Annotated in this window: 54 protein-coding genes and 1 tRNA gene (2 of these 55 running past the window's edge); 20 read left to right on the top strand and 35 right to left on the bottom strand. The window is 31.7% G+C overall.

Annotated elements, in window-relative coordinates:
• The 4 genes in view from bioB to ACTS9J_RS09015 are tightly spaced (at most 6 nt apart) and all read right to left on the bottom strand, a layout consistent with a single transcriptional unit that may run on beyond the window.
• Positions 1-910: the 5' portion of a biotin synthase BioB gene (gene bioB / locus ACTS9J_RS09030; RefSeq protein WP_291095949.1), read on the bottom strand. Its footprint begins 86 nt before the window's first position; 910 of the gene's 996 nt are visible here — the first part of the coding sequence; it begins with the start codon at positions 908-910; its stop codon lies beyond the left edge, outside the window.
• Between the two features lie 6 nt (positions 911-916).
• Positions 917-1,540 carry a dethiobiotin synthase gene (gene bioD, locus ACTS9J_RS09025; RefSeq protein WP_291095946.1) on the bottom strand — a complete coding sequence of 208 codons (624 nt, stop codon included), beginning with the start codon at positions 1,538-1,540 and terminating at the stop codon, positions 917-919.
• Entirely contained in the window at positions 1,533-2,636 is a 1,104-nt protein-coding gene (locus tag ACTS9J_RS09020; protein ID WP_313094986.1) for an aminotransferase class I/II-fold pyridoxal phosphate-dependent enzyme, read from the bottom strand. The genes bioD and ACTS9J_RS09020 overlap by 8 nt, the downstream gene beginning before the upstream one ends.
• Entirely contained in the window at positions 2,620-3,237 is a 618-nt protein-coding gene (locus ACTS9J_RS09015) for a hypothetical protein (RefSeq protein ID WP_286494872.1), read from the bottom strand. The genes ACTS9J_RS09020 and ACTS9J_RS09015 overlap by 17 nt, the downstream gene beginning before the upstream one ends.
• A 246-nt stretch (positions 3,238-3,483) precedes the next feature.
• On the opposite strand from ACTS9J_RS09015, the gene ACTS9J_RS09010 reads away from it, so the two are divergent.
• Complete coding sequence (locus ACTS9J_RS09010; RefSeq protein ID WP_409410628.1) at positions 3,484-4,932, top strand: FAD-dependent oxidoreductase; 1,449 nt, start codon at positions 3,484-3,486, stop codon at positions 4,930-4,932.
• A 91-nt stretch (positions 4,933-5,023) separates the two neighbouring features.
• Here ACTS9J_RS09010 and ACTS9J_RS09005 read toward each other — a convergent pair whose 3' ends face one another.
• The 9 genes from ACTS9J_RS09005 to ACTS9J_RS08965 all read right to left on the bottom strand — a co-directional run bounded on the left by ACTS9J_RS09005 (position 5,024) and on the right by ACTS9J_RS08965 (position 19,123).
• Positions 5,024-8,131: an efflux RND transporter permease subunit gene (locus ACTS9J_RS09005; RefSeq protein ID WP_291051693.1), complete on the bottom strand. Its 3,108-nt coding sequence runs from the start codon at positions 8,129-8,131 to the stop codon at positions 5,024-5,026.
• 3 nt (positions 8,132-8,134) lie between these two features.
• Positions 8,135-9,226: an efflux RND transporter periplasmic adaptor subunit gene (locus tag ACTS9J_RS09000; RefSeq protein WP_291048383.1), complete on the bottom strand. Its 1,092-nt coding sequence runs from the start codon at positions 9,224-9,226 to the stop codon at positions 8,135-8,137.
• A gap of 4 nt (positions 9,227-9,230) precedes the next feature.
• A complete protein-coding gene (locus ACTS9J_RS08995; RefSeq protein WP_291048386.1) occupies positions 9,231-10,481 on the bottom strand; it encodes a TolC family protein in 1,251 nt (416 codons plus the stop codon).
• Between the two features lie 72 nt (positions 10,482-10,553).
• Positions 10,554-11,891, bottom strand: coding sequence for a sensor histidine kinase (locus ACTS9J_RS08990; protein ID WP_291048389.1), 1,338 nt, complete (start codon positions 11,889-11,891; stop codon positions 10,554-10,556).
• A 3-nt stretch (positions 11,892-11,894) separates the two neighbouring features.
• Positions 11,895-12,572, bottom strand: a complete 678-nt coding sequence (locus tag ACTS9J_RS08985; RefSeq protein ID WP_125349494.1) for a response regulator transcription factor — start codon at positions 12,570-12,572, stop codon at positions 11,895-11,897.
• Positions 12,573-12,720: 148 nt separating this feature from the next.
• The gene (locus ACTS9J_RS08980) at positions 12,721-13,857 is read right to left on the bottom strand and encodes an efflux RND transporter periplasmic adaptor subunit (RefSeq protein WP_125349493.1); all 1,137 of its coding nucleotides are present in this window, start codon (positions 13,855-13,857) and stop codon (positions 12,721-12,723) included.
• Position 13,858: 1 nt separating this feature from the next.
• A complete protein-coding gene (locus ACTS9J_RS08975) occupies positions 13,859-18,187 on the bottom strand; it encodes a CusA/CzcA family heavy metal efflux RND transporter (protein WP_448353146.1) in 4,329 nt (1,442 codons plus the stop codon).
• Between the two features lie 98 nt (positions 18,188-18,285).
• Positions 18,286-18,609: a hypothetical protein gene (locus ACTS9J_RS08970; RefSeq protein WP_185655210.1), complete on the bottom strand. Its 324-nt coding sequence runs from the start codon at positions 18,607-18,609 to the stop codon at positions 18,286-18,288.
• A 121-nt stretch (positions 18,610-18,730) separates the two neighbouring features.
• Positions 18,731-19,123: a hypothetical protein gene (locus tag ACTS9J_RS08965; RefSeq protein ID WP_125349490.1), complete on the bottom strand. Its 393-nt coding sequence runs from the start codon at positions 19,121-19,123 to the stop codon at positions 18,731-18,733.
• A gap of 89 nt (positions 19,124-19,212) precedes the next feature.
• On the opposite strand from ACTS9J_RS08965, the gene ACTS9J_RS08960 reads away from it, so the two are divergent.
• The 4 genes from ACTS9J_RS08960 (at position 19,213) to ACTS9J_RS08945 (ending at position 22,298) form a co-directional block, all read left to right on the top strand.
• Positions 19,213-19,746 carry a methyltransferase gene (locus tag ACTS9J_RS08960; protein ID WP_125349489.1) on the top strand — a complete coding sequence of 178 codons (534 nt, stop codon included), beginning with the start codon at positions 19,213-19,215 and terminating at the stop codon, positions 19,744-19,746.
• Positions 19,706-20,593, top strand: a complete 888-nt coding sequence (locus ACTS9J_RS08955) for a glycosyltransferase (protein ID WP_286494880.1) — start codon at positions 19,706-19,708, stop codon at positions 20,591-20,593. The genes ACTS9J_RS08960 and ACTS9J_RS08955 overlap by 41 nt, the downstream gene beginning before the upstream one ends.
• A 7-nt stretch (positions 20,594-20,600) precedes the next feature.
• Positions 20,601-21,365 (top strand): hypothetical protein, encoded by a 765-nt coding sequence (locus tag ACTS9J_RS08950; protein WP_280035617.1) that lies wholly within the window; start codon positions 20,601-20,603, stop codon positions 21,363-21,365.
• Positions 21,366-21,503: 138 nt separating this feature from the next.
• Positions 21,504-22,298 carry a hypothetical protein gene (locus ACTS9J_RS08945; protein ID WP_448353145.1) on the top strand — a complete coding sequence of 265 codons (795 nt, stop codon included), beginning with the start codon at positions 21,504-21,506 and terminating at the stop codon, positions 22,296-22,298.
• A gap of 53 nt (positions 22,299-22,351) precedes the next feature.
• Here ACTS9J_RS08945 and ACTS9J_RS08940 read toward each other — a convergent pair whose 3' ends face one another.
• The 3 genes from ACTS9J_RS08940 to ACTS9J_RS08930 are packed head-to-tail and all read right to left on the bottom strand — an operon-like array spanning position 22,352 to position 25,007.
• Positions 22,352-23,671, bottom strand: coding sequence for an ABC transporter permease (locus ACTS9J_RS08940; RefSeq protein WP_291051714.1), 1,320 nt, complete (start codon positions 23,669-23,671; stop codon positions 22,352-22,354).
• A gap of 12 nt (positions 23,672-23,683) precedes the next feature.
• Positions 23,684-24,616: an ABC transporter ATP-binding protein gene (locus ACTS9J_RS08935; RefSeq protein WP_448353144.1), complete on the bottom strand. Its 933-nt coding sequence runs from the start codon at positions 24,614-24,616 to the stop codon at positions 23,684-23,686.
• A gap of 58 nt (positions 24,617-24,674) precedes the next feature.
• A complete protein-coding gene (locus ACTS9J_RS08930) occupies positions 24,675-25,007 on the bottom strand; it encodes an MGMT family protein (RefSeq protein WP_448353143.1) in 333 nt (110 codons plus the stop codon).
• Positions 25,008-25,048: 41 nt separating this feature from the next.
• Here ACTS9J_RS08930 and ACTS9J_RS08925 point away from each other — a divergent pair, with 41 nt between their 5' ends.
• Positions 25,049-25,594, top strand: a complete 546-nt coding sequence (locus ACTS9J_RS08925; protein ID WP_448353142.1) for a hypothetical protein — start codon at positions 25,049-25,051, stop codon at positions 25,592-25,594.
• 54 nt (positions 25,595-25,648) lie between these two features.
• Here ACTS9J_RS08925 and ACTS9J_RS08920 read toward each other — a convergent pair whose 3' ends face one another.
• Positions 25,649-25,840, bottom strand: coding sequence for a cold-shock protein (locus ACTS9J_RS08920; RefSeq protein ID WP_038330556.1), 192 nt, complete (start codon positions 25,838-25,840; stop codon positions 25,649-25,651).
• A 127-nt stretch (positions 25,841-25,967) separates the two neighbouring features.
• Here ACTS9J_RS08920 and hemW point away from each other — a divergent pair, with 127 nt between their 5' ends.
• From hemW to ACTS9J_RS08895, 5 genes are all read left to right on the top strand, one after another.
• The gene (gene hemW / locus ACTS9J_RS08915) at positions 25,968-27,095 is read left to right on the top strand and encodes a radical SAM family heme chaperone HemW (RefSeq protein ID WP_448353141.1); all 1,128 of its coding nucleotides are present in this window, start codon (positions 25,968-25,970) and stop codon (positions 27,093-27,095) included.
• A 17-nt stretch (positions 27,096-27,112) separates the two neighbouring features.
• Entirely contained in the window at positions 27,113-27,922 is an 810-nt protein-coding gene (gene murI / locus ACTS9J_RS08910) for a glutamate racemase (RefSeq protein ID WP_448353140.1), read from the top strand.
• A gap of 63 nt (positions 27,923-27,985) precedes the next feature.
• Positions 27,986-29,218, top strand: a complete 1,233-nt coding sequence (gene rocD, locus ACTS9J_RS08905) for an ornithine--oxo-acid transaminase (protein WP_291061729.1) — start codon at positions 27,986-27,988, stop codon at positions 29,216-29,218.
• A 77-nt stretch (positions 29,219-29,295) separates the two neighbouring features.
• Positions 29,296-30,201, top strand: a complete 906-nt coding sequence (locus tag ACTS9J_RS08900; protein WP_448353139.1) for a M48 family metallopeptidase — start codon at positions 29,296-29,298, stop codon at positions 30,199-30,201.
• Positions 30,202-30,218: 17 nt separating this feature from the next.
• A complete protein-coding gene (locus tag ACTS9J_RS08895; protein WP_448353138.1) occupies positions 30,219-31,358 on the top strand; it encodes a hypothetical protein in 1,140 nt (379 codons plus the stop codon).
• 22 nt (positions 31,359-31,380) lie between these two features.
• On the opposite strand, the gene pdxH is transcribed toward ACTS9J_RS08895, so the two are convergent.
• Entirely contained in the window at positions 31,381-32,028 is a 648-nt protein-coding gene (gene pdxH, locus ACTS9J_RS08890; protein ID WP_221855228.1) for a pyridoxamine 5'-phosphate oxidase, read from the bottom strand.
• Between the two features lie 75 nt (positions 32,029-32,103).
• Between pdxH and ACTS9J_RS08885 the strand changes: the two genes are divergently transcribed.
• Positions 32,104-32,655, top strand: coding sequence for a YqgE/AlgH family protein (locus ACTS9J_RS08885; RefSeq protein WP_125349478.1), 552 nt, complete (start codon positions 32,104-32,106; stop codon positions 32,653-32,655).
• A gap of 4 nt (positions 32,656-32,659) precedes the next feature.
• Here ACTS9J_RS08885 and ACTS9J_RS08880 read toward each other — a convergent pair whose 3' ends face one another.
• Complete coding sequence (locus tag ACTS9J_RS08880) at positions 32,660-33,469, bottom strand: aminotransferase class IV (RefSeq protein ID WP_219033939.1); 810 nt, start codon at positions 33,467-33,469, stop codon at positions 32,660-32,662.
• Positions 33,470-33,480: 11 nt separating this feature from the next.
• Complete coding sequence (locus ACTS9J_RS08875; protein ID WP_038330532.1) at positions 33,481-33,864, bottom strand: START-like domain-containing protein; 384 nt, start codon at positions 33,862-33,864, stop codon at positions 33,481-33,483.
• A 115-nt stretch (positions 33,865-33,979) separates the two neighbouring features.
• Between ACTS9J_RS08875 and ACTS9J_RS08870 the strand changes: the two genes are divergently transcribed.
• Positions 33,980-34,053: transfer RNA gene (locus ACTS9J_RS08870), tRNA-Met, on the top strand.
• Positions 34,054-34,113: 60 nt separating this feature from the next.
• Here the strand turns inward: ACTS9J_RS08870 and ACTS9J_RS08865 are convergent.
• Positions 34,114-34,983: a DUF6515 family protein gene (locus tag ACTS9J_RS08865; RefSeq protein WP_448353137.1), complete on the bottom strand. Its 870-nt coding sequence runs from the start codon at positions 34,981-34,983 to the stop codon at positions 34,114-34,116.
• Between the two features lie 231 nt (positions 34,984-35,214).
• Between ACTS9J_RS08865 and ACTS9J_RS08860 the strand changes: the two genes are divergently transcribed.
• Positions 35,215-36,264, top strand: coding sequence for a nucleoid-associated protein (locus tag ACTS9J_RS08860; protein WP_038330727.1), 1,050 nt, complete (start codon positions 35,215-35,217; stop codon positions 36,262-36,264).
• 35 nt (positions 36,265-36,299) lie between these two features.
• Here ACTS9J_RS08860 and ACTS9J_RS08855 read toward each other — a convergent pair whose 3' ends face one another.
• The 5 genes from ACTS9J_RS08855 to ACTS9J_RS08835 all read right to left on the bottom strand — a co-directional run bounded on the left by ACTS9J_RS08855 (position 36,300) and on the right by ACTS9J_RS08835 (position 40,673).
• The gene (locus ACTS9J_RS08855) at positions 36,300-36,578 is read right to left on the bottom strand and encodes a GNAT family N-acetyltransferase (protein WP_291091631.1); all 279 of its coding nucleotides are present in this window, start codon (positions 36,576-36,578) and stop codon (positions 36,300-36,302) included.
• A gap of 232 nt (positions 36,579-36,810) precedes the next feature.
• Positions 36,811-37,329 (bottom strand): hypothetical protein, encoded by a 519-nt coding sequence (locus ACTS9J_RS08850; protein ID WP_291061737.1) that lies wholly within the window; start codon positions 37,327-37,329, stop codon positions 36,811-36,813.
• Positions 37,326-37,754, bottom strand: a complete 429-nt coding sequence (locus tag ACTS9J_RS08845) for a hypothetical protein (protein WP_291091623.1) — start codon at positions 37,752-37,754, stop codon at positions 37,326-37,328. Before ACTS9J_RS08845 ends, ACTS9J_RS08850 begins: the two co-directional genes overlap by 4 nt.
• 10 nt (positions 37,755-37,764) lie before the next feature.
• A complete protein-coding gene (locus ACTS9J_RS08840) occupies positions 37,765-38,934 on the bottom strand; it encodes a sigma-54-dependent transcriptional regulator (RefSeq protein ID WP_448353136.1) in 1,170 nt (389 codons plus the stop codon).
• 98 nt (positions 38,935-39,032) lie between these two features.
• Entirely contained in the window at positions 39,033-40,673 is a 1,641-nt protein-coding gene (locus ACTS9J_RS08835; protein WP_038330517.1) for an AMP-binding protein, read from the bottom strand.
• A gap of 218 nt (positions 40,674-40,891) precedes the next feature.
• On the opposite strand from ACTS9J_RS08835, the gene ACTS9J_RS08830 reads away from it, so the two are divergent.
• On the top strand, positions 40,892-41,383 hold the full coding sequence (locus ACTS9J_RS08830; protein WP_084106811.1) for a DinB family protein: 492 nt from the start codon (positions 40,892-40,894) through the stop codon (positions 41,381-41,383).
• 30 nt (positions 41,384-41,413) lie between these two features.
• Here ACTS9J_RS08830 and ACTS9J_RS08825 read toward each other — a convergent pair whose 3' ends face one another.
• Positions 41,414-42,943 carry a SulP family inorganic anion transporter gene (locus ACTS9J_RS08825; RefSeq protein ID WP_115000408.1) on the bottom strand — a complete coding sequence of 510 codons (1,530 nt, stop codon included), beginning with the start codon at positions 42,941-42,943 and terminating at the stop codon, positions 41,414-41,416.
• A 182-nt stretch (positions 42,944-43,125) separates the two neighbouring features.
• Between ACTS9J_RS08825 and ACTS9J_RS08820 the strand changes: the two genes are divergently transcribed.
• The 3 genes from ACTS9J_RS08820 (at position 43,126) to ACTS9J_RS08810 (ending at position 48,083) form a co-directional block, all read left to right on the top strand.
• Positions 43,126-45,924, top strand: coding sequence for a TonB-dependent receptor (locus ACTS9J_RS08820; protein ID WP_448353135.1), 2,799 nt, complete (start codon positions 43,126-43,128; stop codon positions 45,922-45,924).
• Between the two features lie 6 nt (positions 45,925-45,930).
• Entirely contained in the window at positions 45,931-46,980 is a 1,050-nt protein-coding gene (locus ACTS9J_RS08815) for a phytase (RefSeq protein WP_221855238.1), read from the top strand.
• Positions 46,981-47,441: 461 nt separating this feature from the next.
• On the top strand, positions 47,442-48,083 hold the full coding sequence (locus ACTS9J_RS08810) for a DUF6266 family protein (RefSeq protein WP_125349470.1): 642 nt from the start codon (positions 47,442-47,444) through the stop codon (positions 48,081-48,083).
• Positions 48,084-48,162: 79 nt separating this feature from the next.
• Here the strand turns inward: ACTS9J_RS08810 and ACTS9J_RS08805 are convergent, their stop codons facing one another.
• From ACTS9J_RS08805 to ACTS9J_RS08780, 6 genes are all read right to left on the bottom strand, one after another.
• Positions 48,163-48,423 (bottom strand): helix-turn-helix domain-containing protein, encoded by a 261-nt coding sequence (locus ACTS9J_RS08805; RefSeq protein ID WP_125349469.1) that lies wholly within the window; start codon positions 48,421-48,423, stop codon positions 48,163-48,165.
• Between the two features lie 294 nt (positions 48,424-48,717).
• A complete protein-coding gene (locus tag ACTS9J_RS08800; protein ID WP_291048451.1) occupies positions 48,718-49,578 on the bottom strand; it encodes a glycerophosphodiester phosphodiesterase family protein in 861 nt (286 codons plus the stop codon).
• Positions 49,579-49,589: 11 nt separating this feature from the next.
• Positions 49,590-51,770, bottom strand: coding sequence for a hypothetical protein (locus ACTS9J_RS08795; RefSeq protein WP_448353468.1), 2,181 nt, complete (start codon positions 51,768-51,770; stop codon positions 49,590-49,592).
• A 23-nt stretch (positions 51,771-51,793) separates the two neighbouring features.
• Positions 51,794-52,744 carry a carboxypeptidase regulatory-like domain-containing protein gene (locus ACTS9J_RS08790; protein ID WP_448353134.1) on the bottom strand — a complete coding sequence of 317 codons (951 nt, stop codon included), beginning with the start codon at positions 52,742-52,744 and terminating at the stop codon, positions 51,794-51,796.
• A gap of 211 nt (positions 52,745-52,955) precedes the next feature.
• On the bottom strand, positions 52,956-54,170 hold the full coding sequence (locus tag ACTS9J_RS08785) for an MFS transporter (protein ID WP_291048458.1): 1,215 nt from the start codon (positions 54,168-54,170) through the stop codon (positions 52,956-52,958).
• An 87-nt stretch (positions 54,171-54,257) separates the two neighbouring features.
• Positions 54,258-55,172, bottom strand: a complete 915-nt coding sequence (locus ACTS9J_RS08780; RefSeq protein WP_125349466.1) for a helix-turn-helix domain-containing protein — start codon at positions 55,170-55,172, stop codon at positions 54,258-54,260.
• Between the two features lie 118 nt (positions 55,173-55,290).
• On the opposite strand from ACTS9J_RS08780, the gene ACTS9J_RS08775 reads away from it, so the two are divergent.
• Positions 55,291-55,575: a class I SAM-dependent methyltransferase gene (locus tag ACTS9J_RS08775; RefSeq protein ID WP_353655960.1), complete on the top strand. Its 285-nt coding sequence runs from the start codon at positions 55,291-55,293 to the stop codon at positions 55,573-55,575.
• Positions 55,576-55,626: 51 nt separating this feature from the next.
• Positions 55,627-56,058 carry a hypothetical protein gene (locus ACTS9J_RS08770; RefSeq protein ID WP_448353133.1) on the top strand — a complete coding sequence of 144 codons (432 nt, stop codon included), beginning with the start codon at positions 55,627-55,629 and terminating at the stop codon, positions 56,056-56,058.
• Positions 56,059-56,100: 42 nt separating this feature from the next.
• Here the strand turns inward: ACTS9J_RS08770 and ACTS9J_RS08765 are convergent, their stop codons facing one another.
• Positions 56,101-57,288, bottom strand: coding sequence for an aspartate aminotransferase family protein (locus ACTS9J_RS08765; protein WP_125349464.1), 1,188 nt, complete (start codon positions 57,286-57,288; stop codon positions 56,101-56,103).
• 1 nt (position 57,289) lies between these two features.
• Positions 57,290-57,671: the 3' portion of a hypothetical protein gene (locus ACTS9J_RS08760; protein WP_291048466.1), read on the bottom strand. It continues 170 nt past the right edge of the window; the window shows 382 of its 552 coding nt (coding positions 171-552); the start codon falls outside the window, past its right edge — the gene reads right to left on this strand; its stop codon occupies positions 57,290-57,292.

Here is a 57,671-nt window from a genome sequence, read left to right as displayed (position 1 = left end):
CAGGATTAGGCGTTACCAGTAAGGTTTCACGCTCTCCTGTAAAAATCGAATTCGCTCCAGCCATAAAACACCAAGCTTGTTCAACTTCCGTCATTTCTATTCGACCAGCACTTAAACGCACAACCGAAGAAGGCATCACAATACGAGCTGTAGCAATCATACGAACCATATCCCAAATATCTACTTTCGGATTATTTTCTAAAGGTGTTCCTTTTACTCTTGCTAAAGCATTTACAGGTACAGATTCTGGATGTTTTGGCATTGTTGCCAAAGTTAATAGCATAGAAATTCGATCTTGATGCGTTTCTCCTAAGCCAATAATTCCACCCGAACAAACTGTAATCCCAGCCTTTCGCACATTTTGTATTGTATTGATTCGATTATCAAATTTACGAGTAGAAATAATCTCATCGTAATAAGCTTCGGAAGTATCTAAATTATGATTATAAGCATGTAAACCTGCTTCTTGCAAACGAATTGCCTGCTCTTCTGTCAACATTCCTAATGTACAACATACTTCTAATCCCAATTCATTTACACCTTTAACCATTTCGATTATTCGATCAAAATCTCGATTATTTCGTACTTCTCGCCAAGCAGCTGCCATGCAAAAACGTGATGAGCCCGCTTCTTTTGCTTTCTTTGCATGTGCTAATACTGTTGCAGTTGGTAACAAAGCTTCTACTTTAATATCGGTATGATAACGCGCTGCTTGTCCGCAATATGAGCAATCTTCGGGACAACCACCTGTTTTTACAGATAACAAGGTGCATACTTGTACTTCTCTTGCATTGTGCCATTCTCGATGTTTTTTGGATGCGTGATATACTAAATCTAATAATGGTTGATGATAGATTTTTTCGATTTCTTCTTTCGTCCAATCATGGCGTGTTTCGTTTGATACTTTCATTGTATTTTAAATATTAAATTGATACTTAATTGTTTCTGCTATATTTCTCACTTCGCTTGAGTTTATTGAATTGAGTTTTGGTATAATGATGATAGAAATATCCGGAGACAAATGATTTTTTATAACACGAGAAGTGTCTTCATCAAACTCTCCATTAAACACAAAATATTCGATAGCGATATTTCTTAATTTCAGTATTTCAATCGTTAATAATGTATGATTAATACAACCCAAGTAATTCGTTGCAACCATAACTACTGGAAGATTAAACTGCTGAATAAGATCAATCATAAAATCTTCTTCATTAATAGGAACAAATAATCCTCCTGCTCCTTCAACAATAAGAGAATTGGTTGTTTTGGGAAATTCAAAATCATTTAAATTAATCTCAATATCTTCTTCTTTTGCAGATTGATGAGGCGAAGCGGCTTTTTGCAAGCGATAACGTTCTTGATGAATTTTCAGTTCTGGAGAAGTTAACGATTTTACCAACAAACTATCTGATGAATCTAAATCTCCCGATTGTATTGGTTTCCAATAATCAGCTTGTAAAACTTCAGTTAATATTGCTGAAACCATCGTTTTCCCAACTTCTGTTCCTATCCCTGTAACAAATAATTGTTTAGACATTTTCTTTTATCTTTTCTATTAATTGATTAATTTCTTCTTGTGTGTTAAAAGCATGCAAACAGATTCTTAAGCGCTCTTCTGCTACTGTAGGCGGAAATACTGCAAAAGTGTTTATTCCTGCCTCTTCTAATTGATTTTGGATTTTGGTTAATTGACTCCTAGACTCAAACTTTAGAATTTGAATTGGACTATTTTTATTTGAAGAACTCGTTAAGCCACTATTTCTAAAATGTGAGATATTATATTGTAAACTTTCTTGAAGCGATTTATTTTCTTTGATAAACTGATAACCTTTTCGTAAACCTGTCACATGAAAATCAGCAATAGCTGTGGTGTAAATAAAAGGTGAAGCATAATTAATGAGATAATCAATCACTAACTGATTAGCTAAAATCGTGGCACCGCTCATTCCCATCGCTTTTCCATAAGTTACAACCGTTGCAAACACTTTGCATTGTAAACCGAATTGATGAACCAATCCGTAACCAAAAACACCAAAAGCATGAGCTTCATCTACCACTAATGCTGCATTGTATTTATTGGCTAATTCAACCAGTTCAATTAATGGAGCACAATCACCATCCATCGAATACAAACTTTCTACCGCGATAAAACAACGCTCTTTTACTCTTTGCAATAGTTTCTCTAAATGATCTAAATCGTTATGTTTAAACTTTATTTTTTTTGCGTTGGATAATTTAATCCCGTCATGTACTGATCGATGTATATTTTCATCAACTAAAACAACATCATGTCGAGTTAAAAGTGCAGAAAAAAGTGCTAAATTGGCATTATATCCAGATGAAAAAAGTAATGCAGCTTCCACTTTATGTTCATTTGCTATCATCTCTTCCGTTTCACTTAGATAATCAGAATTCCCACTAATCAAACGTGCTCCAGTAGAACCATAAAGTAAAGATGGTTGCGCTATAAACTCATTTAAAATCTGCTGATGTAAGATTTCATTTTTAGCTAATCCTAAATAATCATTACTATAAAAATCAATTCCAGAAGAACGAACTTTTAATGTTCTTTTAATTCCTTTTTGTTCTCTTTCAAATAGAGATAGTCGCAATGAATTAAAAAATTTCGACATTATTCAGTTCATTTTCAATTGCAGAAATCCAATTCATAAATAACACTTCTTCTAGTTGTATCACTTGATTTGCATAGATTTTCCATTCTCTATGAAATTCTTTTAATTGTGAAATCATTTCTTCAAGATGACCTTCTTCTTCAACAATAATAGATTTTACCATCACTTTTTGTTGATGCGCCGTCAAAATATCTTGATATATTGGATACAATTCATCTGCCCTCACTTCTATAGCGTAAGTCACAAACAAATAAGCTGCGTATTTTAAATCTTCCCCATCAAGATTAAATTCTTTCTTCAACAAACGACAAACCTGAATATCTAATTGATGTAAATAATACATTGTTGCTTTTGGTGCTAAAAGATAAATAGGCTCATAATTGACACAAGCATCTGGAATTAATTTTATAATTTGCTTTTTCAAATAATAAGCATGGCGATGTTCCTCAGCTGCATGTTTCAATTGGATAAGATTCACAAAAGTTTTGTGCTCACATGCCGAAATCTTTCGTGCTCCTGCATTTTCCATAAACGAAAGTGTATTAAGCCACTTTACATGTAATTTTGGTTCTAAAACAATATGATTTAATAATTTTTTCAATTGATTTTATTTTTGACCAAAATTATAAGTCCAACGGATTGTATATACATTCCACTTTTATAATAAATGATAGTCCGGATATATTAAACCCATTCTAAAATCTCTGAAAAAGGTTGTAGAATCATCACTATAAAGAAGTTGAATAATGAAAACTATTATTACAGAAAAATTCATTATTCATGTATTAATTCTATCTTTTACGATTAGATTTTTCTAAATAGCTACTTTAATCTTATTTTTGCAAAAATTTTTAAATTGAGTACTCGAGAAAATTGGATAAGTTGCAAGAATTGTAATGGACTTGGAAAAAAAAGTCAAGGAGTTTCGAAAAGGAAACTATCGCGTTATGAATCAGCTGTTGCTCAATCTAAAAAGAATGAAAATTTTATTACTCCAAATAAACCAAAAAGTTCGATGCAGATCTGTACTGTCTGCTCAGGAACCGGTTTGACAACTACAAATGAACATCCATCACCCAACGAAAAAAAATATCCTCATGTTGCAATTGTCGGAGCTGGAATTGGTGGAATTGCATTAGCATTAGCGTGTTTACATCGTCAAATTCCTTTTACACTTTTTGAACGTGATCGAGCTTTCAACGATCGTTCCCAAGGTTATGGACTAACGTTACAGCAAGCTAGTAAAGAATTAAAAAAATTTGGAATCCAAACTTTAGAGGAAGGAATCGTTTCTACATTGCATTTAGCACATACTATAGAAGGAAATGTGATTGGCGAATGGGGAATAAGAAAATTGCAAGATAAAGAAGCGATTGAAGCTAAAAACAAAAATAAACATACCAATATTCACATTGCGAGACAATCTTTACGCTTAGCTTTTTTAAATCAATTAGGTGGCAATAATCAAGTTTTATGGAATCATCAATTAGTCGATTTTAATGTTGATGATAAAATAGAATTAACGTTTGATGTTGATGGAATTCAAAAACACTTTAAAGCTGATTTACTTGTTGGTGCTGATGGCATACGAAGTATAGTTCGTCGATTGATTATAAATGAGGAAAATACTCCATTACGTTATTTGGGGTGTATTGTTATTTTAGGTATTTGTAAACTGGATGCTTTAACTAATTTAGAAAATCATTTGTTGGATGGAGCAACGGTATTTCAAACAGCAAATGGAACTGAACGAATGTATATGATGCCTTATGACAAAGATTCGGTTATGTGGCAATTTAGTTTTCCAATGTTAGAAAATGAAGCGATAGCTTTGAGTAAAAAAGGTTCAGAGGCTTTAAAAATAGAAGTTGCTAAAAGAACGCATTGGCACTCTCCTATTCCTGAAATTATTGCAGCTACAGAACCCAAACAAATCACTGGATACCCCGTTTATGATCGAGATTTATTAATGTCAAATTTACTAGAAAATGCTGGCTCTGTCACTTTAATTGGCGATGCAGCTCATCCTATGAGTCCTTTTAAAGGACAAGGTGCAAATCAAGCTTTATTAGATGCTTTATTGTTAGCACAAAAAATAACATCAGCTTATAATAATATTCAAAATAAACAGATTAATTTACGTGAAGAAGTTTTACAACAATATGAAAAAGAGATGATGGAACGAAGTAGCGTTAAAGTGAAAAAGTCAGCAGATGCCGCAAAATTTTTACATTCAGATATTGTACTTCAAGAAGGTAACGTAACGTTTGGTTCTAAGTGGTCTTCTACTTTATAATTAATTATTCTAGATTTACTCATTCATAATCAATAAAAAAGGAGTTTTTACCTTTTGATAAAAACTCCTTTATATAAAACAACTACACAAATTATTTCAGGAATTTCTGTTGATATTCTTTTCTATATGCATAATAAAATACAACTGGAAGAATTGTAAAGGATAAGATTAAACAAATAATTAATCCTCCTACAATCATAATTGCCAAAGGCTTTTGAATTTCTGATCCCATTCCGGTAGAAAGTGCTGCTGGTAATAATCCCATCGATCCCATAAGCGCAATCATCACAACAGGGCGTATTCTACTTTTAACACCATTGACTATTGCTTCTTTTAATTGCATTTTATGCTTTAAATTATCTCGAATAACACCAATTAGAACAATTCCATCAATCGTTGCTACTCCAAAAAGAATAATAAAACCTATTCCCGCAGATATACCAAAAATGGTTCCTGTTACCCAAAGCGAAATAAATCCTCCAATAAAAGCAAAAGGCAGTGTTAATGCAGCTATCGCTGTGTCTTTTACATTTCCGAAATTGGTATACAATAATAATAAAATCAAAACTAACGAAATCGGAACGACCATTGCTAATTGTTTTGCTGCACGCTCTTTACTTTCGAATTCACCAGCCCATTCCATGTAATTTTCTTTCGGTAATTTAACTTCTTTCGCCACTACTTTCTTCGCTTCATCGATTGTACTTCCTAAATCACGACCTTCTATACTGAATCCTACACCGATATATCGACTATTTCCTTCTCGATAAATAAAAGCAGGTCCTGTTTGATAACCAATTGTAGCTATTTCCTGCAAAGGAACATTGTTCCCATTACTTGTTGGAATCAAAATATTTCCAATTTTCTCAGGAGTATCTCTATAAGCTTCCTGAAAACGAAGAATAACATCAAACTGTCGATCATTTTCATAAAACTTAGTAGCTGCTTGTCCACCAATTGTCATTTCAATTACTGCCTGAACATCCGCTGTACTAATACCATATTTCGCCATTTTTGAATCACTCAATTCTATTCTAAGTTCAGGTAAACCAATATTTTTATAAACATTGATATCCGTTATTCCATTTACTTTTTCGATAGAAGTAGCGACCTTGTTTGCATATTTTTCTAAATCATACAAATCATCACCAAAAATCTTAATAACTAATGAACTTTTTACACCAGCTACATATTCTTCGACATTATCTTGAATGGGTTGCGAAAATCCAAATACAATTCCTGGATAATGATTTAGTTTATCTCGCATCTCTTGAATAATCTCTTCTTTTGAAATCTTGCGCTTCCAATCTTTTTCATCTTTTAATTGAACATTAAACTCAATATTAAAGAATCCTGTTGGATCTGTTCCATCATTTGGACGACCTGTTTGTGTTAAAATAAAATCAATTTCATCACAATCTTTCTGCATCAACTCTTTCATCTCTTTTGTTAATCGAGTTGATTCTTGTAAATTGACACTATTTGGTAAAGTTGCACGAATGTAAATTGCTCCTTCATTCAGTTTTGGAAGAAATTCTGATCCATAATGCGAGAACTTAAACAAACAAAGAGCTAAAATTCCTAAAAAGATTCCTATTGTTGCCTTTTTATAACGAAATGCAGTTTCATATAATCCAAAAATAGTTTTCTGAAAAAATCGAGTAATAAAGTTCTCTTTCTCCTCCATATTTTTCTTAAAAAGCAACTTACACATTGCAGGAACATAAGTTAGACTTAATATTAAAGATCCTAATAATGCGTATCCTAATGTAAATGCTAAAGGAGAGAACATTTTACCTTCCACTTTTTGGAATGAAAATATCGGTAATAAAGCAACAATAAGAATAAGTAAGGCAAAGAAAATATAAGAAGCTACACTTCCTGCACTTTTCTTTATAACACCCATTTTACTCATTTTTGCGAAACGTTCTGCTCCTACTTTATGTTGCATTGTAGCTAAAGCAACAAAAACTGTTTCTACAATTACCAAAGTTCCTTCTAACAACAATCCAAAATCCAGTGACCCCATTGAAATTAAATTCGCTGGTAATCCTTGTATTTTCAACATGATAATTGCGAACAAAAATGAAAGCGGAATAACCGAAGCTACAATAAATGTTGATTTCCAATTATATAAAAAAACAAAAACAATTAATGATACCAATAAAATACCTTCAATAATATTTTTAGAAACCGTATGTACTGTATTATCCACCAATTTGGTACGATCTACAACTGTTTCAATTTTCACATTATCTGGTAAAGTTCTTGTATTCAATTCTTCAATCTTCGCTTTCAGATTTTCAATGACTTCGGATGGATTTTCACCACGCAACATCACAACAATTCCTTCTACCATATCATCATGCTTATTGTAACCAACTTGCCCCAAACGTGGTTTATTCGAAATGACAACATCTGCCACATTTTTGATCAAAATTGGTGTAGAACCATTTAGAGCGACAGTAATATTTCCGATATCCTCTATCTTATCTAGTAAACCAACACCACGAACTACATAAGCTTGATCTCCTTGCTGAATCACATCTCCACCAACATTTATATTTGATTTAGAAACTGCTTCATAAACATCTAAAGGCGATAAATTATAATTCTTTAATTCTGTTGGATTAATTTTAATTTCATACGTTTTTTCTTCTCCACCAAAACTTACAACATCTGCAACTCCTGATACAGAAAGCAATTCACGTTCTATTACCCAATCTTGTATCGCGGTAACTTCCTTGATCGGTAAATCACTTTTGATCACATAACGAAAAATCTCTCCTGTAGCACCAGAAGGCGGTTCAATATCTGCATCAGCTCCTTCTGGTAAATCAACTCCACTCAATTTATTCGATACATATTGTTGTGCATAAAAATCATCTACTCCATCTTCAAACTGAACCGTTACAACAGATAATCCGAAAAGAGAAATTGAACGAATATTAGATTTATGCGGAATACTATTCATTACTTTTGAAACTGGTAGAGTCACCAATTTTTCCATTTCCTCAGCACTTCTTCCTGGCCATTGTGTTATAATACGAGCTCTAGTATTTGTTACATCCGGAAATGCCTCTATTGGTGTATGTTTTAAAGAAAATATACCTGCAAAGAGTAATGCAAATACAGCAAATAAAACAAAGGTTGTATTTCGTAACGAAAAAGTTACGACTGATTGTACTAACTTTTTCATTTATTATTTATTTAATTCCTCAAATATCATTAGAGCGTTTCGAGAAATAACTTTCTCATTTGGAGCAAACTTTTCGCTAACAAAGGTGAATTCTTCATTCTGACCAATCGTCGTAATTTTTCGAATATCCATTGTACAATCATTTTTATATACCACCACATATTCCTTGTTGTTCTCAAAAACTTTGGCTTTGTTTGGTATCGCAAATGCATTTCCTACAATATTTTGTTTATCGATAATAATATCTGCACTCAAACCTGGCATCAAGTTCAAATCTTGATTTTCTAACACAACACGCGCTTTCAAAACGTGTTCATTTTCATCAAACACATTGTATATTTTATCAATTTTTCCAACATAAATTCGATCAGGATACGCCATAGATTTCACTTTTACAGCATCTCCTTTTTTTACATATTGCAGATTATTGGCGTAAATATTTACCATTACCCAAACTTGTTTCAAATTAGAAATAGAAAATAAATTATCTTCTGAATCTGAAATAATAGATTGACCAACGCTCATGTTTTTCTGAACGATATAACCATTTTTAGGTGATAAAATCTGGAATTGACCATTGCCAACCGCACGATACATTCTCAAGGTTGCATTGATTTTATCAATTTCAATTTGCGTTGATTGTAATTCGTGTTCTGCCTCTGTAACTTCGGGTTGAGAAGCCATTCCATCATTCAACAATTCTTTTTTCGACTTGATTTGTTTTCGAATCAAATCCATTTGATTTTGATGATAACGCTTTTGCTGTACCAAATCCAACACTTCGTTCGATTTTACAACTGCCAAAACTTGACCTTGACGCACATAATCACCTAATTCAAAATTCACTTTATCTACCACTCCTTGCAGCAAACTTTTAAAACCAACCAAGTCATTTTCGTTGTATTCAATTTTTCCTGACAAGGTTAATTGTTCGTGAATCGGCTGCTCTAAAACAGCTACAATTTCAGTTGACTTTTTCAATTGTTCGTTCAAACAAAATTTGTCTTCTTTTACCGCTTCTTTCGGGGCTTCTTGCTTGTTACAACTACTTAAAACCAAAGTAAAAGCAGCTAAAAAATAAAAACTTTTTTTCATCATTTTATAAATCTTGTCCAACGATATAATTTAGTTCTTCGAATGTGTTTTGATAATTTTCCAATAAATCCAAATAAGCTTTTTGAGATTCGCGATAAGCCTGCGTAAAATCAATAAATTCTAATAAAGTGATTTGTTTATTTTGGAGATGTTTTTTGTAATTGTCAATCATGGTTAGTTGCTCTTGATTGTTCAATTTTTTCCACTGAATAAGAGCTTTATCTAATTGACTAATTTGATTTTGAAGTCGATCGATCGAAATATCTAACTCAGAATGTAGCGCATTTTTCGTAATTTGTTGTTGATTCAGTACAATTTCTGAAGCTTTGATGTTTCCTTTATTCGTATTGAAAATCGGTAAATCAATGCTTACACCTACACCTACAAAATCGCGCATAATATTTCCACCACGATCATAATTTACCTGAAAAGCCAAATCTGGTGTACGTTGCGCTTTTTCTAAAATCAATTGTTTTTCAGCTAAATTGATTTCATTTTCTTGTTTTTTTAACGCTATATTTTGCTCTTTTGCTAATTGTTTAGCATTGAATGGGATTGATTTGGAATGAGAATTGAATCTTGAAAAATCGATTTCATTTACATTTAAATCTGAGTTTTGCGTTAACAATCGAAGTTTATTAATGTATTCAATTTCTTGATTTTCTAGCTCAATTTGATCTTTTTGTAAACCGATTAATTCTGTTTGAAGTCTGTAAAAATCTGCTTTCGGAACATTTTTTAAATCTGCTTGTCGCTGATATTGCGTCATCATCTGTTCAAATAAATCAATACTATTTTGCAATTCTTTCTTTTCAGATTGAATACGCGCCAACGAAAAATATGTTTGTCTCAATTCTTTTTTCAGCTCACGCAACAATTCCTCATACTCAAAAAGTGCCGAATTCTTTTCTAATTCTTTAATCGCAACACGCTTTTTTCGTTTACCTGCCGTTTCAATTAATTGCTCTAATTCGACAGAAATTTGTTGATTTTTCCCGTATTTACCGAATAAATAAGGCTGTTCTTCTACATTATAAGTTTTCCAAAGATTAACCTCAGAAATACTCAACGTTGGATTTTGCCATAATTTCTCCTGAATAATTTCAGCATCAATTCTGTCAACATTGAATTTATTCGCAATGAGTGCATAATTTTTTTGTAAAAACGCGGCTTCTAGATTGTCCAACGTTACGTTTTGCGCCTGTGTTTGCATCGCAAAAATAATTGGAATTGCAGTATAATAGATCTTCTTCACTTCTACTCTTTTTGAAAATTCAAAAGTAAAAGTGTAAGATTAAGGCGAGTTTTAAGTTAGATTAAAAGTAGATTAGAAAATGAGTTTAACAATCGTTCCTTTAGGTTTATTTGGAACAATTTCGATATCAATTTGATGAAGTGTAAAAATAATATTCGCCATCGAAAGTCCAATACCTTTTCCTTGAAAATCTTGTGTGTTTTTTCCTCGAAAAAAGTTTTGTTTAATTTGTTTGATATCGGTTTCTAAAATACCAATTCCCAAATCGGAAATATGAATTTGTAAACGATGATTGATTTCCAAAAACTGTACTAAAATCGGTTGATTGTTCGAATATTTTATCGCGTTACTTACTAAATTATTCAAAGCTACTTCTAATAATTTTTCGTTTCCTTGAATGGTTAACAATTGATTATTTTCGACTTGTAAATCCACATTTATACGTGCTTGATGATACAAAATAGCATTTTCAATCACTTGCCAAACTACCTCATCAATTCGAATTTGACTAAATTCAAAACTCGTTTTTGCACCCGAAAGCAACATCATTTGATCTAACGTTTCTTGCAAATCATTCGTATATTGTTTCAATTGCACAATCACGTTTTCATATTCTTCGAGCGTTCTTTTTTTATGATTAGTTACCTCTAAAGTCCCTAATAATGCTGTAATTGGAGTTCGTAATTCGTGCGAAACATAATCGATAAAATTCTTTTGTACATTAAAAGTTTGCGCTATTCGATCAATAAAATGATTGTAGGTTTTGATTAAATCTTCAATCTCCGCATACGATTTATTGAGCTTTAAAGGTTCAGTAAAATTCTTTGCATCACGCTCTTTTATTTGCTCAATAATTTTTGTAATCGGTTCATAAGCAATTACTCCTAAAAAATTAGAAAATAGATAAATAAAAATCAACCCAACCAATGAAACCGAAATCAAAATTTGAAGTAACGATTGCATTTGTTCGTTAAATTCTTGTTTAGATTCACGCGTGATTACAACAAAATCACCTTCATTATCACGATAAAAAATTCCGTTATAAAAGAAATCTTTACTTGTAAAAAAATCTGATTTATTGGCACGAATATTTTCTATAAAATTGGTTGAAATATCTTTATTAGACGACATATTTCCATTGTATTTTTTGTTGTTATGATCAACAATTAAAATATTTTTTCGGGAAATCGTCTTCTCTAATTGATTTTTGATATTATTATGTTCTAAAACAGGTAATTCGTCCTTTTCTAAATAATAAATAGAAGCCAAAAGTGTCTTATTCTGCAATGATTTGATCTCTTTTTTCTCCATTTCGGTATAAAAAGAAAAATAAATAATTGTAGAAACAATCAAAATAATGATACTAAAAATAATGACTGAATAAAGCGCTAATCGATGTTTTAACTTCATAATTTAAGCTTTAAACATATAACCAACGCCTTTTACTGTATGAATATATTTCATACCATTTTTCTCTATTTTATTACGCAAATACGAAATGTAAACATCCACAACATTGGTGTGATTATCGAATGTTATTCCCCAAACAGCATTTAAAATTTGGATACGAGTAACGGTTTTATCTATATTTTCGATTAAATAATTCAACAACTTAAATTCACGAGGAGAAAGCTCTGTTTCTTCTTGATTGACAAAAACTTTGTATTGATCCAAATCGATTTCTAAGTCATCAAAAATCAATTTATTTTCAGGAATTTCTTGTGAACGAAACTGATTACGACGCGTTAAAGCTTTGATTCGCGATAATAATTCGTCGAAATGAAATGGTTTTGTAATGTAATCATCTGCACCATAGTCCAAAGCCGAAACTTTATCTTGAACTGTATTTAATGCACTTAACATCAAAATTGGAGTGAATATTTTTTTGTAACGAAGTGTCTGTACAAGCTGAATTCCATCCATTTTTGGTAACATAATGTCACAAATAATCAAATCAAACTGAATCGTAAGAAATTCATCTAAAACAGTTTCCGCATCTTTACAAAGCGTAACCAAATGTCCATTTTCTTCTAATCCTTTGATTAAAAAATCGCTAATTCGCTTATCATCTTCGATTACTAAAATTTGCATATACTTTCCATTTTTCCAAAATTAATGAAATTGATCAAGATGAGATGAATATAGCAAATTTTCTAATTGGATTTTAATTTAAAAAGAACAAAATTCAATAAAAAACGAGCAATAAATTGCTCGTTTTTTATATTCAATAATTCGAAGTCTAATCTCCTTCTCCACTATTTTTCATCGCAGTCAAAAGATTATATGCTCCTTTCGAAACATAGACTTTTCCTGAATTTTGAGGAGATTTTATTTCAATCATTTTATTCGCAGAACCTCCTATTTCTACAAGAACTAATCGAAACTGATTTTTAGTTTGTCTTTCGAACACATAGTCTTTTCCTTCAAACTGAATTACAGCTTCTTCTGGTAAAACATTCGCGTCAAGCGAATTCACTTGCAATTCGATATTGAAATACATATTCGCTGTTAATCGCGTACCATTCGCATTCGTAATTCGTGCAAAAACATCAACCGTTCCATCTTCATTCACTTGATTTGAAATTGAGGTGATTTGCGCATCTAACTTTTGATCTGGTTTTGCATTGGTATAAGCTTTCAAAAATTGACCAATCTGAATGTTACTCAGATCCTTTTCAAATACTTTTACATTCAACAAAGAACGATCTGGATTAATAATTTCTAACATCGCATCTGCTGGCGAAATATATTGTCCTGTATTCGCAAAAACCTGACTCACCATTCCGCTAATCGGTGCATAAACATTGATGGTACGTCGGATATTACTCAACGAAACTGAGGAAGGATTGATATTCATTAATCTTAGTTTCTGTTCCAAGGAACTTTTCTTTACCATCAACGATTGACGTGTTGCTTTCGCTTGTTGCATCACTTTGTCACTTGCTGCTTGCTCTGCATTCAAATCCTTTTGACGAACATAATCTGCACTAGCCTGCTCTAACAAAGCTTTTGTTGTGAGATAATCTTCTTGCATTTGGATATACTGCGGATCTTCTAAAACCACCAAAACTTGTCCTTTATTGACATAATTTCCTGGAATTAGTGCAATTCGTTTCACATAACCACCAAAGGCATTGGTGATAGAAATAGTATTTTCTGGGGTTACTGCCGTCTTTGCATTTAGCCGAATAGTTGTAGGTAAATTCTGATGACGTAAAGAGGTTGTATCAATTTCAAAATTCTTTAATTGAGCATCTGTCAACTTTAAAATTGAAGTAGAAATAGTTGCTTTTTGCTCTACTTCAGGTTTTGTTTCTTCTTTGTTACAACTCATCACAACAAAAGATGTACAAAGCATTAAGATATATTTTTTCATATTATTGTGCAGTATAAAAAGTCATTGCGGCATAAGCCTGATTACGTAGATTCTTTGCTTCTAGAAACTTTGTTTTCACTTCGATGATTTGATTATTCAGAATCACCCAATCCAAAAAATTAATCTCTCCTTCTAGTAATTGACGATTAATTGTTTTTTGTAAATCATTCGCAGCAGGAAGTTGAGTTTGCTCAAAATCTCCTACTATTTCTTCGTAAGAGTTTACTTTATTTTTTAAAACATCAAAATCTTGTTGCAACTTCGATTGTTGTAAAGTATACGCTTGTTTTGCAAGATCAGTTTTAACTTTTGAGGCTTCAATTGACGAATTAATTCCTCTATTAAATAAAGGTAAGCCAACTCCTACTTGAAAAGAATTGTATCGATTTTGATCCAAATCAGAAAAGCTTTGATTTGAATATCCAACTGTTAAAACTGGAATTTTCTTTGATTTTTCTATTTCAGTTTCTAAAGTAGAAGTCTGAATATTTTCTTCAGCTAATTTTAACATTGGGTGTGTACCTGAAACAGATAATCCTGCAATTTCATTCCAATTTACACCATCTTTTGTTGGATAAATTTTGAATGATGAATTGGTTAAAAATTGAATTTGTCTTGATTCATTTTCTAATTCATTCTCAACTAATCTCAATTGATTTTGAATCGATTTCAATTGAATAATAGCTGTAGAAACCTCACTTCGGTTTGATTCACCTTTCTTCAAACGTAAATTTGCTTTCTTCAAAAACTCTTGGTAAATCAATTCATTTTCTTTCAATAAATCTTGTTGATATTCTGTATTTTGCATATTGACATACAGATTAACTAATCGTTGTTTAATTTCAACTTTCGTCAATTGTTCATTTGCTTTAGAAGTACTGATCATTTGTTCGTTCAAAGCTTTTTGACGTTTAAAAACCACAGGAAATTGAAACGATTGCGAAATAGTAAACTTGTTATCAAATTCACCTGAATTCACTTGTCCAAATTCCGCAGCTATATCTAAAGGTGAAAGCGAACGATTGGCAAACACATTTTTCTCGTGATAAACAGTAGTCAATTCTGCTTGTTTAATTTCGAGGTTATTCGCGTCAGCTAACTTGACAACTTCATCAAAACTCATACGTTCTTGCGCATTAGCAGTTGTTCCAAACAAAGCTAGAACTAATAAAATAGCTGTAGGAATTGATTTATGACGAGTTGATTTCTTTTTAAAATGAATATTTTCGAACATAACATATAAAATTGGTAAAACAAATAAAGTAAGGAAAGTCGCGCCCATTAATCCTCCAATAACAACAGTTGCTAATGGACGTTGAACTTCTGCGCCCGAACCATTACTAAGAGCCATTGGTAAGAAACCTAAAGAGGCTACGGCAGCTGTCATTAGAACGGGACGAAGACGAGTTCGTGTTCCCATAATAACAATTCGAGTTGTATTTTTAATTCCGTTATCACGTAGACGATTGTATTCTGATATTAATACAATTCCGTTTAGAACGGCAATTCCAAAAAGTGCGATAAATCCAACTCCAGCACTAATACTAAAAGGCATATCTCGCGCAGCTAAGAATAGTATTCCACCGATTGAAGAAAGCGGAATGGCTGTATAAATTAATAAACTTTCTTTGATTGATTTGAATGCAAAAAATAACAAGACAAAAATCAAAACCAAGGCGACTGGAACAGCGATACCTAAACGAGCTTTAGCATGATTCAAATTTTCGAAAGCTCCACCATAGGTTGTATAATAACCTGTAGGAAGTTTTATTTGAGCATCAACTTTTTGTTGTAATTCTTGTACAACACTTTCTATGTCGCGTCCTTTTACGTTAAATCCAACAACAATTCTACGTTTTGCATCTTCGCGCTGAATTTGATTTGGCGTATTTTTATAATCTACTTTTGCTAATTGATTCAATGGAATCTGAATTCCAGAAGCAGTAGGAATCAATAAATTTCGAATATCTTCGATATTCTCGCGTTTGTCTTCTGCTAAACGAACCACCATATCAAAACGTTTTTCACCTTCGAAAACCATTCCAGTAGATTGTCCTGCAAAAGCCATATTAATAATTCGATTTGCTTCTCCAATACTCAATCCATATTGCGCTAATAAAGCACGATCAAATTCAATCACAACTTGTGGAATTCCATTAATTGGTTCGATATACAAATCTTGCGCTCCTTTTACAGTATTGATTATTTTTCCTAATTTCTCTGCATTATTGGCTAAACTATCTAAATTTTCACCAAATATTTTCACCACCACATCTTGTCGTGCTCCTGTCATTAATTCATTAAAACGCATCTGAACAGGAAATTGAAATCCCGTTGAAAGTCCTGGAACATCTTCCAAAGCTTTACTCATTTTATCCGATAATTCTGGAAAAGTTGTGGCAGAAGTCCATTCTTTTTTAGGTTTCAAAACAATAATCATATCTCCTGCATCCATTGGCATTGGCTCGGTAGGAATCTCTCCACTCCCAATTTTCGTGACAACCATTTCAACTTCAGGGAAACGATCTTTCAGTATTTTAGCTGCCTTATTTGTGTATTCTATTGTTGTCGTAATATTACTTCCTGGTAAAATACGCGCTTCTACAGCAAAATCTCCTTCTTCTAAGGCAGGAATAAATTCTCCACCTAAACGAGACATCACAAAAACAGCAATAGTGAAAAGTGAAAGTACAACAGCTAGAATAATAGTACGAACTTTTAAGGCTTTGATTAAATATTTCTGATGGAAAATCTCAATTTTAGCCATTACACGATCCGATAAATTTGGTTTGACTTTCTTCTTTTTACTTAAGAATAAAGTAGTCATCATCGGAACATAAGTCAACGAAAGAATAAATGCACCAATCAGAGCAAAAGCAACTGTTTGCGCCATTGGTTTGAACATCTTTCCTTCTATTCCTTGTAAAGTAAAAATTGGTAAATAAACGATTAGAATAATAATTTGACCAAAAACAGCCGAATTCACCATTTTTTTAGCTGAAGAACCAACTGTTTGATCCATTTCAGTTTGCGTTAATTTATTCTTCAACCCAAATTTTTTGTTGTGTGCTAACTGATGCATCGCCGCTTCTACAATAATCACAGCACCATCGACAATCAATCCAAAATCTAATGCGCCTAAACTCATCAAGTTTCCACCTACACCAAAAATATTCATCATAATAATCGCGAATAATAAGGCCAGAGGAATGACAGAAGCTACAATAAAACCAGCACGTAAATTACCTAAGAAAAGTACCAAAATAAAGACAACGATTAAGGCTCCTTCAAGTAAATTCGTTTCAACCGTATGAATAGTATTGTCAACCATTTTTTTACGGTCTAAGAAAGGTTCAATAACAACTCCATCAGGTAATGTCTTTTTGATTTCTTCGATACGTTGTTGTACATTCTTAACCACTTCGTTACTATTTGCTCCTTTCAACATCATAACAATTGCACCAGAAACTTCACCTGTATCGTTATATGTCATTGCACCATAGCGCGTAGCAAAGCCAGTTTTTACGTCTGCAACATCTCTCAATAAAATAGGTGTTCCACTTTGCGAACGTTTGACCAAAATATTTTCGATATCTTCGATGTTACCAATTAAACCTTCAGAACGGATGAATAAAGAAGTAGGACCTTTTTCGATATAAGCTCCACCTGTATTTTGATTATTCTCACTCAGTGCATCAAATAAATCATTAATTGTCAGACTAAAAGATTGTAAACGTTGCGGATCAATTGCAATTTCGTATTGCTTCAATTTTCCTCCGAAACTACTCACATCTGCCACACCAGGAACGCCTAAAAGTTGACGACGAACAATCCAGTCTTGAATTGTTCTTAATTCAGTTTCATCATATTGATCTTCGTAACCTTCGGCGGGACGAACAACATATTGATAGATTTCGCCCAAACCTGTCGAAATTGGACCAAGTTGTGGTTCTCCAATACCTTCGGGAATCTCATTTTGAACCTGAATCAATCGTTCACTTACTTGTTGTCGCGCCCAATAAACATCTGTATTGTCATCAAAAACAATGGTTACCAATGATAATCCAAAACGAGAAAAACTACGAATTTCGGTAATCCCACCAATATTAGAATTAGCTTGTTCGATAGGAAAAGTCACTAAACGCTCAATATCTTCTGCACTAAAAGAAGGCGCTACAGTGATAATTTGAACCTGATTAGATGTAATATCAGGTTGTGCATCAATGGGTAATTTTGTCGCATCGTAAATACCAAATATCAACAAAGCCAACGTAAACAAACCCACGATAAATTTATTCTTGATTGAAAAATCAATAATTTTATTTAACATCGTAAAATTGTATAGATTAAAAATGTGCTAAATACAAGTTGTAAATAGCTGAAATTGGATAAATTGAAAGAATCAATCTATCGTAAAATCTAAAAAAATCACGCTTGTTTTGGCGGTTGCCAAATAGAATCTAAATAATGAGTATATAAGAAATCTTCATCAAATGTTTTGATTGAAGTCGTAGAAATTTCTTTATCTAAGTGTAAAACATCAAAGAGTTTTATGGGAGAGAAAAAAAAGTCGATATGAACAAACTCAACTTTCATGAAAGGTAATTTTTGGTCAGTTTCCCAATCCGCATCAACCTCATGTCCACCATAATGATGAACTAAAAAAGTTTTCATTTCATCCAAAAAGTCTCCTCCTTTATCATGTTCAATAAAATGAGAAATAAACACAGGCAATTTATATAACTGACACAATTGAGTTGAAGTTGTTATATATAAAAAAATTAAAATTTTAGTTGCCCATAGTTTCACGACCCAAATGTACAGTCAATTTTGCTTTCTTTCAAATTTAATTAATGGAAAAATCTCGTTAAACTTACTTAGAAACCTCTTTCTTCGTAAATAAATGAGAAATTACTTCGAGTTTATCATGATCGAATAAACACAAACCTTCAACATAGAAAGGTGTAAAATGAAAACTTTGTTGATCTACGATTCCAAATTCTTTCAGTTTTGGTTCGTAAACGACAAAACCTGTACGCAAGAATGGTTTTTTAGAGACTTTATACAACACAATATCATTGGTAAATAATCGTCGATTTCGTTTATCCAATATATCTATTCCAATATCTATGGTATCAAATTGTAAAGCATTTTCGTGCCAAGAAAACTCGTTATAACCTTTAAAATAGGTCACTCCATCTATCTCCTTCGCAAAACCTTCTACTTTATTTTTGTTTCGTAATCGATAATATCCAATCGTTTTCATCTGGCAAATTTGCAATAAAAAAATTTAAAATAGAAACGAGCAATATTAAAATAGATGATTAAATTTATCATCCGAAAACAACTAACACAATGTACAAAATATATCCACAAAAAAGATACAATGAAACCTTAGCTTTGCTGAAACAATTTGCTCAACCTACTGATAAAATTCTTGATTTAGGAATCAAAAATCCTTTTACAGATGTGATGTTGGAAAATGGTTTTGATGTAAAAAATACAAATGGCGACGATTTGGACTATTATTATAAGGATTTGCAAAATTATGATGCTAACTTTGTAACGGCTTTAGAAATTTTAGAACATTTGGTAAATCCAATGGAAGTGCTAAGAAATTTGCCTGGAGATAAATTATTAGCTTCAATTCCGATGCGTTTGTGGTTTTCGCCTGCTTATCGTAATCAAAATGATGCGCGAGATGTACATTATCACGAATTTGAAGATTGGCAATTTGACATGTTAATGGAAAAAGCTGGATGGAATGTAATACATCGTCACAAATGGACGCATCCATCAAACAAACTGGGAATAAGACCCTTATTAAGAAGAATTACACCAAGATATTATGCTGTCTACGCAGAACGAAAAAAAGACTTTACTTACTAAATACTCTATTGTTATACCTGCACATAACGAAGAAGATTTTATTGCGATTACGCTAAATTCTCTCGTTAATCAAACTGTTTTACCATATGAAGTGATTGTTGTAAATGATCATTCAACCGATAAAACACAACAAATTGTAGAAGAATTTACAGCTAAATATCCGTTCATCAAATTAAGAAATATCTTATCAAAAGGTGAACATCAGCCAGGAAGCAAAGTGATACAAGCTTTCTTGAAAGGTTACGAAATCATTGATCCTAATTATGATATTATTGTTAAATTGGATGCTGATTTAGATATTCCTTTCAATTATTTTGAGACTATTTTAACTCATTTTAATCATGAGGAAGATATTGCAATGGTTGGTGGTTTTGCGTATATTGATAAGGACGGAAAATGGATTCTTGAAAATCTGACAGATAAAGACCATATTCGTGGCGCATTTAAGGCGTATAGAAAAAATTGTTACGAAAAAATTGGTGGATTACGCGCACATATGGGTTGGGATACAGTAGACGAATTGTTGTGTAAATATTATGGTTGGAAAGTTGTTACAGACGAATCTTTACACATCAAACATCTAAAACCAACTGGCGCGAGTTACAATAAATCGGCGCTTTACAAACAAGGTGCGGCTTATTATGCATTAGGTTATGGATTTTGGATTACATTAATTGCTGGCACAAAATTGGCTTTACGTAAAAAGAAACCCACATATATTTTGTATTATTTGAAAGGTTTTTTTGAAGCTAAAATTAATGGTACAAAAAAAATGGTAAATCGAGATCAAGAAAAATTCATCCGAAATTATCGTTGGTCGAAAATGAAACAAAAAATAAAAGGTTAAATCTAACATGCGATATTGGTTAACATACACACTATTTATATTTCCATTCATCAGCTTTGCACAAAATAAGTTGATTACTGGTTCTGTGGTTGTAGACGAAGGAAACGATTATATTTCCTCAGTTTCTGGTGCTCGTATAGAAAATCTGACGTCAGAAAGTAAGACATGTACAAGCTCTTCGGGTTATTATTCTATCCAAGCAAATGTTGGCGATACAATTTTGTTTGAAGCAGATTTTTTGATTCCAAGAAAAATTGTAGTCAATCAAAATATTTACAACAAAGGTTTTTTACAAGCACATTTGGATATTGAAACAATTGAATTGAGTGGTGCTACAATTGGTAAAGGCCCTTTACAACCTAAATATCACAAGGATAATAAAACAGATTTGTACGATAAAATGGGACTTGATCAACGTTTACGAGATTTAGAACCTAAAAGAGATATTGCAAAATTCAAGCCAATGGATGTTTTAAATCCTGTTCGATTGATTGGTCATATGAATGGATTTTATCGTGAGCAACGTCGTGTACGTAATTACGAAACAAAACTTTCTCTCGTTCAAGAAGTTAAACATTATTATCCTACAGATTTTTATACAAATCAATTACAAATTCCTGAATATAAAATAGAAGAATTTTTATATTATGTTAATGCGCGTTATCCGCTTCAAGAAAAAGTTTTGAGCAGACAATTTGGTACGATAATGATTGATTTAGAATCTTATGCGAAAGATTATTTGAATGAATTAAATCAAAACAAAAATCAATAATTCTTAATAGATTTTTAAAATTTAGCCAATAAACGTTAACAAAATTGATGCTAATTTATTAAGACTTATCTTCGTACAAATAATTAAACGTATAATCACGAACAATTGAAATCACTATTTACCATTCTAATATTGCTGTTGTCGAATTTTATTTTCGCACAAGAAAAATGGATTCAGGGAAACATTATCATTGATGATTCTGACGATACAGCAGAAGGAGTTTACGTTACAAATCTGAGAACAAATCATACAACAATTTCTAATTTTACAGGAACTTTTCTTATTCAAGCAAAAGTAGATGACACGCTAAAAATACAATCTGATTGGTACGAAAATCGACTAATTATCTTAAGACCAAATTTGTTCAATAAACAAACAATTGTAGTGCATTTAGCTGTGCAGACAATTCAATTGAATACCGCATATATTGGTCAAAAATTGACAGGAATTCTTGAAAAAGATGTCAAAAATGGAAAAAAAGCTGATGTTGTAACAAAACTTTATAAAAGTCTTGGTGTTAATCCTGATATCAAACCTATAAAAGACACATCTTCGTTGAAAGCTGGATTTTTGAGTGGAGATATTACGTTGACGAGATTGGATATTGGGCGTATTTATGATGTTTTTTCTGGTAAAGCCAAACAACGAAAAGCATTGCTTGATTATGAAGATAAATACGATAAAATTACAAAAATTAAGAATTATTTTGGTGAAGATTATTTCACAAATGATTTAAAAATTCCGAAATTCAAAATCAGAGATTTCATTGAAAATGCATTAACAAATACCGAATCTAAAATAGAATTGAATGATGTAAATTATTTCAAATTACTTCAATTATTTAATTCTTACAGTAAAATATACCTCGACTTTTTATACGGAAAAGTACCAAATAATACGAAAATCATCAAAAAAGATACGATAGACGATTAAAAAAAGAGCTTGATAAATCAAGCTCTTTTTTTAGTTTTATAAGTTGTGTAAAATTAGTTTTTATAAGAAACCCATTTAATCATTTCTTTCACAGTTGGTTTTTTACCATAAATTAAAATCCCAATTCTATAGATTTTTCCAGCAATATAAACCATAAATATTGTACTGATTAACAGCAAAAATAAGGATAAAGCTAATTGCCAAATCGGAACATCGAACGGAATTCGAGTAATCATTGAGATGGGAGAAGTCAATGGAATCATTGATAACCAAAAAGCAACTGGACCATCAGGATTTTCGAAAGTTGTCATACTTCCGTAAAGTCCAATCATCATCGGAACTAAAGGAAAATATGTAAATTGTTGCGTATCTGTATCATTGTCAACCGCAGAACCAATTGCCGCGAAAACAGAGCTGTAGAACAAATATCCTAAGATAAAATAAGAAATAAAAGCAAAAATGATTAACGGATAATTAAACGTTAACAATACTTCGCTAATTTCTGTTACTTTTTGCATCATATCTGGATTAGTCTCGGCTAATTGTGCTTGATTCATCATTTGTTGCGACATATCCATTCTTGAAGCAGCAATTGTTGGAAATAAAATCAATAACCCCATTGTCATTCCAATCCATATTGCAAATTGCGTGACTGCAACCATTGTCGTTCCTAAGATTTTACCCATCATTAATTCGAAAGGTTTTACAGAAGAAATGATAATTTCGACAACACGATTATTTTTTTCTTCAACCACAGAACGCATTACTTTTACACCATAAATCATCACAAACATGAAAATAATGTAAGTTAAAAACATCGATAATCCGATTTTCAACTCCATTCCTTTATCTTCTTTTCCGTCTGTAACGTTAAAAACATTCAGGTTAACACGTGCCTTAGAAGCTTCTAAAGCCGCTTTGTCAATACCAGATTTTGCCTGTTTTTCTTTTACTATTTTATCACTAATCGTTCTCGAAAGTTTTTCACGATCAGTAATTCCAAGATTTCCATTTGTGATTAATTCAGTATTTTTCTCAATATTATCATAATTTCCATCTGTATTTTTCGGAATATGAAGAATCGCATTCAAATATTCGCTTCCTTTCAGTGTATCTTTGATTGATTGCAATTCTTGAGGCGTGTAAATACTGAACATCATTTGTTTAGTCGATTTAAACGAGGTTACAAACTCTGTACTTTCATCTACAATTGCAATGTTTTTCACTTCGGAATTATTTGCAGAACTCAAAAAGAAAATCACCGCTCCTGCTCCAACAATCAACAAAGGCGAAAGAAAAGTCATAACAATAAACGCTTTGTTTTTTACTTGAGAAAAGAACTCGCGTTGTGCAACTAAAAATATATTTTTCATTTGAAAATTAGCTTAAAGATTAGGAATTGAACTTTGTTTGACGGCTTCCAAAAACACATCATTCATCGAAGGAATAATTTCTTTGAATTGATGAACTTGCCCCACTTGCATCAATTTATCTAAAATCACATTGGTTGGTGTTTCTTTATTGTACAACAAATTAAATTCAGTTCGTTGATTAACGTTTCGAACTTCCGAAATCTCAAATTCATTCGCTAAATTTTGAAGAGAATCAGCGGGAATTTCATTCAATTGAATCGAAAATTTCCCTGTCTTAAATTGATTTCTAACTTCTTCGATTGTTCCATCTAATACTTTATTCGATTGATTAATCAATGCCACATGATCACACATTTCCTCCACAGATTCCATACGATGCGTTGAAAAAATAATTGTCGTTCCTTTGTCTCTTAATTCAAGAATTTCATTCGCAATAATTTGCGCATTTACAGGATCAAATCCACTAAAAGGTTCATCGAAAATGAGCAAAGAAGGGTTGTGAATAACTGTAATTACAAACTGAACTTTTTGTCCCATTCCTTTCGACAACTCGCTCAATTTCTTATTCCACCAAGACATCATATCAAGTTTTTCGAACCAATATTCGGTACGTTTTTTAGCTTCCGCAGAAGAAAGACCTTTCAGTTTTGCAAAATACAGTGCCTGTTCTCCAACCTTCATATTCTTGTACAAACCACGTTCTTCTGGCATATAACCAACTTGACCGATTGATTTTTTCGTCAAAGGTTCACCATTTAGCAAAATTGTCCCGCTATCTGGCGCCGTAATTTGGTTGACAATACGAATAAAAGTCGTTTTTCCAGCACCATTTGGTCCCAAAAGTCCATAAATAGAACCTTGTGGAATATTGATACTAAAATTATTAAGCGCAACTTTATCTTTATATTTTCTTGTTAAGCCTTGAGCTTGCAATAAAAATTCCATTTTCTATATCATTTGATTTGTAAAATTAGTAAGAAGAAAGTAAATTTTGTTACAGATTTTAATGAGATTCGTTCGGATTCCATACAATTTCTTTAAGATTAACCACTTTATCATTTATAATCTCCACACCTTCATTTTCTAATAATTGTTGCATCAAACTCAAAGGATTAAAGTGATGTTTTCCAGTTAACAAACCATTTCTGTTTACAACACGATGAGCAGGGACATCTTCTCGATTATGTGCATGATTCATCGCATAACCAACCACGCGCGCAGAAAATTTTCCACCTATATATTTTGCAATCAATCCATAAGTAGAAACACGTCCTTCGGGAATTTGACGAACTATTTCATAAATTTTCTCATAAGTATCAGAAATGATTTTTGTCATAATCTAAACATTTATTGTAAATTTAAAGAAAGTAATAGAATATGAGCCAAAAAGTTCCAATTAAATCTCTTTTAAGCCGACCACGTTTTAAGGTTTTTACGCATTTATCAAAACAAGAATTTATTGATTTAATCAAAAAACACCTTGAAACAAATTCTACTGAATACGGAGGTTATGCCAATCAAGAAGTTGCGATGATTCGTGTCCGCAAAGACAAGGATAAATATTGGCATCCGCAACTACAAATCAGAATTGAAGATGACGTTGATCATCCTGACTATTTGGTTGTAAGAGGAATTATTGGTCCACCTTCTAATGTTTGGACATTTTTCGCATTTTTGTATGGTTTAAGCGGAGCCATTTTTATCACCTTAGGCTCTTATGCGTTTTCTGAATATATTGTACAAGGAAATAGTGTATGGATTTGGAGTATTCCTATAGCATTATTTATGGCTTTAGGAACCTATTTAGCTAGTTTATATGGTCATTATTTAGCAAAATATCAGCTAGGAAGATTGTATCATTTCGTGAATGAATTACTACATGATGCAGAGTTTTATCAAAATAGCGACGAAATCAAAAAATAAAAAAAGCGACCTAAATAGGTCGCTTACAAGAAATATGTTGAGATAATATATTAATTAGATTACTTTCACATTAACGGCGTTGATGCCTTTTTTTCCTTGTTCTAAGTCAAAAGATACTTTATCGTTTTGAGCTACTTTGTCTGTTAAACCAGAAACGTGTACGAAGTACTCTTTTCCTGATTCGTCATCTTTAATAAATCCGTATCCTTTTTCTTCATTAAAGAATTTTACAGTTCCTTTATTCATAGTATTTTATTTTCGTTGATAAAGATATAAGATTTATTTACAAAACCAATATTAATTTTTAGTTTTTTTTTATAACAATTTTTTTAGCCTATAATTTCATTATAATTTTGCTTCAAATCATAATATTTTGGCAGGAATTTATATTCATATCCCGTTTTGTAAACAAAAATGCAGCTATTGCGACTTTCATTTTTCGACAAATCTTCAACATAAATCAAATTTAATTCAAGCAATTAATAAAGAACTTGAGATCAGAAAAGATGAAATTTCAACACCTTTAGAAACAATTTATTTTGGAGGAGGAACACCTTCTATCCTATCCGAAATTGAATTAGAAAGTATTTTCGAAACGATTTATAAAAATTATTCGACCAAAAATTTAAAGGAAATTACACTCGAAGCGAATCCTGATGATTTGAATAAAGAAAAACTTAATTTCTTAAAATCAACTCCGATTAATCGTTTTTCGATTGGTGTTCAATCATTTTTTGAAGAAGATTTGAAATTAATGAATCGCGCACATAATGTACAAGAAGCTGAAACTTCGATAAAATTGGCGCAAGATTTTGGTTTCGAAAATATCACTATTGATTTGATTTATGGTTCTACGACCACAACCAACGAAATGTGGAAGCAAAATTTGCAAAAAGCAATTGAGCTGAATGTTCCACATATTTCTTCTTATGCATTAACAGTCGAAGAAAAAACAATTTTAGATCATCAAATCAATAAAGGAATCACAAAACCGGTTGATGAAGATCGTCAAAACGAACAATTTCAACTTTTAGTTGACACTTTAACTTCGAATGATTTTATTCAATATGAAATCTCCAATTTCGGAAAAGAAGACTATTTTTCTTTGCACAATTCTAATTATTGGAAAGGAATTCATTATTTAGGAATTGGACCTTCTGCACATTCTTATAACGGAAAAACTCGTGCTTGGAACATTGCAAATAATTCTAAATACATACAAGCTATCAACGAAAATAAGCTGCCTCAAGAAATTGAAGTTTTAAATGAAGTAGAAAAATTTAATGAAATGATAATGATAGGATTGAGAACAATTTATGGAATAGATTTAAATCGAATTAATTCAGAATTTTCTCAACCTTTAGTTAATTCTTTTCATGAAGTACTCAATCAATTAATCAACGAAAATTTAGTTGAAAAAAAAGAAAATAAAATCATTTTGAAACCCCAAGCAAAATTTTTCGCAGATGGAATTGCTTCAAGATTATTTTACATCGATTAATTTGTTAAATTTGCGATATGAATGATAACAGACCAATTGGTGTTTTCGACTCTGGAGTTGGCGGTTTGACGTTTGCAAAAGAAATAAAACGTCTGCTACCAAACGAAAGTTTGATCTATTTTGGCGATACTCAAAATTTGCCTTATGGAGAAAAATCGAAAGAAGCGATTACACAATTTTCGGTAGACATTACTAATTTTTTAATAAACAATAATTGTAAAGTGATTTTAGTTGCATGTAATTCTGCAACCGCTAATTCGTTGAAAGAAATTAGAGACGCTGCAGGAAAAGATATTCCTGTTATCGATGTTATTTCGCCTGTTGCGGAGAAAGTTTCGTTCGAATTAAGAGAAAAGATAGGTGTTATTGCAACAAAAGCAACTGTAAATTCAGGCGCGTACAAGAAAGCAATTCGTCGTCGAAATAAACATATTACGGTTATTGAAATGGCTACTCCGCTCTTAGTACCTGTTATCGAAGAGGGTTTTACAAATTCTACGATTTCTAAAGCAGTTTTAGAAACGTATTTGTTGAACAAAAAATTAGAAGGAATTGATTCGATTATTTTAGGATGTACGCATTATACACATCTGGAAAAAGAAATCAATCAAGTATTTGAAGGAAAAGTTGATATCGTAAATTCACCTTTAATTGTCGTGAATCAAGTAATTTATCAATTGGCAAAAGAAGGAAAATTGGCTGCTAAAGATACTGTTGCAAACTATACATTTTATATTTCTGACAATACAGATAATATTATAAAAGTGGCAAAAAAATTCTTTGGAAAAGATATTCAATTAATTGAGAAAAATTTAGAAACGAAATAGAACCGACCATTATTTGTCGGTTTTTTTATAAAATATTACGAACAAACAAAAACAAATTATTACATGGAAAAATCAGCAGAATTAATTGCATTAGAAGAAAAATACGGAGCGCATAACTATCATCCACTTCCAGTTGTATTGGAAAAAGGTGAAGGTGTTTACGTTTGGGATGTTGATGGAAAAAAATATTTCGACTTTTTATCAGCTTATTCAGCTGTTAATCAAGGTCATTGTCATCCTAGAATTATTAAAGCGTTGAAAGATCAAGCCGAAAAATTAACGTTAACTTCTCGTGCTTTTTATAATGCGGAATTAGGAAAATACGAAAATTTTATCACAGAATTATTCGGTTTCGATAAAGTATTGCCAATGAATACGGGTGCTGAAGCTGTAGAAACAGCGCTAAAAATTGCTCGTAAATGGGGTTACGAAAAGAAAGGAATTCCAACTGGTGAAGCGATTATTGTAGTATGTAAAGACAATTTCCATGGTCGTACAACTACTATTATTTCTTTCTCGAATGATGAAGATGCACGTAAAAATTTCAATCCTTACACAAGTGGTTTCGAAGCTGTAGAATACAATGATGTTGAAGCTTTAAAACAAATTTTAGAAGAAAAAGCAGATAAAATTTGTGCATTCTTAGTAGAACCAATTCAAGGAGAAGCTGGTGTTAATGTACCTTCTGAAGGATATTTGAAAGCTTGTGAAGAATTATGTAAACAACATAATGTTTTATTTATCGCGGACGAAATTCAAACAGGAATCGCACGTACTGGAAAAATGTTAGCTATCGATCACGAAAATATTGATGCTGATGTTTTAATCTTAGGTAAAGCCGTTTCAGGTGGAGCTTATCCAGTATCTGCAGTTTTAGCAAATGATGAAATAATGAATGTCATCAAACCAGGACAACACGGTTCTACTTATGGAGGTAATCCATTAGCTGCGGCTGTTGCTACAGAAGCTTTGCAAGTTGTTTTGGACGAAAAATTAGCTGAAAATTCTGAAAAATTAGGACAAATTTTTAGAGCAGAAATTACGAAAATGGCTGAAGAATTTCCGTTATTCAAATCAGTTCGTGGAAAAGGTTTATTAAATGCAATTTTAATCAACGATACACCAGAATCTGAAACAGCATGGAATTTCTGTGTTGCAATGAAAGACAACGGATTATTAGCCAAACCTACACACGGAAACATCATTCGTTTCGCTCCTCCTTTAGTGATGAACGAAGAACAATTACACGAATGTTTAGCGATTATTCGTAAAACTGCACAAGAGTTTAATAAATAATCAACAATAAAATGATATAGAAAAAACCTGATGAAATTTCATCAGGTTTTTTTATATTCGAAAATTTAATTAACACTATGAATTCTTTTAAAATAAACGTTTCCGAAACGTACAAAAAGGCGCAAAAAAAATCGGCAGTATGGATTGCTCTTTTCTTGATTACTCTCTTCTTTTCTACAATTTTGAGCATCATCATTTTCATAATTTGTGTTTGTGGAGGAATCGCTATCGTCATTGCTAAACCAATGTGGATTACTATTTTTTTAGGTTTGGGACTGTTGGCTTTAGGAGGTTTAATCGTTTACTATAATATTAAATTTATTCTAAATATTTTCAAAAAAACAGCTACAAATGGAATTGAAATTTTTGAAACGGATCAACCAGAATTATTCAAATTAATAAAAGCAACCGCAGATAAAGTTGGCACAAAACATCCCAAAAAAGTATTTATTATTGATGATGTAAATGCATATGTTTCCTATTCGAACAATTTACAAAGTTTATTTTTTCCAACAAGAAAAAACTTATCTATTGGCGTTGGTTTGCTTCATGGTATTTCTCAAAATGAGTTAAAAGGAATTATTGCGCACGAATTTGGGCATTTTTCTCAAAAATCAATGACAATTGGTAGCCATGTTGGAAATGCGACCAAAATTATGGAAGATATTTTATACAGTAATCAAACCTTAAAATTTGATGTTGATAATTTAGGTCAAATTAATGGAATTGTTGGTTTTATTTCAATGGGCGCTGTTGCTTACAATAAAATGATTGAATCTATTTTGAAAATAATTCACAAAAAATTAGAATTCAATTATCTAAAATTAAGTCGAGAAATGGAATTTCATGCTGATCAAATTGCAACAAATGTTGTGGGAATTGAGACGATGAGCAAACCATTATTGAGAATAGAATTGTATCAATTTGTTTACCAAGAATTAGCTAATTTTTATACAAATTTACAAGATGATAAAAAGTTTTAGACTAATATTTATCAAACATGAATCAATTAGTTGACTTTTATATCGATGATTACGAACTTTCTTTAGAAAATAATTTAGCTATTGTTGGAATTAATGAATTTAATCAAAATCATTCTTTACTACAATTTGAAGATTTATGGTCGACACATCCAGAAATGGACAAACGTTTGGCAAATATAGCGTCTACAAATCATCATTCTGAAATAGATAAATCTCCAAAAGCAATTACATTACTTCAAAAAAATAATGAATTTGAAGAAGAATTTACATTCAATTTTTTCTTTCAATTAAATTTATACCGTGTCAATGAAATAAATAATTCAGAATTTATTGAAACGTTTAAAACCATTTATAACAAATACAATTACCCTAAAGTTTACAATCATTTTTTTACAAATTATGATTTACCTTTTGATCGAATTAAAGAAGTTGATTTAACGAATAAACAACAAAATATTCCTACGAATGAATTGTTTTCGGATGAAAATATTTTAGTTGTAAAACAATATTTAGCTTTACAAATTGATTTACTTCAATTAGATTTTTTTACTAGTCAAAAAAAGCCGCAACCATTCAAATACAACAATGTTGTTTACAATAAAAAACAAGATGTACTGAAAGTTAAAGAAGAATTAGAGCAAATAAATAAGGAAAAAGAAGCTGAGTTCTCAGAATATTTAGACAATATCAAAATCTTTTTCAAATCTAATTTAGATGAACAAAAAACTATTTTGTTAGAAGATTGCATCAAAGTTGAAGCAGATTTATCAGCAAATATTCAATTGGTAGATGAAATTAGAACTCATATTAATTTTGCAACAAAACCTATTCACGAAAAGCTAAGAATCGAAGCTTTAACAGTTTTGAATAATCAAATAGAGCAATTGAAAAATGTAACAAAAGATATTCTACAAAGTGAAATCGCAAAGGAAAAATTAACTATTCGAGAAATTGAAAATGCACAATATTTTATAGATGAAGATTGGATTTTCTTTTTTGACTCTACAGGTTATAACAACAATGCTTTTGAAAATTTAATCGAAAATTTATACTTTGTAGATCAAGTTTCAAATAACTTATTGTTTCAAAAAAAAGCTGCTTTCCTAAAAGAATACGAACCATTATTAGACTATACATCAAAAACAAAAGCCTCTTAATTAGAGGCTTTTATTTTATATCTTAAGGTGCTAAACGCTCTTTTTTCCAATCAAAATCGTCTTGTAAAACATAACGAACTCTATCGTGTAAACGACTTGGACGTCCTTGCCAAAACTCTATCTCAGTTGGGCGAATCAAGAAACCTCCCCAATGTGCTGGACGAGGAATTTCTTTTCCTTCGTATTTTTTTTCTAATTCCAATTCCTCTGTCGCTAAATCTTCGTGCTCATCAATCACAGAACTTTGCGCCGAAATCCAAGCGCCTAACTGGCTACTTCTTGGACGTGTTTCGAAATATCCATCCGAATTATTATCCGAAGTTTTTTCAGCCACACCTTTTATAATAATCTGTCTTTCTAGAAATGGCCAAAAAAATGACAAACAAACTTTCGGATTTTCTAATAAAGCTTTTCCTTTCTGACTGTTGTAATTCGTATAAAAAATAAAACCTTCGTCCGTATATCTTTTCAATAAAACAACACGCGTTCTCGGAAATCCATCTTCACCAATCGTTGCAACAGACATCGCATTTGCTTCATCCACTCCATCCGATTCTTCAGCTTGCAGAAACCAATCACGAAATTGTTCGATCGGATTTTCTCTTAACGAATCAAAATTCATCGACTGTTTTTCGTAAACTTTTCTTTTATAACTTAAATCTTGTTTCATTAATGATTATTTTATATTTTTAAACAGCTAATTGTATATTTCGTTAAGATTTCACGTAACAAAACCGAAACAAAAATGTCTATCAAAAGTATAAAAAAAGGAGTTATTTTGGTCGCAAAACCAACATTAAGTAACGATATTTTTCAGAGAAGTGTAATTTTAATTACAGAACACTTAGAATCTGGAAGTATTGGTTTTATTCTTAATCATTCTTCTCATATTCCGATTAGTATTTTTGTATCTGAAATGGAGTCTGCATCTATTGTTTTTGAAGGTGGACCTGTCGATAAAGAAAACATCTATTATATTCACAAACGACCTGATTTAATCAGAAATAGTGAAAAAATTACTGAAAATTTATATTGGTCTGGCGTATATGAAGATGTGCGTGATGCAGTAAATCAGAATTTGATTAGTCAAGATGAAATCAAGTTTTTTATTGGATATTGTGGTTGGGCACCAAAGCAAATCAAAGATGAATTAAACAACAATTCGTGGGCTGTAACGGATTTGGATTTTGATATTTTTGAGCGTTGGGATGCTGATTTGTGGAAAAAATTGATGAAACAGCTTGGAGGTGAGAACTTAATTTGGCTAAACACCCCCGCTGATCCTTCTATGAATTAATCGATTATAAATATTTAAAAATCGATTTTGTTTTGTCTAAAGTGTATTCTTTTTTACGATTTTTGGTAATTGGTAAAATTCCAATTCCATCAATCAAAATGAAAACTTCTTCTGCCTTCTGAATTTCAAATGGAAAAATTTCGACTTCTTCTACTTTAAATTCTTCGGCTTTATTAATTTTTGTAATGAAATTATTTCTCAAAACACTAGTAATAACACCTTCTTCTTTTTTCGGTGTACGAATCGTTTCTCCATTCACAACAAAAATATTTCCTCGTAAAGAACGCGCCATTTTTTTGTTTGCATTTAGCAAAATAATATCAGCATAATCATTCTCTAAACGATAGATTTCTGCAATATTTTCTTCTGGACGATACGTATTTACAAGTGAATAAAATGCAGTATTGATTGCATAATCTTTGTAAACATCAATTTCGTTTTCAGCTTGTAAAAACTCCCAATCATTTTCACTATTTTCAATGGAAATCAAATAATTGATGGATGCTTTTAGATAATCGCCCTCATCATTTCTGAACGCAAAAAATTCTACTTTCCCTGATTTGGTCTGATTTGCTTCTGCTAATAAATTGATTTGTTCTTGAAAAAATTCTGGTGTAAAATCTAACGGAATATTCATGCGGTAAATACGCATAGAAGCCATTAAATTGAAATAATGATCTTCCCAATCAATAATTTCACCATTTACAAATCGCAAAATTTCTTTTACAGCATCACCATTACGAAAAGCTCTGTTCTGAATTCCTATTTCTGCATTTGCTTTTTCGACAATAACGCCACCTAAGTTAATTTTCAAAATAATAGATTTTAAACAGATCCTAAGATTTTTTTAAGATCTTCAATTTGACTTTCCCACAATTGTTTTGATTCTTCTACTTCGTCTTCATCAGCAAAATCTGTAATAACTAATGATACATCGTTCGTTAAATCGTCTTCTACAATTGTTAATTCGAAGAAATATTTTGTATCTTCATCATATTCCCATTGAAAGCGCACGTATCCATCTTGCTTAGATTTCATCAAAAATGCAGATTCTTCGTGTCCATCCCAAATAAAAGTATATTTTTCTCCACGAGAATTTACGTTATCTGCAAACCATTCTGATAAACCAGAAGGGTTTGAAATATAGTTATATAGCAAAGACGGTGAAGACTTGATTGAAAATTCTACTTGATATTTCTTTTTTGGCATAATTCTATTTTATTGAAGTCGCAAGATATAAAATGAATTGTATCTACCAAAGAAAATCAAAATAAGTTTTGTTATAAAATCAAAAAAAAATTACCTTTGCAAAAATTAAAATTTAGGCGAGGTAGCTCAGATGGTTAGAGCGCAGGATTCATAACCCTGAGGTCGGCAGTTCGATTCTGCTCTTCGCTACAAATGAAAAGCCCAAACAGATAATCTGTTTGGGCTTTTACTTAACTACTAAAACCTATACTAATCTAAATAACCTACTACTTGATAAGCTCTTGTTCCTCTGTTGTAAATTTTTTGGTATAAAACACCTCCAAATTCATACAGATACTCGCCTCCATAATCTACTCTTTCATATCCTGCTGGTAACGCATATACGATAGCACCTAGAGGAGCTTGAACTACTTCATAATAATTTCTATTAGGGCTGTAATAAACTCCTTCGTAGAAATAATATGGATTTCTATTACCAATATTAATTGTTACATAACCTACTGGTAAAATATTAATTCTAAATCCTACATATGGCATATATCTCACATATCCACTGTTATAAGGACGATAGTAAATACCATTGTTTCCGTAGAAATTATAACTGTTATACGAATACTTGTTATAGTTTCTTACATTCACATTAGAAACTGGTCGGTTTCCTCTGTTGTATGAGCTAGAATTTATACGAACTGGATTGTTGTAGAAATCTCTGTTTTTTAAACTCTCAGATCTATTACCTTGATTACCTTGGTTATTTTCTCTGTTATTTCCACTATTATTCCAATCTTTATTAGAACTTGATCTACTACTTACAATCGCTGTATTATTTCTATCTATACGTGTACTCGTTTCACGTTCAGTTCTATTTGTAGAATTTTTCCAAGATTCATTCGTAGAATTTCCACGACCTATTCTTTCTGTTCTATTTCCTTCAATACGACTAGTTCTATTTTCTGTTCTAGCCATTTCAGAGCGTCCATTCCCTTTACTTCTTGAAGTTGCTTCTCTTGAAGAAGAACTTCTCTCACCACCTCTTTGACCTCTATCTTGAGCATTTACACCAACAGCTAACATGGCTGTAAAAGCTACTCCTAAAAGTGTAAATTTAATATTTTTCATCACCTAACTTTTTAATAAATTAAGACATTTCTCCTAATACTATTTCCGTGCCATAATTATAAGTTTAAACCATAGAAAATGTTATAATAATCAAAATAATTTATAATCCATTCAAATTCAATGAATTGTATTAACAATTTTGTTTGACAATTTTGTTAAATATTTTTATTCCTGACATCGTTTGTATTGATTTCTGAATTGATTACTTTTGTTTTTAAGAAATTATATAAAATGATTGACGTTAAAAATGCTTACATCGCCTTTATTAGTTTACAAAAAGTTGGACATAAAGTTCGAGAAGAAGCTAACATTTTTGCCGATAAAACACTAGAATACGATGAATCTAAGGAAGAACAATTGGTTCCTTTCTTATTAAGTCCATTCAAAAAAACACTCGAAATTAATCGTTTCACGCATTATACAGAAAAATTAGAATTTAATGTTTTGTACAATCAATGCAAACAAATGTTTGATGAAGAAATAGATTTTATCGATTTTTCGCAAGAAGTTTTAAGTCATTTATACGAGAAATCATTGCATCCGCAGATCAAAAGTGGTGAAGTTTTTATTGCACTTTTCGAAAATATGATGTTCGACGGAATTCCTTGTCGTGGAATTGGAATTTATAAATTAGAGAATAAGAAGAAATTCTTGCGTTTTGACGAATCACGTGGTTTAGATTACAACATTTGGAAAGGTTATAAGCTAGAAGGAATCGACAAAGCCTGTCTTATTCTTGATGCTTATCGTGACGAAGGTTTCCGTGTCTACTCTATCGATGATAAAAATGTGGAGTCAGAATATTGGAAGAAAAATTTCTTGGAAATTGATTTGATTAAGGATAACAATTACCATACGAAGAAATATATGGAGTTGATTACAGATTTCTCGAATGATTTTCTTTTGGATAAAACAGACAAAAAACAACAAGCAGAATTTATCTCAAATTCGATAAATGTGCTGAATTCGAATGAAGTTGTAACGAATGAAATTTTTGAAGATCAAGTTTTGAAACCTTTCGAAATTATTGATGAATTCAAAGAATATAAGAAAGATTATAGCGAAAATAATCGTGTTGAATTTGTGGAAGCTTTCGAAGTTTCAGTTCCAACTTTGATGAAAGAATCTAAGAAAATTAAAAGTGAAATTAAATTAGATACAAAGATTAACATAAAATTAGATTTGACAAATCCTGATGCAGCCGAAGAATATTTGGAACGTGGTTTTGACGAAGAAAAGAAAATGTATTATTATAAAGTCTATTTCAATTCTGAACAATAAATTAAAGGCTCCTATTTTGGAGCTTTTTTTTGATATTAATTCAATTTCAAAATACATTGATGATTCAAAATCTCAAAACCATTTTTCAACCAAAAACCTTTTGCTGACAGATTCTCAGCTGTAAATTCTAATTCAATATATGCTTGATCGTTCAAGAAATTTATCGCTTCTTCAACCAATTTAGAAGCGATGTTTTGATTGCGATAATTTGCATCAACATACAACGAATCTATTCTTCCTTTTGATTTAATCACAAAGTATTTCGGACAAAGATGTTTGGAACAAATAATATATCCAGCTAAATGACTTTCTATTTAGGCTACAAATACTTTTATGTTTTCTTGTTGTAAAACTCCCTTGAAAAAATCATCAATATCATGTTTGTAGGTCAAATCTATTTGATACAATGCATTAAACTATTGATGATGTTGTAACAATTTTATCATCATTCTTTTCAGTTCAGGAATATCATTTTCTACGGCAATTCTTATCATATCTAAAAATAAAAAAATCCAGTTAAAAAACTCTAACTGGATTTACTAAAAACTATTGTTTATCTAATTTTATTTTGTCTTGACCTTGTTGCAATTGATACAACTCTATAATATCCTCAATTGGATAATTAAACCAATCGACTTGTTTTTTGATTTTCGAATTTTGATCTAAATACAAATATGTCGTGAATTTCATCGCCGGAAACTTCATTCCATTATAGGTATAAGGCGAAAATTCTCCGTTTGCAATAATTATCGAATCGTTAGAAAATAATTCATTTACTTTCAATAATTTATTATTTTCATATTGCATCGTTTGATCACTCCAACGAATAATATCATTCAATAAATAACGTGGATCTACCGTAGAACCTCCCGAATATTGTTCCACATTTTCATACACCAAACTATCATTGTAAAAAGATAACATTTTTTTGTAATCTTTTCGAGATGAATAATTTTCGAAAAAACGTTTTCCTAATTCATCATTTTTACTGGCTGAAGAAGAATTACAACTTACTAAAAAAGTAATTGCAATAAGACTTAAAATCCACGTAAATTTTATTTTCATTTGTCTGAAATTCTTGTTAAATAATTTTCACCATTATCATCAGCCATTCCATCTTCATTGAGAATCATAATCTCCGAATTGTCCGACCAACGTAAAAATTGAAAAGGTAATTTTTTCTTTTTTGAATCAATCTCCATCAACGATCCATCATCTTTTTTAAATAATTCTCCGTTATAAGATTGACCTTTGTATTCAGCAGTAAATTTGTCATCTGCTAATTTCAAAACGATTTTATCTCCAAAATATTTTCCTTCAAAAACTCCTTTGTAAATAAGCGTTTCGCTCGTAAAAACAGAATTTTTCTCTAAAGACAATACATCTTCATGCGACAAACCATCCGAACTTTTATCCACTTCTACATTATCCTTTTTACATGAAAATAAAAAGAGTTGACCGATAAATAGCAAAAAGAAAATCTTTTTCATCTGAGATGAATTATTTTTTCACGAATTGTTCAACATCTTTTCTCGAAATTGGATTGTCGCCCAAAATCAATAAACGTTCAACAACATTTCTTAACTCACGAATATTTCCTGACCAATCTAATTCTTTCAAAGCTTCATAAGCTGAATTATCAAAAGATTTTTGACTTGTCGTATCTATAATAAAATGTTCAACCAAAGCAGGAATATCATCCTTACGATCATTAAGCGCCGGAACATTAATAATAATTACCGCTAAACGATGATATAAATCCTCTCGAAAACGACCTTCTTCAATCTCTTTTCGTAAGTCTTTATTTGTTGCTGCAATCACACGAACATTCACATTAATTTCTTTCTCAGAACCAACTGGAGAAACTTTTCCTTCTTGTAGCGCGCGCAAAACTTTTGCTTGAGCAGAAAGACTCATATCCCCTATTTCGTCTAAGAAAATTGTTCCTTCGTTAGCCAATTCAAACTTACCTTGTTTGTCTTTAACGGCTCCAGTAAACGATCCTTTCACGTGACCAAATAATTCACTTTCGATTAATTCAGCTGGAATTGCCGCACAGTTTACTTCAACCAAAGGTTTTACATTACGATCACTTTTTTCGTGCAAATGATGAGCAACCAACTCTTTTCCTGTTCCATTTGGACCAAGAATCAATACACGAGCGTCTGTAGCAGCCACTTTATCTATGATTTGTTTCACTTCTGCAATTGCAGGAGCATCACCAATCATTTCATATTTCTTCGCAACTTTCTTCTTTAATGCTTTATTTTCTTTCTTCAATTCTTTGTTCGAAGAGATTAACGATTTACGGTCTAAAGCATTGCGAACAGTCGTCAATAATTTATTAAGATCTGGTGGTTTTGAAATAAAATCGTACGCACCTTTTTTGATCGCATCTACAGCCAAATCAACATCTCCGTGCCCCGTTATCATCACCATTGTTAAATCAGGATTATATTCCATCGCTTCCGATAAAACTTCCATCCCATCTTTCAATGGCATTTTTATATCACTTATAATTAAGTCGTATTCTTTTTCTTTTATTTTTTCAAGCCCTATAGCTCCGTTTTCAGCTTCATCCACATTCCATTTTGGATTTTCGTCCATTAAAATGCTTTTCAAAACGTTGCGAATTGCCTGTTCATCTTCGATTAATAAGATATTTGACATCGTTTAGATCGTTTATTTTTGTAAAATTAAAATAGACTCAAAGATAATTGAAATTATTATTTTTGAGTCTACTTTTGATATAGATTTTAATACTTTTTTTAAGATGTTTTCACTTTTCGTGCATTTTCTAAACCTAATTCTTTTATAGAAACTTCTCTCATTTCTATTTTTCGAATTTTCCCTGAGATAGTCATAGGGAATTCTTGTACAAACTTCCAATATTTAGGACGTTTGAAATGAGCAATGGATAAACAATAAGCCTTCAATTCGTCTTCTGTTACACTAATACCATCTTTCACTTTCACCCAAGCCATTACTTCTTCTCCATATTTGATACTTGGAACGCCAATAATTTGAACATCAGAAATTGATTCATGTTCGTACAAAAAATCTTCAATCTCTTTTGGTGAAATATTTTCTCCTCCTCTGATAATAATATCTTTAATTCGTCCAGTAATATTAATATAACCATCAACATCCATAGTCGCTAAATCACCAGTATGCAACCAATTATTTTCGTCAATAACTTGCGCAGTTGCTTCCGGATTGTTCCAATATTTTTGCATGACGGAATAACCTCTTGTACAAAATTCACCAGCAATTCCACGAGGTAAAATATCTCCTGTTTGCGGATCAATAATCTTAATTTCTAAATGATCTTGAACTGTTCCAACCGTCGAAACTTGCTTTTCTAAAGGTGTTCCGATAATAGTTTGTGTAGAAACTGGCGAAGTTTCTGTCATCCCATAACAAATCGAAACTTCTTTCATATTCATTTTAGCTTGCACTTTCTTCATAATTTCAATCGGACAAGGCGAACCAGCCATTACACCAGTTCTCAAAGATGTTAAATCGAAACGATCAAAATTTGGTAATTCTAATTCCGCAATAAACATCGTCGGAACTCCATAAAGTGATGTACACTTTTCCATTTCGACTGCATTTAAAGTCTTTGCAGGATCAAAACTATCCGAAGGAATTACCATACAAGCGCCATGCGAAGTACACGCCATATTACCAATTACCATTCCGAAACAATGATAAAATGGAACAGGAATACAAACACGATCACGATGCGTATAATTTAATCGAACACCAATAAAAAAACCATTGTTCAATAAATTATGATGCGTTAAAGTTACTCCTTTTGGAAAGCCTGTTGTTCCAGATGTATATTGAATATTTACAGCATCATCAAACTGAACAGATTGCTCTATTTGATGCACTTCTGAAGTCGAAATTTCTTCTCCTTTAATCAAAAAATCATCCCAATTTTCTTCAAAAATAATGATATGTTTTAGTAATTTCGCATTCTCTTTTACATTATTCAACATCACTTTATACTCACTTGTTTTGAAGCTTAAAGAAGCAAAAACTGCAGAAATTTCAGCTTGATTTAATACAAATTCGAGTTCATTTTCACGATAAGCAGGATTCAAATTAACCAAAATCATTCCCACACGGGCCGTTGCATATTGTAACAATGTCCATTCCGCACGATTTGGCGCCCAAATACCTACGCGATCTCCTTTTTGCAAACCAATTGCAATCAATGATTTTGCTATTTGTTCGGTTTGTGAATAAAATTCTGTATACGTCGCTCTATAATTTTGATCTACGCAAACCAAAGCCTCTTGTTGCGGATATTTTGCAACTGTATTTCGTAAATTTTCGCCAATTGTTTCTCCTAAAAGAGGATATTGTGATGCACCACTTGAGTATGATAAGTTAGAAATCATGCGCTTATATTCTATGTTTTTAAAATTACTTTCCAACTCAAACTTAACAACGATTTTCAGGAAAATAAATTTATCAAATACAAGATTTATGATTTCTAAAAGAATCGTATTTTTTTATTAAAATCAAAAATGAATTCAAAAAAATGAAGGTTTATTTTTAACAAATACTTAAAATAACTCCATCAAATTATCCTTAAATTGTAAAAAATTACTGAAAAATGAATACAATAAACCACGACAATTATACTTCTATTTACGATGGAATAGAAGTTGTAGATGCTTTACAGACACGTATTGCTGACATCAAGAAAACATTAATAATTGTAACAGAATTAGATAAATGGGATTATGCATATGCAGAAGGTAAATGGACTATCAAAGAAATGATACAACATTGTATAGATTGCGAACGTATTTTTTCTTATCGTGCGCAACATATTGCGAGAGAAGATTCACAAACATTAAATTTCTTCGATGAAAACGCCTATGTATTGACTTCGAATGCAAATGAAAGAAAGCCTGAAGAATTAATAAAAGAATGGACTAATTTGATGAAAGCAACTTACTTTCAGTTTGAATCTTTTAATGATCAAACTTTAAACAAAATAGGAAAAGTTGGTAATCGAGAGTATTCTGTTGAGAAAATCGGTTATGTAATGGCTGGTCATTCCATCCATCATATGAATGTAATTAATGAACGATATTTATAAAAAAAGTCAGCTTCTAAAAAGCTGACTTTTTTATTTCGGCATCACATTATAAGTTGGATCTTCTTCGATATTTACCTCAATAACGCTTTTTGCATTTTCTAATAATCGAATAGAATCTTTACTCAAATGTCGCAAAATTACAATTTTATCTTGTTGTGCATATTTAGATGTAATAATATGTAAAGATTCAATTGCACTCATATCAACTATTCTACTCTCTTTCAAATCTATAACAATTATTCTTGGATCAGAATTAATTTCAAATTTCTCTAAAAAAGTAGAAGTCGAACCAAAGAAAAGTGGTCCATAAATCTCATATATTTTTCGTCCATTTTCATCAACAAATTTACGTGCTCGAATACGTTTAGCATTATCCCAAGCAAAAACCAAAGCCGAAACGATAACACCTACAAAAACAGCCAAAGCAAGGTTATGTAACACAATCGTGATAATCGCCACCAAAATACTTACAAACACATCCGATTTTGGCATTTTTGTTATTAATTTAAAAAATCCCCATTTAAAAGTCGAAATCGCAACCATCATCATTACACCAACAAGTGCTGCCATTGGAATTTTCTCAATCACTGGAGCACCAATTAGAATAATAATCAAGATTGTAATTGCACCAATTGCTGGTCCTAATCTCGAACGAGAACCTGCATCTAAATTAACAAATGTCTGAGCAATCATTGCACAACCTCCCATTCCACCGAAAAAACCATTTGTAATATTTGCAGCACCTTGCGCCAAACATTCTTTATTCGACGAACCTTTCGTTTCAGTCACCTCATCCACCAAAGTAAGCGTTAGCAAAGTTTCAATTAACCCAACCGAACCCATAATAATCGAATAAGGCAAAATAATTTTCAAGGTTTCTAACGTAAACGGAACACTCGGAATATGAAAACTTGGCAGTTCTCCTTTGATACTCGCAATATCACCAACAGTCTTTGTATCAATATGAAATCCGATTACCAATAGAAAAGTCACAAGAATTGCAACCAAAGAAGCTGGAATAATTTTCGTTAATTTCGGAAAGAAATAAACTATCAGAACTGTAATTAGCGTCAATCCAGCCATCGTATAAAAAGGTGTACCACTCAACCAACTCGTTATTCCATTCGTAGTTGATTTGAATTGTTCTATTTGTGACATAAAAATAACAACCGCCAAACCATTTAGAAAGCCATACATAACAGGTTGAGGAATTAAACGAACAAATCTTCCTAATTTGAAAACACCAACTACTATCTGGAAAACTCCTGCTAAAGCAACCGCAGCAAAAATATATTGCTCACCATACGTAGCATTCAACGCGATTAAAGTGATAACGGTAGCACCTGCTCCACCCGCAACCATCGCTGGTCTTCCTCCAAAAACCGCCGTTACAATTCCCATGATAAATGCACCATATAAACCTATTAAAGGTGATAAACCAGCTAAAATTGCAAACGAAAGCGATTCAGGAATCATTGTCATAGCAACAGTTAAGCCGGCTAATATTTCGTTTTTATAATTTATTTTTTGATTGAATTTTAAATATTCAGCAATCGACATCAGAAGTTTTATTTCATGCAAAAGTAACAATTACTACGCATCTAAAATTAGTAAAAAGCTAGATTAAATATCAAATTACATACTAATCATTGAAGTAATTTTATAATTGTTAAATATTTCTTAATAAATATTTAACAATTAAGATATATAGCAAGTGTATTTTTGACGAAATTTAATTTCTAATGAAACATCTTTTAAAACTCTCCTTATTCATTCTAGGTCCATTCGTTTTGGCTCAAAACGGCGTTATCTCAGGAAAAGTTATAGATTCTAACGATCAATTTTCGTTACCAGGAGCTACAATTCGCATCGAGAATTCCAATAAATATACTGTATCTGACCAAAATGGTAATTATCAATTTCTAAATCTTACGCCTGGTATTTATACCATTTATATTGATTATTTGGGATACGAAACCATTTCAAAACAAATAGAAGTTACCGAAAATAAAACAGCCGTTATTGATTTTTCTCTAAACGCAGGTTACAATGAACTAAATGAAGTTGTTATAGTTGGAGATTATTTAAAAGGGCAAGCAAAAGCATTGAATCAACAAAAAAATAACGGAAATATTACCAATATTATTTCTTCAGATCAAGTTGGTCGTTTTCCAGATTCTAACATCGGAGATGCGTTAAAACGTGTGACTGGAGTTACAATGCAAAACGATCAAGGTGAAGCCAGAAACATTATCATTAGAGGTTTATCGCCTGAATTAAATTCGGTCATGTTAAATGGAGATCGTATTCCATCTGCCGAAGGTGATAACCGAAATGTACAAATGGATTTGATTCCTGCGGAAATGATTTCATCTATCGAAGTGAACAAAACTTTGACACCAGATATGGATGCAGACGCAATTGGTGGAGCTGTAAATTTGATTACGCGTGCTGTTCCAAACAAAGAGCGTATTTCTATAACGGCTTCTGGTGGTTATGCACCAATTCGCGAAAAAGGCTTGTACAATTCAGCTTTTTTATATGGAAATAGATTCTTTGACAAGAAATTAGGTGTGGTTGTTTCAGGAAGTTATCAGGTTCAAAATTTTGGTTCGGATAATATCGAAGCAGTTTGGGACAAAGATGAAAATAAAACCTATTTGTCACAATTTCAGATTCGTAAATATGACATTCAACGCGTAAGAAGAAGTGCGTCTTTTTCGGCAGATTATAAGTTTAATGAAAACAATAGAATTGATCTTTCTGCTATTTACAATTGGCGTGACGACCGAGAAAATCGTTATAGAGTAACTTATCGCGATTTAGAATTTGATGAAAAAACAGGAACTTACAAAGGAAATATACGTCGCCAAACAAAAGGTGGAATTGATAATAACCGCAATAAAAATACGCGTTTAGAAGATCAACGTGTTTACAATGTTTCGTTACGAGGAGAGCATTTATTATCACCAAAAATCGATATGGATTGGGCTGTTTCTTACTCAAAAGCGAGCGAAGACAGACCAAATGAGCGCTACATTGATTATCGTGCAAAAGGTGTTACGTTTAATGAAGATTTATCTGATGCAAAATATCCAAATGTAACAACAACTTCTGCAGAAGATTTGACCAAATTCAAAGTTAGTTCGTTATCAGAACAGCACAATTATACAGATGAAACAGAATTTGGTGCAAAGCTTAATTTCAGAGTTCCCTTAAGTGTTATCCCAAATCAGAAAGGACGCTTACGCTTTGGTGGTCGCCTTCGATTGAAAGACAAAGAGCGCGAAAATATTTTCTATTCATACGAAAGCATAGATGGAATGGGAAATTTGAGTACTCAAAATCCTGTAAATTGGTCAAGCAATCGTTTCAATGCTGGTAAAAAATACCAAGCTGGATATTTCTATTCAAATCATCAATTAGGAAATTTAGATTTAAACAATACAAATCTATTCGAATCTAACTTAGAGCCTTCTGAATATCTAGCCTCTAACTATAAAGCGAAAGAATATATTTCGGCAGGATATATTCGTTGGGATCAAGATTTATCATCTAAAACATCTTTAATAGTTGGTGTTCGTATCGAAAATACTTCGATAGATTATACAGGGAATTATGTACAAGATGAAGAAGATTTAATTGGAGAAATCAAGCACAAAAACGATTATACCAATGTTTTACCAAGTCTTTCTTTGAAACATAAATTTACAAATGATTTTATTCTGAGAGCAGCTTTCACAACAAGTATTGCACGACCAAATTATTACAGTTTAGCGCCTTTTGTAAGTGTTTTGAAAGAAGATGCAGAGCTTTTTGCAGGTAACCCAAATCTGAAAGCGACCTATGCCATGAATTATGATTTGATGGTTGAAAACTATTTCGAAAATATCGGAATTGTTTCGGGAGGATTTTTCTACAAAAAATTAAACGATTTCATCTATACCTACAAAAACAATACATTTACAACAAATGATTTCCAAACGCTTTTTCCTGACATAGCAAACCCAGTTCCTGCTGGAGAAAATTGGAAAATGACACAAGCTAGAAATGGAGATCACGTGAATGTTTTCGGATTTGAGGTAGCATTTCAGCGTCAATTAGATTTTATTCCAGGCGAATTTTTCAAACATTTGGGAATTTATCTTAACTATACATACACCGATTCAAAAGCGAAAGGAATTACCAATGAAGATGGTGATTTGAGAAAAGATCTTGATTTACCTAAAACAGCTCCACACATGTTCAATGGTTCGTTAGCATTCGAGAACAAAAAGTTCTCTGCACGTGTTTCGGTTAATTATACTGCCGCTTATTTAGACGAGATTGGTGGAAATGCTTTCGAGGATAGTTACTATGACAAACAATTATTTTTAGATGCAAATGCGTCGTATAAATTCTCGAAGCAATTACGAATTTTTGCAGAAGCAAACAATTTAACAAATCAACCTTTACGTTACTACCAAGGAGTTTCGAGTCAAACAATGCAACTCGAATATTATCAACCACGTTTTACTTTAGGTCTAAAATTTGATTTCTAAACAATTATGAAAAAAATATTCATCACATTATCACTCTTCACTATTCTATTTTCTTGTGAATCCTCTAAACTGGCTCCAATTCCTACAAATGCAGTAAAACCAACTGTTACAACACAGCAAACACCAAATGATACTGATGATCCTGCAATTTGGATCAATTATCAGAATCCTGAAAAATCACTTATTATTGGAACAGACAAACAAGAAGAGACGGGCGGTTTATATGCCTATGATTTGAATGGTAAAATCGTAAAACAAATCGTTCCACTTAATCGTCCAAATAATGTAGATGTGATGTACGGTTTTCCTCTGAATGGAAAAAACATTGACATTGCAGTGCTTACCGAACGTGCAAACAATAAAATTAGAATTGTTTCGCTTCCAGATTTTAAATTGATTGACAATGGCGGAGTCGAAGTTTTCAAAGACGAAACATTACGAGACCCAATGGGAATTGCGCTCTACAAAAGCAAAAACAACAAGTTTTATGCAATCGTTGGTCGTAAAGACGGTGTAAGTGGCGAATACCTACATCAATATGCATTAGAAAACAAGAACGGAAAAATAGAAGCAACTTTAGTACGCAAATTTGGAAATTATTCGGGTAATAAAGAGATTGAAGCCATTGCAGTTGACGAAGAATTAGGCTTTATTTATTATGCTGACGAAACAGCAGGAATTAGAAAATATTATGCTGATCCAGAAAAAGGAAACGAAGAAATTGCATTTTTTGGGCAAAAAGATTTTAAACGCGACCACGAAGGAATTGCAATTTATAAAACCAATGCAACAGATGGCTATATCTTAATTTCGGATCAACAAGCAAATTATTTTAATGTATACAAACGACAAGGTGAAGCTTCAAATCCGAATGAACACAAATTGATTGCTAAAATCCCAGTTTCTACTATCGAATGTGACGGAGCTGATGCTATAAACTTCAATTTTGGAACTAAATTCCCAAAAGGTTTCTTTGTTGCTATGAGCAATGGAAAAACATTCCAAATCTATGATTGGCAAATAATTCAAAACGAAATTGATAAACAAGCAAAATAATTATACATTCACACATAAAAAATCCGAGCTCATAGCTCGGATTTTTTAGTTATATAGCAGCACCTTTTTTGTCAATATAACATCATTTGCACTTATATTTTTTTGTAAACAAAGCCAATCAAAACAAACTTTATGAAAATTTTCTACATATTTTCTACATAAAAACTTCTACTCCACTTCATCGAACAAACATCGAACAAACATCGAAGAACAAATATAGAATAGATATAAAACCATCGAAGAACTATCGAAGAATCATCGAAAAAACAAACACATAAAAACAGTACATAACTTATAATCAATTGATAATCAATTAATAGAAAAGACAAAAACAGATAACCAAGGAAAAAGAAAGAAAAATAAGGAAAAAACCTGACAATTAGAGAAATTTTAAGAAAATAGAATTTTTGTCAATATATATTGCTGAACTTTAGCATAATAACCCCTAAAAAAATAAAACAATGGGAAAAATTTATGATTCACTTTTAGCAGGCTCTTCAGGACGCACAGGGCGTATAGTTGTAGCAAATGTAAATGGTCACGAGATTTCAAGAATCAGACCTAAAAAAAGAACCAAAGCACCATCAGAAAAACAATTACTCGTTCAGCAAAGAATGAAACTTGCCATAGACTTTATGACCTCATACAGAGCCTATGCTTGCAAACACTATGGTTATCGTACAGGCATGCGATCTTCTTACAATCAAGCGTTTACCAACATCACAACAAACCTTGTAATAGACTATTCAACAGCCACTATAACACCAAATTACCAAAATATTTGTTTCTCCAAAGGTGCATTATTAGCCGCCATTCCATTATCTATTACTTTAGTATCAGCCGCAATGGTCGAGATAAACTGGCAGAACAATGCTTCACCCACATCAGACACAGCTACAGATATGTTGCAAATATTAGTAGCAGTAGAAAACGAAAACAATACATTTTTTATTGAAAATGCAACAGAACGAATGAACGAAACTTACACTTTAAGCCTATCCAACTTTCAAATAGGTAAAACCCTACACTTTTGGATTGCCTTCCGTTCACAAACAGAAGACCAAGTGTCAAACTCAGTTTATTTAGGTGCCATTAGTACTTAAAAACATATTCCTAAGGCTAAAATAATCTAATCATATTTAGCCTTAGGAATATTAAAGTTAAATGACCCACATAAAATTGTCAATCATTATACCTCTTCAAAATATCCAAAAACAATAAACTCCTCAAATAGTAGTTCTTAGAACCTAATCTAAAAAACTTAATCTCACCTTTTTTGCGACACCTATCCAGAGTCTTTTCAGATATACCAAACAATTCAGCAACCTCTTGATCCGTCATCAACTCATCTTTAGTCAATTTAAAATCCTTTGTACTATAACGTTCTACAAACTCCGCATAGATTTGCTGAAGTTCCAAAAATGTAAATTCTGTTTCCTTCATACTACAGCTTTTATAAAAACAATACACATTGGTAATTATTTAATAATGACTAATTTACAAATAAATAAAATATAATACCATATATTAAGCATTTAACTCACAAAGCTTGTTGTATAAATGAAGAAAATAGCCTCTCAAGAAGATAATAAGGCTGTAATCATCCAAGACTCTAAAATCACAAAATGAAAAGAATCTTTTTACATGAAAAATGCACAACTGAAATAAATTTAGTTAACCAAAAAAAAATCCTATTCGAAACAAATAGGATGTATTCTGCTAAATATTTTAATAAAATTACTTGTAGTTAATGAATTGCGAAGGATAATCTGTTTCAATAATATCTGGTCGAGAAATTAAATGCTGAATATAACCCCTTGCCCTTTCTATATCGGTTGGCAATTTATCCGTAGAAGGCGCAATGGCAATCATCACCATAACACCTTTTTTACGCAAATAAGCTATCATTTCTTTTTGTTCTTCTTTCACTTCCAAACCAATCCAAGCAATCATTCTATCATACGAAACATTTAGTTTCTCAAAACTTTCAACATCTTTCATCGAATGAAAAGGTTTCATAAACATTACATACTCAAGATGTTTTGCATAATAAGCAACCTCATCATCTTTTCGCAAACCTAAAACTACATTAGGATAAGGATTTTCTTTCAGAAATTTCACATAAGTTGCATACGGAACACCTTTATTATCCAATTGAAAAATAGTTTTTCCTTGACTCCAATCCAAAGCTTCTTTTAGTGTCGGAATTTTAAAATCAGTCAACTTTCCTTCCCTATCTTTTAATTTCGCATGTTTTATTTCAGCATAGGTATAATCTTTTACCTTTCCTTGCATATTTGTCGTACGATTCAAGGTATCATCGTGCATCAAAATAAGAACAGAATCTTTTGTAAGTTGAGGATCTATCTCAAAAAAAGAAGGCATAATAGACAAGGTTTTCTCAAAAGCCTCAATACTATTTTCAGGATAACCAGGCATCATACCTCCTCTATGTCCCGAAATAATAACAGGTTTATTTTCATCTTGTTCAAAATATGATTTCAACTCATCAAAACTCTTAATATCAACCGTATGCAACTGAGCATTAGCCACAGCAACTGTGGCTAAAACACTCAATAAACTAATTATTCTTTTCATAAAAATGATAATTAAAAACTATATCTAAATCCTATCTGAATTTGATAAGGACTAAACGCATAACTTGTTTTTCCTGTATTAGTATTTACATTATATACAAAATGCTTCTCTGTCGCATCAAAACTTTTAATTGAATAAATATTTTGCTTTCCAATACGAGGACCAACACCCCAATCTTTACTCAATAAATTCGCTACATTGAAAATATCAAAACCAACTTCAAATTTATGCTTCTCAACAATATTGAACTTCTTTGTTAAACGCAAATCAAACGTTCCAGCAAACCCATTAATACCTCCATTTCTTTCTGCTATTTTTCCAAAACTTTTGCGGATATAATCTTTTGTATGTTTTTCTACTTCTGGATTATCTAAAATTGCCTGAATTCCTTTCTTTAAATAATCTGGTGTTGATGCACTATTTGGATCATAGATATAAGCCAAATCATTCGAATTCACAAAATCTCCATTCATGTTACCATTCACTGCCAACGAATAACGAGTTCCTCCTATTCCACTAAAACGAATACCAGCAGTCATTCCCCAAAAAGTTGGTGATTGTCCATACACAACCAGTTTATGACGGAAATGTGTATCAGAATAATTCATTTTACTTAAATTTCGAGGATCTTCTGCAACCATCAAACTCAACGTTGCTGTATTCGCAACATTACCATTGTAAGAAGTATTATCTTTCGAATCATTCCAAGTATATGAAACAGAAATCTGTCCATCCTTGAAATAACGATACGTACCATCTAACACAAATGCATATTGATCTTTTTTACCATCACTAATTAATTCTAAAACACGACCCAAGTCTTTCGTTTTACGTCCATTTACCCAATTGGCAGCTCCATTTGTAGGGTTTATTGTTGACGCTGGCACATAAACACCACGATTCGCCTCTTCTGCAATTCTAAAAAATGGTTCATCAACCATATTACGATCCACATACATATAGTTGTTACGTGCCCAGTTAGCATAAGCACTAATTCCTACACGCAAACGATCACTAAAAAAATGGTTATAAGAAGCATTTAATTTATACACCGTTGGCACTTTCGCATCTTTACTATTCGCATTTATTGTGATTAATTTTTCAATATTAGGATTATTGAACAAATCTTTTCCTGGAGCAGTATCAGGATTTTGTCTATAACCAATAAAATCTGGCGTTGGCACTAAAGCACCTTCAATATCTACCGCAGCAACCTTTGTTCCATCAAACAACATATTATTAATCATAGAATAAGGATTAAGTGAAGAACCAAAAATACCTCCACCAAATTTTACGAAATCTTTTCTATTTTGATTAATATCCCAAGTCAATTGAAAACGAGGTTGAATTTGCCACGTATTAATCTTATTATCAGTTCTAACACCCAATTGTTTATCAGCAATTTCATTGTAGTTTGCACCATTCAAGTATTGCATATTCTCTACACGCAAACCAGCCATTAAGTCTAAACCAGGAGAAAGCTCTGTTTCCATTTGTCCATAAACCGCAGAACTTAGTTGATTAATAACTGTAGAAGGATCATCCGTCAATCTAATCTCTCTTGCATAACGATAAGGTGTCATGTTCTTAAAATTGTCCATACCAGTAAAATAAAAACGTCCGTTCATTTCACTACCATACACATTTACCATTCTGTAATACGAGAAATCTCCACCAAAAGTATATTTGATATTATTTCGGTTGATATAAATATTATTCACCAATTGCACAACATCTCCTTTAAACCATTCTGGAGAAAAGCGTTGTCCACCTAACTGAATATTTGTAAACTGATTTTTACCATTAATCGTAGAACTAATTCCTTCTACAATCGCACGCGGAATAGATGCAGTTGGTAATTCCTTTGATGCTAATACAGATTGGTTCTCTAAAAAATACTGAACTTTTAATTCATTTGTAATATCATCATTAATATCAGTTCTCAACGATAACATCAAACTATTATCAGTTTTCTTACGATCAATATACGATTCGTACATATTGATTGTTGTATTATCTCCTTCTGATAATAAATCTTTTTCATGTACAAAATTATTACGAAGCGTTAATAAATTTCTCGCATTAATCTGCCAATCTAAACGTAAAAATGCAGCATTTGTATCTTTATTCTTATTAAATGATCCAAACTGAGGATTATTCGAAACACCATATTTTTCACGCGCAATGCTCAAAAATTGATCTAAAGTAGATTGCGTTACATTAAATAAAGCTTCATCACTTTCATTATTAATATTTGCAATGAATAATGGACGTTTATCAACTTGTCTATCCCAAGCAACAAAAAAGTGCGCTTTATCTTTCTTAATTGGTCCTCCCAAAGAAAACCATATTGATAAGTAGAGAACTCATTATCTCGTTTATTTCCACGAATATCATACGGACTCGAAAGCCAATCTGTACGACCATACAAAAATGCACTTCCTTGCATTTTATTCGTCCCAGACTTTGTAACAGTACTAATTGTTCCACCACCAGCACGCCCGTTTGTTACATCATATTCATTTGTTACCACTTTAAACTCACGAATCGCTTCCATCGAAATAGAATAAGAAGACGAAGTAGAACCTCCTGCAATAGTACCTCTATTAGACATTCCATCTATCGTATAATCAACAGACGAAGATAATTGACCACCAATACTTGTTCCATTGCTCAACGGAGATAAATCTATTAAAGAAGTGAAATTTCGTCCATTTACAGGTAAAGTTTGTAAATCTTTTGCCGATACAGAAGTAGACGCACCAACTTGTTTAATAGAACTTTTTAAAGTTTGCCCACTTACCATCACTTCATTCAATTCAGTCGTTCCATTTGTAAATTTGAACGGAACCCAAATTAAATCTCCTTGATTCAAACTATATCCTTCTAAGATCTCCTCACCATGTTCTTCCGAAATAATAGTAACTGTATAAGGAGAACCTAATGGCAACTGCTTTAAGTTATACTCTCCTTTTTCATTCGTTTTCGTAGAAGCTGTAAATCCTGTCGATTCATTTTTCACAACAATGGTTACATTGTGCAAATCCGAACCATTAGCATCAGTAATTTTTCCCGATATACCTGCTAAATCTCCCTGTGCATAAACTGCAGTAGTTGCTCCCATCACAAAAACAACTGCTGATAGTTGAAATAAATTAAGTTTCATGTATATGTTTTATTTGAAACCCAAAATTATTTTTTACCTCACAATATGGTGTTACTTAATAATTAAGAAAGCTTTAACTAAAAGTCATAAAAAAGGTAATAGTTACAAGAAATTTAAACGTTTAATAAACCTTAAGAATTTGGTTTTAAGATTTAAAAGAGTATTTAAAGAAAATAATATGTTAAAAATCCGAGCATTCGCTCGGATTTAATTATACGATTATAGCTTTTTTTCGTGTAGATTTCTTCATTCTATACATAACGTAAATAATTACAGATAATAGAAATGAAAAAATAAAGTATCGGATTGCTAACCCATTTTGAGTATCAACTTTACCAGTACTTGAGATAATAAAACTTGTAAGCGAAGTAATAATATACGTCATTCCTCCCATCAAACCACCAGCAACACCAGCATTTTTAGGAAAAGCCATCATATTTGAAGTAAAGAATGATGTGAATAAAATTCCCGAACAAATATGAATGAAAAACGCAAAGAATAATAAAACAAATAGATTTTGAACAAAGAAACCTGCGATAATCAAAAGAGAAATCAAAACTAATTGTACAATAATAGGTAAAGCTATACTTTCTTTAAAGTCAAGATGCATTCTTTTCTTTCCTACAAATCCGCCAATCATCCACGAAAAACCTAAAATTAAAGTTGAATAACCAATCACTACAGAATTAAAATGATAGGTATTTTCAATTAAAAACGGACCAATAATATTGAAAATCATTACAATAGAATAAGCAACAGCCTGTATCATAATTCCAACTATAAATAATTGATTGCTAAGCATCATTCTATAAGTATCAATAACGTTTTTCAAATTCAATTTAGTCTTTTCAACAATACTTTCCCCACTAAAAATCAATTCAAAAATTAAAATTAAAGCAGCGTAAATAGCTAAAAAATAAAAATTCGCATGCCAATTGAACAACTTTTCTAAATATCCACCTAAAAATGGAGCCAAAATAGGTCCGCATGACCAAACAATCGTGAAATAACCTAAATAATGTTTCGCCTTTTCTGGTGTATGAATATCAATAAAAAGTGCTCGAGTTGCAATAACAATAATCGCAACTGAAATTCCTTGAATAATTCGAAGAAAACAAATCAACAAAATGCTATCTGTACTCGCGATAACTAAACTTGTGATTAATACGACAAATAATGCTACAATTTTTGGATAATATCGTCCAATTGCATCCAAAATACTTCCAATAAACAATTGAGATAAACCATAACTCAATAAAAAACAAGTCAGAGTTAATTGAATACTACTTTCTGGAACTATCAACGATTTTGCCATCGACGGAAATGACGGCAAATAGATATCTGTTACAAATCCCGAAATTGGAATCGAAAAGAAACCAAGTATACTTATAATTTTTTTCCTTTTTTCTGATGCTTCTCTCAACATAAATCATTTTTTACTATGCAAAAGTAAAATGAATGTGAAATTGAGGAATTAAAAAAGACAAATAAAAAATTACAAAAATCAAATAAATTAATTTTCTTGTTTAAATTTTAATGGAGAAGTTAAAGTATGTTTTTTAAAAAAATTATTAAAATGAGCAGGTTCCTCAAAACCTAATGTATAACCAACTTGCGCAATATCCCAATCAGTGTACAACAACAGGTTTTTAGCTTCTTCAACTATTTTCTGTTTAATAATTTGTGTCGTTGTTTGTTTTGTTACAGATTTCACAGATGAGTTGAGATGATTTACATGAATATTTAATTTCGTTGCAAAATCAGCTGGTGTTTTCAAAATAAGTGGATGAGCAGGTGAATCTAGTGGAAATTGTTTATTTAATAATTCATCAAACTTCTTATACAATCTCACATTTGATGGCAATTCAACCGCATGTATTTCATCAACTTTTTGTTCTAGAACATAATGAAAAATAGCAGATAAATGATTACGAATACTAAAATATCTCAATTGATAATTGGATTGATTAAGACGATACATTTCCTGAAAATAAGACAAAATCAAAGGCAATTGTTCATCCGAAATCTCAATAAAAGGAGAACTCCAATCTTTAAACAAAGATGTTTTTTTGAAGACATCAAACTCTTTATTTTCAGAAAAAAATTGTTGATTGAATAAACAAAAATAACCTTCTTGCAAACTCGATTTACATTCCCAAGTATAAGAAATATGCGGAGATGGAAGAAATAAAACTGGTTTAGAAATATATCTTTCATTATTTCCATATTTAAAAATTCCTTCACCAATCAACAAACTGATTTTGTAATAATCTCGCCGACTATATGGACTTTTAAAACTACAATATTTGCGCAAAGAAATATTAAAATGCGCTTTATCGTGTTCAAAGTTAGCAGAATTCATCAATTCGGCTTGTTCTAAACTAATTTTATTATAATAATCTGCAATAGTTTCTAATTCTTGACTCATCTTTATTCTTACAAAATTCAAATAAACGACATTTTAGAATAATTATATGTTAAAATCTATATTAATCATAAATATTATAAAATTTCATTAACTTTAATCACATTCAAAACTTAATAAAATGCCTTGGAATCCCGAACGATATAATCAATTCAAAAATATTCGTTATCAACCTTTTTATGATTTAGCGGATTTAATTTCTACTAATAATTTGAAAAATTGCATAGATGTAGGTTGTGTAACTGGCGAACAAACAGCAATTCTTGCTAATAAATTTGAACACGCTAATTTTTTAGGAATTGATTCTTCTAAGGAAATGCTTGAAAAGTCAAAAGAATTTGATTTAGCCAATCTTACATTTCAACAACAAACGATTGAAAATTTTGCAAATTCAGATACAACTTAGGATTTAATTTTTAGTAATGCAGCGTTACAATGGTCGGATAATCATGAAGAATTGTTTCCTAAATTAATCTCAAAACTGAATGTTAATGGACAATTTGCGGTGCAAATGCCTTGTCAAAAAGATAATGTATTGAATGTTATTTTGAGTGATTTAGCACGAGAAAAACCTTTTGCGGATTATTTGAATAATTTTCATCGAGATTCACCTATGTTAACGATAGATGATTATGCGAAAATCATGTTTGATAATGGATTGAAGGATTTGAACATCAGCATGAAAGTTTATCCAATTTACGGAAATGACGAAACAGAATTTTATAATTTCATTTCTGGTTCTGCCTTGATTCCTTATATGGAACGTTTAACGACTGAACAACAAGAATTATTTACGACAGAATTTAAAACGAGAATTAAGAAATATTATAAGACTTTTCCTGCAATTTATTCCTTTAAGAGAATATTGTTATATGGAAGAAAAAGTTAAACAAAAGAGAATCAATTATGATTCTCTTTTGTTTATTAAAATTTAATCTAAATCGTCTAATACAGATTTTAAGATATCACAACCTTTTATAATATCTTCATCCGAAATATTAATTGGCGGTGTAATTCGTAAATTCTCGATGCTATACATCAAAAAGAAAAGAATCAAGCCTCTATTCATACATTCTTGCTGAACGCGCAACGTATATTCTGGAGAAGATAACTCAGGAGCTAACATCAAGCCTTTTCCGTGAATTTTCTTAATTTTTGGATGCTGAAGATTTTCTCTGAACAATTGTTCTTTACGATCAATATCATCCATTAATTTCTCATCTTCTATAACATTTAGTAATTCTAAAGCTGCAGCTGCAATCACAGGATTTCCTCCGAAAGTCGTAATATGTCCCAATTGAGGATTTTGCTTAAGAGAACTCATAATTTTATCAGAAGTCATAAACGCACCAACAGGTAAACCGCTTGCCATGCCTTTTCCCATTGCCACAATATCTGGTACAACTCCAAAATGCTCGAAACCAAACAATTTCCCTGTACGTCCAAATCCTGGCTGAATTTCGTCCATAATCAATAATGCACCAACTTCTTCGCAACACTTTTTCAACTTGATAAAGAAATCATTTTCTGGTAATCTAAAACCAGAAGCACCACGAATACTTTCTACAATAACACCAGCCGTTTCTTTGGTAATTTTTTGTAAATCTTCTTCGTTATTAAAATCGATGAAATAAACTTCTGGTAACAATGGTCGGAAAGCAGCTTTCTTACGTTCATCACCCGAAACACTTAATGAACCATGTGTGTTCCCATGATAGGCATTACGAAAAGAAATCAATTGACGACGACCTGTAAAACGTTTCGCTAATTTAAGCGAAGCTTCAATCGCTTCTGTTCCAGAATTCACCAAATAAACTTGATCCAATCCTTCTGGTGTTAAATCAACCAATCGCTTGCATAATTCGACTGGTTTTTCTTGCGCATATTCACCATAAACAGCGACATGCATATATTTGTTTACCTGATCTATAATCGCTTGATTGATACGCGGATGGCTATGTCCAAGTGTATTCACCGAAACGCCAGCCACAAAATCAAGATAGGCTCTTCCATCCTTTCCATAGATATAAGAGCCCTTTGCGTAATCGACTTCAAAACCAGATGCAAAATTTGTTGTTTGCGCCTGATATTTGAAAAATCCTTCTTTTAATGTTCCCATTTTATTTTAATAAAAAAAGCACAGCTGCACCGCCCATTGCATACGCTGCAACAGTAAGAGCATCTGATTTACCTTTCGAAAATTTTCTTATTTTGAACGATGAAATATCATTTTTATGAAACTTCAATTCTTTTTCTGTTCCTTTTACAACAGCATATAAGGTATCAGCTTTCCATTGCTTTGCCTCTATTGTATATTCTTTTCCTTGCGCATCTACTTTATAAAATTGATCGGGTTTGATAACATCCGAAATATTAATTGTAGAAGGATCTATCGCTACTTTCTCTTCTTTATTCTCTTGTTTTTTAGCTTTTAATGCAGCTAATTTTTCTTTACTTTCTGAAAGAGATGAACTAATTGCATTTTCATTAGGACTTTTGCGT

The sequence above is a fragment of the Empedobacter sp. ULE_I140 genome, assembly GCF_053482575.1.
This window is presented reverse-complemented; position numbering and strand designations above follow the sequence as displayed.

Excerpts from the sequence above, each read along its gene's own strand:
- bioD (WP_291095946.1), bottom strand. The coding sequence starts at position 1,540 with ATGTCTAAACAATTATTTGTTACAGGGATAGGAACAGAAGTTGGGAAA.
- ACTS9J_RS09020 (WP_313094986.1), bottom strand. The coding sequence starts at position 2,636 with ATGTCGAAATTTTTTAATTCATTGCGACTATCTCTATTTGAAAGAGAA.
- ACTS9J_RS09005 (WP_291051693.1), bottom strand. The coding sequence starts at position 8,131 with ATGAAAAAGTTAGTACAATCAGTCGTAACTTTTTCGTTACGAAATACA.
- ACTS9J_RS09000 (WP_291048383.1), bottom strand. The coding sequence starts at position 9,226 with ATGAAAAAAAGTTTTTATTTTTTAGCTGCTTTTACTTTGGTTTTAAGT.
- ACTS9J_RS08990 (WP_291048389.1), bottom strand. The coding sequence starts at position 11,891 with ATGAAGTTAAAACATCGATTAGCGCTTTATTCAGTCATTATTTTTAGT.
- ACTS9J_RS08985 (WP_125349494.1), bottom strand. The coding sequence starts at position 12,572 with ATGCAAATTTTAGTAATCGAAGATGATAAGCGAATTAGCGATTTTTTA.
- ACTS9J_RS08980 (WP_125349493.1), bottom strand. The coding sequence starts at position 13,857 with ATGAAAAAATATATCTTAATGCTTTGTACATCTTTTGTTGTGATGAGT.
- ACTS9J_RS08975 (WP_448353146.1), bottom strand. The coding sequence starts at position 18,187 with ATGTTAAATAAAATTATTGATTTTTCAATCAAGAATAAATTTATCGTG.
- ACTS9J_RS08965 (WP_125349490.1), bottom strand. The coding sequence starts at position 19,123 with ATGAAAACGATTGGATATTATCGATTACGAAACAAAAATAAAGTAGAA.
- ACTS9J_RS08960 (WP_125349489.1), top strand. The coding sequence starts at position 19,213 with ATGTACAAAATATATCCACAAAAAAGATACAATGAAACCTTAGCTTTG.
- ACTS9J_RS08955 (WP_286494880.1), top strand. The coding sequence starts at position 19,706 with ATGCTGTCTACGCAGAACGAAAAAAAGACTTTACTTACTAAATACTCT.
- ACTS9J_RS08950 (WP_280035617.1), top strand. The coding sequence starts at position 20,601 with ATGCGATATTGGTTAACATACACACTATTTATATTTCCATTCATCAGC.
- ACTS9J_RS08940 (WP_291051714.1), bottom strand. The coding sequence starts at position 23,671 with ATGAAAAATATATTTTTAGTTGCACAACGCGAGTTCTTTTCTCAAGTA.
- ACTS9J_RS08935 (WP_448353144.1), bottom strand. The coding sequence starts at position 24,616 with ATGGAATTTTTATTGCAAGCTCAAGGCTTAACAAGAAAATATAAAGAT.
- ACTS9J_RS08930 (WP_448353143.1), bottom strand. The coding sequence starts at position 25,007 with ATGACAAAAATCATTTCTGATACTTATGAGAAAATTTATGAAATAGTT.
- ACTS9J_RS08925 (WP_448353142.1), top strand. The coding sequence starts at position 25,049 with ATGAGCCAAAAAGTTCCAATTAAATCTCTTTTAAGCCGACCACGTTTT.
- ACTS9J_RS08920 (WP_038330556.1), bottom strand. The coding sequence starts at position 25,840 with ATGAATAAAGGAACTGTAAAATTCTTTAATGAAGAAAAAGGATACGGA.
- murI (WP_448353140.1), top strand. The coding sequence starts at position 27,113 with ATGAATGATAACAGACCAATTGGTGTTTTCGACTCTGGAGTTGGCGGT.
- rocD (WP_291061729.1), top strand. The coding sequence starts at position 27,986 with ATGGAAAAATCAGCAGAATTAATTGCATTAGAAGAAAAATACGGAGCG.
- ACTS9J_RS08900 (WP_448353139.1), top strand. The coding sequence starts at position 29,296 with ATGAATTCTTTTAAAATAAACGTTTCCGAAACGTACAAAAAGGCGCAA.
- ACTS9J_RS08895 (WP_448353138.1), top strand. The coding sequence starts at position 30,219 with ATGAATCAATTAGTTGACTTTTATATCGATGATTACGAACTTTCTTTA.
- pdxH (WP_221855228.1), bottom strand. The coding sequence starts at position 32,028 with ATGAAACAAGATTTAAGTTATAAAAGAAAAGTTTACGAAAAACAGTCG.
- ACTS9J_RS08885 (WP_125349478.1), top strand. The coding sequence starts at position 32,104 with ATGTCTATCAAAAGTATAAAAAAAGGAGTTATTTTGGTCGCAAAACCA.
- ACTS9J_RS08875 (WP_038330532.1), bottom strand. The coding sequence starts at position 33,864 with ATGCCAAAAAAGAAATATCAAGTAGAATTTTCAATCAAGTCTTCACCG.
- ACTS9J_RS08865 (WP_448353137.1), bottom strand. The coding sequence starts at position 34,983 with ATGAAAAATATTAAATTTACACTTTTAGGAGTAGCTTTTACAGCCATG.
- ACTS9J_RS08860 (WP_038330727.1), top strand. The coding sequence starts at position 35,215 with ATGATTGACGTTAAAAATGCTTACATCGCCTTTATTAGTTTACAAAAA.
- ACTS9J_RS08850 (WP_291061737.1), bottom strand. The coding sequence starts at position 37,329 with ATGAAAATAAAATTTACGTGGATTTTAAGTCTTATTGCAATTACTTTT.
- ACTS9J_RS08845 (WP_291091623.1), bottom strand. The coding sequence starts at position 37,754 with ATGAAAAAGATTTTCTTTTTGCTATTTATCGGTCAACTCTTTTTATTT.
- ACTS9J_RS08840 (WP_448353136.1), bottom strand. The coding sequence starts at position 38,934 with ATGTCAAATATCTTATTAATCGAAGATGAACAGGCAATTCGCAACGTT.
- ACTS9J_RS08835 (WP_038330517.1), bottom strand. The coding sequence starts at position 40,673 with ATGATTTCTAACTTATCATACTCAAGTGGTGCATCACAATATCCTCTT.
- ACTS9J_RS08830 (WP_084106811.1), top strand. The coding sequence starts at position 40,892 with ATGAATACAATAAACCACGACAATTATACTTCTATTTACGATGGAATA.
- ACTS9J_RS08825 (WP_115000408.1), bottom strand. The coding sequence starts at position 42,943 with ATGTCGATTGCTGAATATTTAAAATTCAATCAAAAAATAAATTATAAA.
- ACTS9J_RS08820 (WP_448353135.1), top strand. The coding sequence starts at position 43,126 with ATGAAACATCTTTTAAAACTCTCCTTATTCATTCTAGGTCCATTCGTT.
- ACTS9J_RS08815 (WP_221855238.1), top strand. The coding sequence starts at position 45,931 with ATGAAAAAAATATTCATCACATTATCACTCTTCACTATTCTATTTTCT.
- ACTS9J_RS08810 (WP_125349470.1), top strand. The coding sequence starts at position 47,442 with ATGGGAAAAATTTATGATTCACTTTTAGCAGGCTCTTCAGGACGCACA.
- ACTS9J_RS08805 (WP_125349469.1), bottom strand. The coding sequence starts at position 48,423 with ATGAAGGAAACAGAATTTACATTTTTGGAACTTCAGCAAATCTATGCG.
- ACTS9J_RS08800 (WP_291048451.1), bottom strand. The coding sequence starts at position 49,578 with ATGAAAAGAATAATTAGTTTATTGAGTGTTTTAGCCACAGTTGCTGTG.
- ACTS9J_RS08790 (WP_448353134.1), bottom strand. The coding sequence starts at position 52,744 with ATGAAACTTAATTTATTTCAACTATCAGCAGTTGTTTTTGTGATGGGA.
- ACTS9J_RS08785 (WP_291048458.1), bottom strand. The coding sequence starts at position 54,170 with ATGTTGAGAGAAGCATCAGAAAAAAGGAAAAAAATTATAAGTATACTT.
- ACTS9J_RS08780 (WP_125349466.1), bottom strand. The coding sequence starts at position 55,172 with ATGAGTCAAGAATTAGAAACTATTGCAGATTATTATAATAAAATTAGT.
- ACTS9J_RS08775 (WP_353655960.1), top strand. The coding sequence starts at position 55,291 with ATGCCTTGGAATCCCGAACGATATAATCAATTCAAAAATATTCGTTAT.
- ACTS9J_RS08765 (WP_125349464.1), bottom strand. The coding sequence starts at position 57,288 with ATGGGAACATTAAAAGAAGGATTTTTCAAATATCAGGCGCAAACAACA.